At 39.2% G+C, this 57,671-nt stretch carries 47 protein-coding genes, 1 tRNA gene and 1 other RNA gene (1 of these 49 running past the window's edge); 23 read left to right on the top strand and 26 right to left on the bottom strand.

Annotated features, from left to right (window positions below; genetic code table 11):
• Positions 1-1,042: the 3' portion of an elongation factor G gene (gene fusA, locus VXK47_RS05335; protein WP_435547740.1), read on the top strand. The gene continues 992 nt to the left of window position 1, outside the view; the window shows 1,042 of its 2,034 coding nt (coding positions 993-2,034); its start codon lies beyond the left edge, outside the window; it ends in the stop codon at positions 1,040-1,042.
• A gap of 140 nt (positions 1,043-1,182) precedes the next feature.
• On the opposite strand, the gene VXK47_RS05330 is transcribed toward fusA, so the two are convergent.
• A complete protein-coding gene (locus VXK47_RS05330; protein WP_435547739.1) occupies positions 1,183-1,833 on the bottom strand; it encodes a TIGR00730 family Rossman fold protein in 651 nt (216 codons plus the stop codon).
• Between the two features lie 295 nt (positions 1,834-2,128).
• On the opposite strand from VXK47_RS05330, the gene VXK47_RS05325 reads away from it, so the two are divergent.
• The 4 genes from VXK47_RS05325 (at position 2,129) to ssrA (ending at position 5,169) form a co-directional block, all read left to right on the top strand.
• Positions 2,129-2,410, top strand: a complete 282-nt coding sequence (locus VXK47_RS05325; protein ID WP_435547738.1) for an HPr family phosphocarrier protein — start codon at positions 2,129-2,131, stop codon at positions 2,408-2,410.
• 7 nt (positions 2,411-2,417) lie between these two features.
• Positions 2,418-4,175 (top strand): phosphoenolpyruvate--protein phosphotransferase, encoded by a 1,758-nt coding sequence (ptsP, locus tag VXK47_RS05320; protein WP_435547737.1) that lies wholly within the window; start codon positions 2,418-2,420, stop codon positions 4,173-4,175.
• A gap of 99 nt (positions 4,176-4,274) precedes the next feature.
• On the top strand, positions 4,275-4,733 hold the full coding sequence (gene smpB / locus VXK47_RS05315; RefSeq protein ID WP_435547736.1) for an SsrA-binding protein: 459 nt from the start codon (positions 4,275-4,277) through the stop codon (positions 4,731-4,733).
• Between the two features lie 83 nt (positions 4,734-4,816).
• Positions 4,817-5,169: a transfer-messenger RNA gene (ssrA, locus tag VXK47_RS05310) on the top strand.
• A gap of 471 nt (positions 5,170-5,640) precedes the next feature.
• On the opposite strand, the gene VXK47_RS05305 is transcribed toward ssrA, so the two are convergent.
• The 6 genes from VXK47_RS05305 to VXK47_RS05280 form a co-directional block, all read right to left on the bottom strand.
• A complete protein-coding gene (locus VXK47_RS05305) occupies positions 5,641-7,221 on the bottom strand; it encodes an AAA family ATPase (protein WP_435547735.1) in 1,581 nt (526 codons plus the stop codon).
• Positions 7,222-7,311: 90 nt separating this feature from the next.
• A complete protein-coding gene (locus tag VXK47_RS05300) occupies positions 7,312-10,098 on the bottom strand; it encodes an SNF2-related protein (RefSeq protein WP_435547734.1) in 2,787 nt (928 codons plus the stop codon).
• A 21-nt stretch (positions 10,099-10,119) separates the two neighbouring features.
• Positions 10,120-10,551 (bottom strand): hypothetical protein, encoded by a 432-nt coding sequence (locus VXK47_RS05295; protein ID WP_435547733.1) that lies wholly within the window; start codon positions 10,549-10,551, stop codon positions 10,120-10,122.
• A 1-nt stretch (position 10,552) separates the two neighbouring features.
• A complete protein-coding gene (locus VXK47_RS05290; RefSeq protein WP_435547732.1) occupies positions 10,553-13,561 on the bottom strand; it encodes a DUF1156 domain-containing protein in 3,009 nt (1,002 codons plus the stop codon).
• The gene (locus VXK47_RS05285; RefSeq protein WP_435547731.1) at positions 13,534-14,514 is read right to left on the bottom strand and encodes a hypothetical protein; all 981 of its coding nucleotides are present in this window, start codon (positions 14,512-14,514) and stop codon (positions 13,534-13,536) included. Before VXK47_RS05285 ends, VXK47_RS05290 begins: the two co-directional genes overlap by 28 nt.
• The gene (locus VXK47_RS05280; protein WP_435547730.1) at positions 14,514-17,168 is read right to left on the bottom strand and encodes a hypothetical protein; all 2,655 of its coding nucleotides are present in this window, start codon (positions 17,166-17,168) and stop codon (positions 14,514-14,516) included. Before VXK47_RS05280 ends, VXK47_RS05285 begins: the two co-directional genes overlap by 1 nt.
• A 69-nt stretch (positions 17,169-17,237) precedes the next feature.
• Here VXK47_RS05280 and VXK47_RS05275 point away from each other — a divergent pair, with 69 nt between their 5' ends.
• Positions 17,238-17,411: a hypothetical protein gene (locus VXK47_RS05275; protein WP_435547729.1), complete on the top strand. Its 174-nt coding sequence runs from the start codon at positions 17,238-17,240 to the stop codon at positions 17,409-17,411.
• On the opposite strand, the gene mads4 is transcribed toward VXK47_RS05275, so the two are convergent.
• From mads4 to radA, 6 genes are all read right to left on the bottom strand, one after another.
• Positions 17,405-18,010, bottom strand: a complete 606-nt coding sequence (gene mads4 / locus VXK47_RS05270; protein ID WP_435547728.1) for a methylation-associated defense system protein MAD4 — start codon at positions 18,008-18,010, stop codon at positions 17,405-17,407. The two genes, VXK47_RS05275 and mads4, sit on opposite strands and share 7 nt — an antisense overlap.
• Positions 18,007-19,245 (bottom strand): AAA family ATPase, encoded by a 1,239-nt coding sequence (mads3, locus tag VXK47_RS05265; protein ID WP_435547727.1) that lies wholly within the window; start codon positions 19,243-19,245, stop codon positions 18,007-18,009. The genes mads4 and mads3 overlap by 4 nt, the downstream gene beginning before the upstream one ends.
• A 714-nt stretch (positions 19,246-19,959) precedes the next feature.
• Positions 19,960-21,015 (bottom strand): histone deacetylase family protein, encoded by a 1,056-nt coding sequence (locus tag VXK47_RS05260; RefSeq protein WP_435547726.1) that lies wholly within the window; start codon positions 21,013-21,015, stop codon positions 19,960-19,962.
• A gap of 40 nt (positions 21,016-21,055) precedes the next feature.
• A complete protein-coding gene (locus VXK47_RS05255; protein ID WP_435547725.1) occupies positions 21,056-21,793 on the bottom strand; it encodes a YebC/PmpR family DNA-binding transcriptional regulator in 738 nt (245 codons plus the stop codon).
• Between the two features lie 9 nt (positions 21,794-21,802).
• On the bottom strand, positions 21,803-22,405 hold the full coding sequence (locus tag VXK47_RS05250) for an RlmE family RNA methyltransferase (RefSeq protein WP_435547724.1): 603 nt from the start codon (positions 22,403-22,405) through the stop codon (positions 21,803-21,805).
• 178 nt (positions 22,406-22,583) lie between these two features.
• Positions 22,584-23,951 (bottom strand): DNA repair protein RadA, encoded by a 1,368-nt coding sequence (gene radA, locus VXK47_RS05245; RefSeq protein WP_435547723.1) that lies wholly within the window; start codon positions 23,949-23,951, stop codon positions 22,584-22,586.
• 198 nt (positions 23,952-24,149) lie between these two features.
• On the opposite strand from radA, the gene VXK47_RS05240 reads away from it, so the two are divergent.
• The 7 genes from VXK47_RS05240 (at position 24,150) to VXK47_RS05210 (ending at position 30,876) form a co-directional block, all read left to right on the top strand.
• Entirely contained in the window at positions 24,150-24,977 is an 828-nt protein-coding gene (locus tag VXK47_RS05240; RefSeq protein ID WP_435547722.1) for a histidinol-phosphatase, read from the top strand.
• 15 nt (positions 24,978-24,992) lie between these two features.
• Positions 24,993-25,877, top strand: a complete 885-nt coding sequence (locus VXK47_RS05235; RefSeq protein WP_435547721.1) for a lytic murein transglycosylase — start codon at positions 24,993-24,995, stop codon at positions 25,875-25,877.
• A gap of 6 nt (positions 25,878-25,883) precedes the next feature.
• Positions 25,884-26,117 (top strand): PLDc N-terminal domain-containing protein, encoded by a 234-nt coding sequence (locus VXK47_RS05230; RefSeq protein ID WP_435547720.1) that lies wholly within the window; start codon positions 25,884-25,886, stop codon positions 26,115-26,117.
• Positions 26,118-26,184: 67 nt separating this feature from the next.
• A tRNA-Glu gene (locus tag VXK47_RS05225) sits at positions 26,185-26,259 on the top strand.
• Between the two features lie 45 nt (positions 26,260-26,304).
• Positions 26,305-26,616 (top strand): hypothetical protein, encoded by a 312-nt coding sequence (locus VXK47_RS05220; protein WP_435547719.1) that lies wholly within the window; start codon positions 26,305-26,307, stop codon positions 26,614-26,616.
• Positions 26,617-27,094: 478 nt separating this feature from the next.
• Positions 27,095-30,199 carry an HsdM family class I SAM-dependent methyltransferase gene (locus VXK47_RS05215; RefSeq protein WP_435547718.1) on the top strand — a complete coding sequence of 1,035 codons (3,105 nt, stop codon included), beginning with the start codon at positions 27,095-27,097 and terminating at the stop codon, positions 30,197-30,199.
• Between the two features lie 29 nt (positions 30,200-30,228).
• A complete protein-coding gene (locus VXK47_RS05210; RefSeq protein ID WP_435547717.1) occupies positions 30,229-30,876 on the top strand; it encodes a hypothetical protein in 648 nt (215 codons plus the stop codon).
• Positions 30,877-31,206: 330 nt separating this feature from the next.
• Here VXK47_RS05210 and VXK47_RS05205 read toward each other — a convergent pair whose 3' ends face one another.
• From VXK47_RS05205 to VXK47_RS05190, 4 genes are all read right to left on the bottom strand, one after another.
• Positions 31,207-32,031, bottom strand: coding sequence for an amidohydrolase family protein (locus VXK47_RS05205; RefSeq protein WP_435547716.1), 825 nt, complete (start codon positions 32,029-32,031; stop codon positions 31,207-31,209).
• 26 nt (positions 32,032-32,057) lie between these two features.
• Positions 32,058-32,561 carry an NUDIX hydrolase gene (locus VXK47_RS05200; protein WP_435547715.1) on the bottom strand — a complete coding sequence of 168 codons (504 nt, stop codon included), beginning with the start codon at positions 32,559-32,561 and terminating at the stop codon, positions 32,058-32,060.
• Positions 32,561-33,844 (bottom strand): class II fructose-bisphosphate aldolase, encoded by a 1,284-nt coding sequence (locus VXK47_RS05195; RefSeq protein WP_435547714.1) that lies wholly within the window; start codon positions 33,842-33,844, stop codon positions 32,561-32,563. Before VXK47_RS05195 ends, VXK47_RS05200 begins: the two co-directional genes overlap by 1 nt.
• 120 nt (positions 33,845-33,964) lie before the next feature.
• Positions 33,965-34,561 carry a DUF4124 domain-containing protein gene (locus tag VXK47_RS05190; RefSeq protein ID WP_435547713.1) on the bottom strand — a complete coding sequence of 199 codons (597 nt, stop codon included), beginning with the start codon at positions 34,559-34,561 and terminating at the stop codon, positions 33,965-33,967.
• 231 nt (positions 34,562-34,792) lie between these two features.
• On the opposite strand from VXK47_RS05190, the gene VXK47_RS05185 reads away from it, so the two are divergent.
• Positions 34,793-36,760, top strand: a complete 1,968-nt coding sequence (locus VXK47_RS05185) for a penicillin-binding protein activator (RefSeq protein WP_435547712.1) — start codon at positions 34,793-34,795, stop codon at positions 36,758-36,760.
• On the opposite strand, the gene VXK47_RS05180 is transcribed toward VXK47_RS05185, so the two are convergent.
• Both VXK47_RS05180 and VXK47_RS05175 read right to left on the bottom strand, forming a co-directional pair.
• Positions 36,757-38,112 (bottom strand): ATP-dependent 6-phosphofructokinase, encoded by a 1,356-nt coding sequence (locus VXK47_RS05180; protein WP_435547711.1) that lies wholly within the window; start codon positions 38,110-38,112, stop codon positions 36,757-36,759. The genes VXK47_RS05185 and VXK47_RS05180 overlap by 4 nt on opposite strands.
• 43 nt (positions 38,113-38,155) lie before the next feature.
• The gene (locus tag VXK47_RS05175; RefSeq protein WP_435547710.1) at positions 38,156-39,133 is read right to left on the bottom strand and encodes a KpsF/GutQ family sugar-phosphate isomerase; all 978 of its coding nucleotides are present in this window, start codon (positions 39,131-39,133) and stop codon (positions 38,156-38,158) included.
• Between the two features lie 294 nt (positions 39,134-39,427).
• Between VXK47_RS05175 and VXK47_RS05170 the strand changes: the two genes are divergently transcribed.
• Entirely contained in the window at positions 39,428-39,706 is a 279-nt protein-coding gene (locus VXK47_RS05170; protein ID WP_435547709.1) for a PxxKW family cysteine-rich protein, read from the top strand.
• A 40-nt stretch (positions 39,707-39,746) separates the two neighbouring features.
• On the opposite strand, the gene VXK47_RS05165 is transcribed toward VXK47_RS05170, so the two are convergent.
• On the bottom strand, positions 39,747-40,361 hold the full coding sequence (locus tag VXK47_RS05165) for a DNA-3-methyladenine glycosylase I (protein WP_435547708.1): 615 nt from the start codon (positions 40,359-40,361) through the stop codon (positions 39,747-39,749).
• Between the two features lie 134 nt (positions 40,362-40,495).
• Between VXK47_RS05165 and VXK47_RS05160 the strand changes: the two genes are divergently transcribed.
• From VXK47_RS05160 to VXK47_RS05125, 8 genes are all read left to right on the top strand, one after another.
• Positions 40,496-41,554, top strand: coding sequence for a KamA family radical SAM protein (locus tag VXK47_RS05160; RefSeq protein ID WP_435547707.1), 1,059 nt, complete (start codon positions 40,496-40,498; stop codon positions 41,552-41,554).
• A gap of 82 nt (positions 41,555-41,636) precedes the next feature.
• Positions 41,637-42,464 (top strand): purine-nucleoside phosphorylase, encoded by an 828-nt coding sequence (locus tag VXK47_RS05155; protein WP_435547706.1) that lies wholly within the window; start codon positions 41,637-41,639, stop codon positions 42,462-42,464.
• Positions 42,457-43,767, top strand: coding sequence for an amidohydrolase (locus tag VXK47_RS05150; RefSeq protein WP_435547705.1), 1,311 nt, complete (start codon positions 42,457-42,459; stop codon positions 43,765-43,767). The genes VXK47_RS05155 and VXK47_RS05150 overlap by 8 nt, the downstream gene beginning before the upstream one ends.
• A gap of 5 nt (positions 43,768-43,772) precedes the next feature.
• Positions 43,773-45,101, top strand: coding sequence for an amidohydrolase family protein (locus VXK47_RS05145; RefSeq protein WP_435547704.1), 1,329 nt, complete (start codon positions 43,773-43,775; stop codon positions 45,099-45,101).
• Positions 45,098-46,810, top strand: coding sequence for an adenine deaminase (gene ade, locus VXK47_RS05140; protein ID WP_435547703.1), 1,713 nt, complete (start codon positions 45,098-45,100; stop codon positions 46,808-46,810). Before VXK47_RS05145 ends, ade begins: the two co-directional genes overlap by 4 nt.
• Positions 46,811-46,863: 53 nt before the next feature.
• Positions 46,864-47,988, top strand: a complete 1,125-nt coding sequence (mtnA, locus tag VXK47_RS05135) for an S-methyl-5-thioribose-1-phosphate isomerase (protein WP_435547702.1) — start codon at positions 46,864-46,866, stop codon at positions 47,986-47,988.
• A gap of 316 nt (positions 47,989-48,304) precedes the next feature.
• On the top strand, positions 48,305-49,744 hold the full coding sequence (locus VXK47_RS05130; RefSeq protein WP_435547701.1) for a sodium:proton antiporter: 1,440 nt from the start codon (positions 48,305-48,307) through the stop codon (positions 49,742-49,744).
• 12 nt (positions 49,745-49,756) lie between these two features.
• Positions 49,757-50,644 carry a universal stress protein gene (locus VXK47_RS05125; RefSeq protein WP_435547700.1) on the top strand — a complete coding sequence of 296 codons (888 nt, stop codon included), beginning with the start codon at positions 49,757-49,759 and terminating at the stop codon, positions 50,642-50,644.
• A 40-nt stretch (positions 50,645-50,684) separates the two neighbouring features.
• Here the strand turns inward: VXK47_RS05125 and VXK47_RS05120 are convergent, their stop codons facing one another.
• The 6 genes from VXK47_RS05120 to queC form a co-directional block, all read right to left on the bottom strand.
• The gene (locus VXK47_RS05120; RefSeq protein ID WP_435547699.1) at positions 50,685-51,608 is read right to left on the bottom strand and encodes a flagellar motor protein MotB; all 924 of its coding nucleotides are present in this window, start codon (positions 51,606-51,608) and stop codon (positions 50,685-50,687) included.
• Positions 51,608-52,462 (bottom strand): flagellar motor stator protein MotA, encoded by an 855-nt coding sequence (motA, locus tag VXK47_RS05115; RefSeq protein WP_435547698.1) that lies wholly within the window; start codon positions 52,460-52,462, stop codon positions 51,608-51,610. The genes VXK47_RS05120 and motA overlap by 1 nt, the downstream gene beginning before the upstream one ends.
• A gap of 461 nt (positions 52,463-52,923) precedes the next feature.
• Positions 52,924-54,738 carry an ARMT1-like domain-containing protein gene (locus tag VXK47_RS05110; protein WP_435547697.1) on the bottom strand — a complete coding sequence of 605 codons (1,815 nt, stop codon included), beginning with the start codon at positions 54,736-54,738 and terminating at the stop codon, positions 52,924-52,926.
• Positions 54,739-54,922: 184 nt separating this feature from the next.
• Positions 54,923-55,633 (bottom strand): FHA domain-containing protein, encoded by a 711-nt coding sequence (locus VXK47_RS05105; RefSeq protein WP_435547696.1) that lies wholly within the window; start codon positions 55,631-55,633, stop codon positions 54,923-54,925.
• 12 nt (positions 55,634-55,645) lie between these two features.
• Positions 55,646-56,494 carry a PP2C family protein-serine/threonine phosphatase gene (locus tag VXK47_RS05100; protein ID WP_435547695.1) on the bottom strand — a complete coding sequence of 283 codons (849 nt, stop codon included), beginning with the start codon at positions 56,492-56,494 and terminating at the stop codon, positions 55,646-55,648.
• Positions 56,495-56,815: 321 nt separating this feature from the next.
• Positions 56,816-57,508 (bottom strand): 7-cyano-7-deazaguanine synthase, encoded by a 693-nt coding sequence (queC, locus tag VXK47_RS05095; protein WP_435547694.1) that lies wholly within the window; start codon positions 57,506-57,508, stop codon positions 56,816-56,818.
• Between the last annotated feature and the right edge of the window lie 163 nt (positions 57,509-57,671).

The raw sequence follows: 57,671 nt of genomic DNA, 5'->3' as shown, positions 1-57,671 counted from the left end.
TACTTTAAAAACGGGAGGAGAGGTATATAACCCCTCGCGCAAAATAAAGGAAAAGCTTTCCCGGATATTGAAAATGCATGCCAGCAAGAGAGATCGTATCGAAGAAGCAGGCGCCGGAAGCATTGTAGGAGTGGTTGGCCTTAAAACATCTTCAACCGGTGAATCTCTTTGTTCTTCCGAGCATCCTGTTTTGCTGGAAAATATTGAATTTTATGAGCCGGTTATATCTATAGCTGTTGAACCGAAAACTCATGCTGATCAGGAAAAACTAGATGAGGTTCTGACAAAGTTTGCAGATGAAGATCCCACGTTGAAAGTTCGCAAGGATGAAGATACCGGGCAGACAATTTTGTCCGGTATGGGAGAGCTTCATTTAGAGATAATAATCAGCCGGATGATGAGAGAATTCAAGACCAGCGTAAATGTCGGAAAGCCTCAGGTTATGTACAGAGAGACCATAACTTCCGAATCTGAAGGATCTGCCGTTTTCGACCGCGAAATTGCCGGACAGCGTCATTTCGGAGAAGTGCACTTAAGGCTTAAGCCTCTTAGAAGGGGAAGCGGCAATAAAGTCCTGATCGATATGAAAGATGAATCTGCTATCCCTGCTGTGTTTATGCCCTTTATTGAAAAAGGCGTAACGGAGTCATTTGAAAGCGGCACGCTGATGGGATACCCTGTTGTGGATGTTGAAGCTGTTGTTACCGGGGGTTCTTTCAGGGAGTCGCTTGGAACCGAGATATCGTATAAGGTAAGTGCCGCTATGGCCTGTAAGGATGCCCTGACAAAAGGTGAGCCGTTTTTGCTTGAACCGATTATGGATGCCGAAATATTTGTACCGGAAACCTTTATGGGTGACATAATAGGGGATTTGAATTCCCGGAGTGGAAAAATTGAATCTATCAGCACAAGATCAGGAATGCATGTAATTAAAGCGACCGTTCCACTTTCGCGTATGTTTGGCTATTCTACTTCAATAAGATCGGCTACACAAGGCAGGGGAACATTTAGCATGCAGTTTGCCCGCTTTGACCGCACATGATTCCTATGTTTCCATAAGGCCTCTTAAAGGAAACGACACAGCTCATCCAAATCCTGTTCCGATGTGACGGGGTTTGCCTATCATTTGCATCTTGCTGAAATTTTTTCCTGTCCGTTTGGTCTGATAAGATGGAGTTTGTTTCAGATAATTACCAGTTTTTTAACCGCATCAACTACTTCTTCAGGATCATCCATAACCTGGAGTATATCAATGTCTTCTTCTGAAATCTTGTTCGATTCCAGCATCCTGGATTTAATCCATTTTTTGAGCCCACCCCAATAGTCCGATCCGACAAGAATAACCGGCAGCGGTCTTATGCGGTGTGTTTGAATAAGCGTAACAGCTTCAAAAAGCTCATCTATTGTACCATATCCACCCGGCATAATGATATATGCGTAAGCATATTTTATAAACATTACTTTTCGGATAAAAAAATATTTAAATTCAAGCTTTATGTTTGGATATTGGTTTGGTTTCTGCTCAAAAGGCAATATGATATTAAGGCCTACGGACTTTCCGCCTGCTTCGGCAGCGCCTTTGTTTGCTGCCTCCATAGCTCCTCCGCCTCCGCCCGTTATAACAGCAAAATTGTTTTTAACAAAAAGAGAAGCTATTAATTCGGTTTTTTTGTATATGGGATCATCCGGCTTGATTCTTGCCGAGCCGAAAATACTTACAGCCGGTCCCAATTCATGAAGAGCCTCTATCCCTTCAACAAACTCACCCATAATCCTGAATAACCGCCAGGACTCTGAAATAGACAATTCATCTATCAAATACTGTTTTTCCATTTTTTCCCCTAAACTGTAAGCATTAAGCAAAACACTTAAAAGTGAGACTTTATAAAAAAACCGTCATTTTTGATTTTAACCATTAAAATATGTGATAAATCAAACTGAAACTTAAAGAAATTGCGGTAAAACTGTAAGATTTTTATCAGTTATTTACTTCCATGTCAATTGCGCATTGACAAATCTGCGATATGTGATTAAATTTCAAAGAATATGTTTTGCAACGTTGATAACTTTAAAGTTATCTTTTTTCTTTTTTTAAACCGCCTCTCTTTATATTTAAACAAATAATTTAATGAATAAAGAACCCATCGATCTTCTGAAAAACGTAACTATAATAAATGAACTCGGCCTTCATGCCAGGGCTGCAGCTAAAATTGTAAATATTGCCGCTAAAGCCAAACAAAAAATCTGGATTATAAACGACAAAGAAAAAATAGATGCTTCAAGCATAATAGATATCCTTACCCTTGGATATACCAAGGGTACCCGGATAACCTTTGAGGCGGAAAACGAGACTGATATTGATATTTTAAATCATATAATAATCCTGGTTGAAAATGGGTTTGGAGAATAATTTCAACATGTCTGAAAAAGAAAATATAGAAGAAATAAGATTAAACGGAATTGAAGCTTCACCCGGAATCTGTATTGGCAAAGCATACCTCGTTGATAAAGAAGGTGTGGATGTAGTCGAAAAGTATTTTATCGACAAGAAAAACCTGGATAATGAACTAAAGCGCTTTAAAACAGCAGTAAAACAGGCAGTTAATGACTTAAAACAAATAATCGAAAACATACCAAAAGATGTGCGTAATTATACCGGCATCATTGAAACCCATGTTGCTCTTCTTAGAGACAGGAAACTCTATGATAAAACCATAGAAACTATAAAAACCGAAAGAGTTAATGCTGAATGGGCCCTTAAAAAGGTTGTAGCAGGCATCAAGGTGATGTTCCTGAGCATAAATGATCCTTATCTTAAGGAACGGTCTAATGATATTTCTTATGTTTCAGATCGGATCATGAAGATTCTGATGGGATCTGAAGAAGTAAATATCGGCAAAATAGACAAGCGCGTCATTCTGGTTGCTAAAGATCTTTCACCTGCCGATACAAGCCAGATCCAGTTGGATAAAATTATGGGTTTTGTTACCGACCGTGGCGGTAAGACTTCTCACACAGGCATCATAGCCCGTACACTTGAAATACCTGCTGTTCTCGGCTTGGGTAATGCTACAAAAATAATACATAATGATGATACGTTAATAATAGACGGATCAACAGGTGTTGTAATTGTAAATCCCTCAGAACGAACACTAAATAAATATAAAGAGATTGAAACCAGAGAAGAAGAGCATAAAGCACATTTAACGCTTGAAAGCTATTTTAAGGCAAAGACTATCGATGGTTTTTCTCTGCCGGTTATGGGGAACATAGAGCTTCCTGAAGAAGTTCCTTCAGTGCTGAACCATGGCGGCGATGGCATAGGGCTTTACAGAACCGAATTTCAATATCTTACACGAAGCGATTTCCCAAGCGAGGAAGAACTCTTTGATAAATATAAAACTGTTGTTGAGTCGATAGCTCCGAAGCCGGTGACAATCCGCACGCTTGATATAAATGGGGATAAAGCGCTTGTTTCTTCCAACGGTTTTGACGAACCAAACCCTGCTCTTGGACTTCGTGCTATAAGATACTGTCTGGAACGGCCTGAAATTTTTATAACGCAGTTAAAAGCAATATTAAGAGCCGCTGCTTTTGGTAATGTGAGAATCCTGTTTCCAATGATATCAAGCATTGATGAAATACGCGAAACAAAAAAATACCTTAATGAAGCAGCTGATCTGCTTGAAAAAGAAGGAAAGGCTTATAATAAGAATATCCCGTTCGGAATAATGATTGAAGTTCCATCCACAGTTATAATGGCCGATGCTATGGCCGATGAAGCTGATTTTTTCAGTATTGGTACAAATGACCTCATCCAATATACTCTTGCGATAGACAGGGTTAACATGGGAGTCGCACACCTTTATCAACCATTTCACCCTGCTATTTTACGCATGATCAAGCACGTAACGGATGTTTGCAAAGCAAAAGGAATAAAGGTTTTTGTATGCGGGGAAATGGCAGGTGATCCTTTGAATGTTCCGGTTCTGCTTGGGCTGGGGATAGATGAACTGAGCATGAATTCCCAGTCAATTCCGGCTGTAAAAAATATGATACGATCACTGAAGATCGAGGATACGAAAAAGTTAATGAAAGAAATTCTTAAACAGACCACTACAAATGACGTAATAAAACTTGTTGAAGCCTCTTTCGGAAACATTATTTCTAAATAGGATAGAATCGGTACACCATTAATTTGAAAAATATACGGATTGGGGCAAATTATAAAAAAGGAACCATAAAACCGTAATTTATACATTTGGAAGAAATCATTGGAAAATACCCGCAATAAAATTATTTCTGAAAACAGAAAAGCACGGCATGACTATTTCATTGAAGATGAATATGAAGCAGGTATGGTTCTTCTTGGAACCGAAGTTAAATCTTTAAGGCTTGGCCGGGCAAACCTCAAGGATTCATATGCCAAAATCAAAAACGGAGAGATTTTTGTTCATCAAATGCACATTGGACCCTGTCCCTTTGCCTATTATGGTAACCACGATCCTTTGAGGATAAGAAAACTGCTTTTAAACAGGCAGGAGATCAAGAAGCTTACAAGCAAGGTGAATGAAAAAGGACACTCCCTGATTCCTTTAAGAGTTTATTTCAAAAACGGAAAAATAAAAATTTCAATCGCACTCGCAAAAGGAAAAAGGCAATATGATAAACGGGAAGCCATAAAAAAACGCGACGAAAACAGAGATATGGAAAGAACAAGAAGTGAAAGATAATATCCGTTTCTTGACAAACAGCCATTCAGCGCTTAATATTGTAGTGTAAACAAAAAGTTCTTTATTATAAAGTCTGCCCATTTGGGGGCGAAACGGCTTCGACGGGGATAAAGAAGTCCAGGTTGCATACCGAGCGCCTGTCAGCTCGTAAAAGAGACGGGAAATAAAGATAATCGCAGACGATTATAATTACGCATTGGCCGCTTAGGGCCAACGTCCTGTCCTGTTTTTCCTGCGGATAAGATAAGGGCGTCGACTAGTAGGATAGATGATTTGTACCACCTGTTGCAGACCATCGAAACAATAACAGGGTAGCCGGCTTATGCATCTAGCCTGAAGGAGGCATGATCCGGCGAAATATAAAGTTCAGGAAAAGTATGTAGACGCCTGTGCGGAAGATTTTCGGACGCGGGTTCAACTCCCGCCGCCTCCACCATTTATGTTCAATAAATTCAGTAAGCTATAATTTCGACTCATCTGACATTGGTAGAATACTGGTAGAATTCCAGGCGTTTTCTATTGTCTCGTCAACTCTCAAGAGTCGGATAAAGGCGGGATAGTTTTATCCTGGCATCCTGTGCAGTGAATTGCCAATTAACCTTGGCGTTTTTGTTGTTTCTGAACTTTTCCCATGCCGCCGGATTGAAATTGATCACTTTGAAACCCTACCCGCAATTTGTTTAGATGAAAAATATGGAAAAAATGACGTATCAACTGATTCTTTGAGTCGTCTATGGCACTCTTCGATTGAATGAGGAGAACGGGATATAATTTTTTGTTTAACAGCCAATATTTAATTTAAATTAAACCAATTAAATCATTATGACTTCTGAATAATCATATCTATTATCAGAAAATATGTAATACGAAAAATCTGCACTTTTTATGGAAATTTCAAAAACGATAGTTAAAATAATTTATCAATCTTATCTGCAAGCACCATAATATCGACAGCAATTTCGGTATCTATTTTAATAGACATATCTTTTTCTCCTTCATCAAGCGGCTGCCAGAAGCTAATCTGTTGCTCCAGAACCGGAAGATCGGCATCCGATACTTCTTTTTCACGCTTTATGATGCGTTTGCGCAAAGTATCATGGGTAGCCAAAAATTCCAGAATTATATAAGGCGCCTTTTTTGATTCTGCTAATATACGGAACCGGTTGCGTTCCTCAAATTTAAGAAATGCTGCATCGACAATTACCGAATAACCGGCATCCAGCACCTTTTCTGCAAGTACTGCCAGTTTGTCATAAGTTTGTTTTGTTGCCCCCGAAGTATATATATTTTCGCAGTATGAGGCTTTGCTGTTATCTTCCGTGCTTATGCCGAAGATTCTTTTTCGTTCAACGTCAGAACGTATGCGGATCGCATACATTTGCTCAATCAACTGCCGGGTTACCGTGCTTTTGCCGGATGCCGACAACCCGCGGGTGATTATAAGTTTCGGAGAAACCGCTTTTGTGCAACGCTTTGCAAGGCGCAGATAATTGATAAACTCATTTTCTGCTTCTGTTTTTTCTTCTTCGCTGATTCCTTGCTGTTTGGCCCGTATCGAAGCTATCTTGGCGCGTACAAGCGCTCTGTAAACAACATAATACGGCAAAACACACAAACCGGGATAATCGCCGCTTTTTTCCAGATAATTATTTAAAAAACATTTTGCAAGTTGAGGATGCTTACGCGCCTCAATGTCCATAATAAGAAAGGCTATTTCACTTATCACATCAATCCATCGAAGATTCGGGTCAAATTCTATGCAATCAAATGCAACAGGAGAATTGTTTATCCAGGCAATGTTTCTTAAATGCATGTCGCCGTGACATTCGCGGATAAACCCTTCGGCCTTTCGCTGTATAAATGTTTGTTTAAGCCTTTCAAAAGCAGATTTGCACCAGCCTTCCAGTTCATCTATCAGAATGTTGTTTCCGTTTTTAATATTTTTCCTAATCTGAATAAAATTATTTTCTACAGGCTTTCTGATGTGTTCAAGATCTCCGTACTCGCTCTTCTTTGGGGCAACTGCTGTTTTTTTATGGAAATCAGCTATCAGCCGTGCAATGGCATCAATATGCCGGACTGTGAGTTCACCTTTTGCCAGCATACGATCAAACTGAACTTCTTGTGGGAACTGAACCATTTTTACAGCAAACTCAATCGGCCCGCCAATGCCGTTTAAAAGCGGTTTTGCTTCTGAACCTGTTATAGTTATAAGCTCCAGGTATAATCCCGGTGCAAGTCTTTTGTTTAAACGCAGTTCTTCTTTACATAAGAAATGCCTTTTCTCAAGAGTGGAAAAATCCAGAAATCCCAGATTAACCGGCTTTTTGATTTTATAAGCATAAGTTCCGGTAAGGATAATCCATGAGGCATGCGTTTCAATAAGTTTGCAATCAGTTACCGCATGATCATATAGATCAGGATTCATCAAAGCGGAAATTAAACCGGCGGGCGGTTTTTGGCTGTATATTAAGTTATCGGATTCCATGGATTTAACCTAATCTATAAGGTACTCGAAGTTTGACATTTCAAGTTGGCACTGTATTCAAGCGGGAACATTTCCCCTATAAATAATCTCTCAATTTATATTCTGAATTCCTATGCATTTATTGCGAATATCCAAAACCTCTTCATAGCGGGAACGTATCATTGCCTCTTTATTATTTATGTGAGCTTTGGCTTTCTCCTCTAAGCCTTGGCTTATTATTTGTTTTGTATCATGCAAGTGGTTATTGGTAATTAATATGTTCTGATCTTCCGGTGGCTCACCTTCAATATTAAATATTTCATAAAATTCTTTTCGGCTTCCATCTTCAAAAGTGACGGTAAAAAAACATCTTACAGCCAAGCAGGATGGAATTCCATCCCCTTTTACGTTCAACACATCGCCGGTTACCCGGTCGCTTTTATAATATTGGATAAGAGCATCTATTAGCGGATGTCCTAAACCGAGCAAATCGACATTTTTCTTCCGGGTTGATATCTTTCTGGAAAAAGTAACATTTTCATATCGTGCCGCCACCCTGGGAAAATCTCTTAAAACCTGCGGAACTGTTATAGCGATAAGATCTCCGGATGGAATATAGCTGCCGCCTAAGCGCAGAATAGCCTTTTCGGTAAATACTTTTAAATCGTCAAGAGAGAATTTTCCTTTCAGCTCTCTGTAATATTCCAGATTAAAAGTGGAAAGATCCTGAGTAAGCTGTCTTAATGCCTCGCTTGCTTCTTTAGCCTTGTTAATAGCTTCGGCAATTTCCTGTTCAGTCCGTTTGTAATTTCGGTTTATCAGGGCTTCCTTATACAAATCATTATAGTTAGTTGAGGAACCCATAAATCCGAGTATTTCGGATCTGAAATCTTCGGTTACCTGGCCGGTTACCGGATCTACCTTACCTATAGCAGAAGCAATTTCAAGAAGTTTTTCTTCTAAAATTTTGTAAACCTGTTCCTCAATGGTCTCCTCAGCCACCAAATTATATACCTGAGCTGTTTCAGTCTGGCCGTATCTGTGAATTCTCCCGATTCTTTGCTCAACAGCCATAGGATTCCACGGTAAATCATAATTGAATAAGAGCCGGCAGACCTGCAGGTTAATTCCTTCCCCTCCCGCCGAAGTTGAAATAAGAAATTGAGCCCCACTCTCATCCCAGAATGATTCACATGAAGCTATCTTATCTTCAAGAGGTCCTCCTTTCAGTATAGCTATTTTTTCAGGGGGGTAGTATTTACCAAGTTCTTCTTTGAGGTAATAAAGCGTTTCAAGGTATTGGGTAAAAATAATCATCTTGTCATTTTTATTTTCCCTTCTGATTTGTTCGATAGCCCGGATTAAAGTGTCAAATTTACGGTCTGCTTTTTCATCCACCAGATCAATTAACTCTTTAACCTTTTTTTCCTCATCAGGGATATTGGCATCTGCCTCAATAGCTTCATCTTCAGATTCCATAACGTCCAGCGCCCAATGAGTTACTTCTTCTTCAAATTTAGGACGTTTCTTCAAGCGTTGCTTCAATCCGGCAATATAAGCATCTGCTTCAGTATAATCTATCAAACCTCTGGCATAAGAAAGTAAGTCGATTACCGCTTTTCGCATCAGATCCTGATATTGAATGATTTTTGAAGAGACTTCCGCACGTGTAATAGAACCTTGAAATCCGCTTTCCAATGCCATTTGTTTTCGAGCATAAAGAGCGATAAGCCGCCGCCGCAAAGCTTGTTTAATAGCTCTTGGGCTGGACGACATTATTTTCTGGAAAGTTGCCATGATAAAACCAACGGCTCTCTGCTGGCTGGTTGTTTTATCTTCAGCTATACCGGCGGCGTTATACCCTTCCTTGAGGTATTCGGTCAGTTGGTCATAAAACCTTTGCTCTCTCATGGAAAGCTTAAATTTTTGAGTATGCACCTGACGCCGCATAAAAATCGGATTACCATAAGCATCCGTTGCCTCTTTTTTGATACGCCGAAACATCACTCTTCCTAGTAGTCCCCGATGATCATGTATTGCTTCGGGCTTTTCAAAAAGCTGATCGTCCAGCAGTTGAATCAGTGACCAGAACTGGTAGGCATCACCCTGATGCGGAGTAGCTGTGAGAAAGAAGAGATCCCGTGTCTTGCCTTTCATCTTTTCTGCAAGACGGTAGTTTTGAGTTGCCTGTATTTTTTTGCCGTATTTTTTTCTGGTCAGATGGTGCGCCTCATCAAAAACGATAAGTTTCCAATCGGGAGCGGCCATTATCTTTTCCAATCGGTTGGGCTTCTTGATGGTATCAATTGATGTGATAACCAGATCATGACGTTCCCAGGCATTAGCTCTTGAGTCTGTGAAATCCTTGCCGAATATATCAAAATCAATCCGGAAATAATCTCTCATTTCATTTTGCCAGTTTACGGTCAGACCGGCAGGGCAGACGATCAGTATTCTTTTACATTCCTCTCTGGTCAGAAGTTCGCGTATTATCATCCCGACTTCAATGGTTTTTCCTAATCCAACTTCATCAGCAATCAGGAACTTACGTCTTCGGGCATTGACAACCTGGTGTGTTAGAATAATTTGATGAGGAAGCAGATCGGTCTTGCTGTTGGAAAGCTCCCCCCCGGAATTCTCAAGAGGGAACTGATACGCCAACTGCTTTAAAAAGAAATCGACAGGATTATCCGATTCTCCATTTTGATATCTTTTGAAAATATCGGGAACCGGCGTAAGAAAATTTTCAGGAAAGGTTTCCAGTATCCTCTGGCCGTTTCTTTCGAAAACCACGTCAACCTGATAGTTCCCGTTTTTCTCTTTTAAGCGAAATACTTCACCAGATCCCAGTTCAGGGCGGTAGAGAACCGTTACTATGGTGTTTTCTTTTATTTCCATCTGATTTTTTAACCGCTCTTATTAACTTGATAAATTAAAACCGGTTGAATAGACAGGGCATTCCCGAATATCCCGTTTATTTGGAGTGCCGAAAATGTAATCCAGGGGAAGTTTTTCTCCCCGGTATTCCGACCAGAAAGACTCTCCCTTATATAACCTGCCTTTGCAAACAATCTGAACTTCAATTATCTTTTGATCGAGAACTTTAGCCGACGATTGAAGAATTTTATGAATAGTAAGAGCAAGCATTTTCCTTTCATCTCTTCCGGCCAGATAAAGAACATCATCAATACCCACTACCATGAAAGAGGAACTTGAAGGGATTCCTTGAGTTCCGCTTTTTAATTCCCGAAGGAAATCAAGAAACCCGATTTTGTTTTCGTAAGGTGCAAGGCCCTCTTCTCCGAAATAATCTTTCAAATATTTTTGTTCGAAAATCTCATAACCCTTCATTTTAAACCTCTACCATGCTTAGTATTTTGTTAATCGGCTCCTGAAAGGTTGGGTTTTTCTCCTTCAAGTAGATAAGGGAAACCCGGATTTTGGGGATGATGGAGCGGAATTCATTCAACCAGGGAATCAAGTTTTCTGAGGTTTCAGCAAGACCCATCAGGAGATGTAGCACATCCACCAAAGACACCCGATCAAATTTATCCTCTTCCATTTCAGGGAAAAGCATTAGCTGATTTGTATTTTTCACTTTTCCTGTAAAAAGTTTCTGAAGGTCATTGAATCTTTCAGAAGGCGGCTTTACTTCGTAAGTTCTTCCTCTCTTGGCGCGGCCCTTTCGCATTACACCAGCCTTGATCAGAACATCAGGCTCAAGGATTCCTCTTGTGGCTTTGTGAACCTCATCGCTCTGGATTTCTTTCCGGTCACAAAGGCAGGTAAGATAAATATAGCTTACAGGATCAATAAATTCCAATTCCGACGGCAGCGGTTGCTGAGATGTAACGATCTGTTCCACCATCATGCGGATGGAGATCAGGGCATCGGATAAAGGAACCACGTCTTCCTTATAATCCACAATAAGACCATAATACTTGCTGTAGAGTTCGAGGCATTTGCCGATCAAAATGATATTTGTATCCGCCGGAGACAACTTTTCCTTTCCGTATCTTCCTGACTCGATAGTCTTGATTTCATCCCTTGCTTTTTGGCGGATTTCCTTCCTGACCCCGGCCCATGATCGTTGCCTGGATTCAGCCTGGCCGTTTCTTTTTTTACAGACATGAATGAGGTCGTAAGAAATAGCCTGTTTATCCATAAGATGCAGGGAGCTTTCGGATTCTCCGTGTATCGGATATATGGCCTCAATGAGAAAACCGGCATTACAGATAGATTCAAGAAGGGATTCCCAGGCGCTTCCTTCAGCATGGTGGAAAGTGAAAATCATTAAACCGTTATCATCAAGAACATCACAACATTTACGCCAGACCTCGGTTAAACCGTCCTTATAGTCTTTGGCAGTCTTACCACGGGTAGGGTTTTCAATAATTTCTTCTGCTTTTGGAGTAATATCAGGTGAAAAATATGAATAAGTTTTGGAAAGGATTAATCTCAACCAGACATAAAAAAAGTCGGCAAGCTCAGAATAGTTGACATTCCCAGCATAAGGAGGATCTGTAATAACCAATTCTGAATTTGAAGTAACCAAATTCTGTGAATTGCCGCAAAGCAACAGGCAATTATCTGAATTACTCTTAATTACTTCTCTTGAAAATCTGAACCGATCATTATTAATTTCGATCGGCAACCGATCAAATGGTTTCAGATTATATTCTTTTCCTCTTAAAACAGCATTGAATAATGCAGTAAAAGTTCCCATACCAAAAGGGCCACCCCAAACACTACTTTCGCATATCGTTGCCTTAGGCTGAAAATCATGCCGAGCAAATATCTGGCGAATACAGTTACGTTGCCAAATATAGCTACAAAAATCGCTCATATTATTTAAGAGGTTAAAAAATCCACTCAGCAGCATCTCCTTCAAAACCTGATCTTCTTCTCCATCAATTGCCTTTAAAAGAGTACTCAGACACAGCAACTGCCGCGGATTAAACATCTGATGCCAATAATTGTAATGATGTTCTAACAACCGGTGAGTTTCCTGACCATTTGGAATCTCACCTTTCGGATAGGGCAATTCATCTTTTTCTTTTTCCCACCTCTTATCGGCCTCCTGATATCTTCTTAGATCAGCAGAGGATATTTTTTTAAAAAACTTACCATTGTTATTGTTGATATTGCAGGCATGGGAAATATTTTTTTTGCGCCCTATAGGAGTTTCGGACAAAAGTTCTTTCTCCTCATAAACAACATCGCCTCCGCATTCCTGACAATAGCCTTCAACGGCGTATGGTTTAACAGGGAGGAGCTGATCCTGGGGAAGACTGCGAATGGAGTTTATGATTTTGTCCTTATTTCCGCATGAGAGGCAGGTAAAGCTTCCTTTTTCAGTTACATTTCCCTTAAGAGGCAGATAGTCTTTCTGGCATACAGGGCAGGAAACCTGCTCCGGCAATGAGCCGCGATATTGCCAGACGGAGTAACAATGAGGACAGAGAAGCACAGTAAGGGGAACTTTCTTTTTCTCTTTTTTGATATATACTACCGGTCCGACTCTGTTGCTGTAAAAGCACCACGGGCATTTGGCGCTATGATCTTTGGAGTCATAAACCGCCCAGCGCTTATTTGTTCTTTTATCCCCGGCTGAATCTCTTGAGTTATTGACCATAAGAGATTCTTCGGCAATCAATGACGCCATTCCAATATCCACATCAAACACTTTCTTGCACTTGCCGCATAAATAATCCGGAAGATAGCGGATGGTGGGTGACTTCATAGCAATTATGTAACTGGAAAAAAGAGGCACTTCTTTTTTGCATGTCGGATTGGTGCAGACAGCGGATTTTACCCAGAAGGTATAAATTATATCCGCTTCTTCTTTTCCTGTTTCGCAACAAGGACATTGGGTTTTATAATGGCTGAGAAGCTCTTCTTTGACCGTTTTTCCGCTATGGGTGGGACGTTCCTCCAGTCTTTTGAAAGCAGCTTTAAGCTCATCAATATCTACAGGTTCTGCCTCAGTTTTGACAATAAACCAGGCAACAGGATTAAGATCAATGCCGGTTACACGGCAGCCAAGGCGAAGGGCTTCAACAACAGTGGTTCCGCCTCCCATAAACGGATCAAGGATTCTAATATCGTTTGTGTCAGGATCGTTTGTATGATCTTTGTAGAACTCAGCCATGATATCCGTACCGGACGGTTTCATAGCGCCTAACAGAATTGCCCGGAATACGCAGGAAGCCCGACGGGCAAACCATTTATGCATCTGGTAAATAGGCTTGAAAGCATTTCTTTCCGGGATTGCCAGGCGGTTGATTTCTACTATGGGAAATGATTCTTCAATGGCCTTTTTTACTGTCGGATTCAATATCCGGTCTCCAGTTCTATCCATGGAGTAAGCATTTCCATTAAAGAAAGGCCGCCATGCTTATACAGCTTTGTTGCAGCAGTTCCCGTTGAACGGGTCTTCACCCTGCCTCTGACCATAGCAATGTTACGTGAAGGATCACAAAAAACATCATCACTTAGAGGCGGTTCAGGATTTTCGTTTAAAGGTGCATTGCGGTTATTACCAAAATATTCATTCAATGCTGCCAGTTCCTGCGGGCTTCGGGGAAAATCCATTCCGGTTCCAAAAAATATATACCCGTGATCACTGGTAATGATTATTTTCTTTTTTCCCTTAATCTGCTGAGCGGTATTCATCCACGCTGTTTCAAAAAGAGAATGAATATTTGCAAAATGACTTTCAAATCTTGCGCCGCTGTCTTTATAAGTTTCGTCAGGAAAACTCGACCAGACAAGAAGTGGCAGCCCTTTATATTCTCCGGAAACAGGCAGGCAATAGTTGCCGGAGTATAAAACAACGATCCCTTTTTCTTTAAGCTCTTTTCTTGTGGGCAATTGAGAGGGAGAAATTTTTCCGCAGGAAAACTCTCTTTCGATATAATCCATTGTTTCTGATGGAGCGGGAGCAAGTGACGTATCTATATGGGTTAATTTAAAGCCGGATTTTTTGGCTAAATTCACAATCATTGGTATTTCGCGCAGGGAAAGCCCATCGAAAATAATAACAGCGGTATCCGGATCCGAGAGAACGGACAAGAGTCTTTTGGCCGGATCTGGGTTTGAAAGAAGCTCGCCATAAACACGCCCGGCGGCAGAGGCTGTTAATTGCTCAAATAAATTTACAGACTCTTCTCCCTGTTTAAGAAAGTCTAAAGGGCCGTTTTGAGAATAAAGACCGGAACTCCAGATTTCATTAAGCAGCCATTCCTTTATCCAGGGAAGACGGGGGCCAGGGCTTGTCAGATTCTCAATTAAATCCAGGCTAAGATTTTCCATTATATTTTAACCTCAACGGCTAATTCTGCCGAATACTCAGCACCGGCAAGAGCAGGAAGCGCTTCTATCTGCTGTTCTATCTGAGACTTGGTAAACCTTCCCGCTTTAGTGATGTAAATTTCGGCAGTCAGGTCACCCTGGCCGCTCAGAGATCCACGAAGGCCGGTTGGAAGCGTGCTGAGATCTCCAATGTCCTTTTTCTGGTAAAAGATCTGATAACTGACGTTGGTTGAGATACTCTGTTCGTATTCCTGAAGACGAAAAGCAGTTTCCTGACGCAGACTTCCAATACTGTTTTGAGGAGGTATTTTTAGCTGTAATTCTTTTGTTTTTAACTTTGGACAGATACATGGGTCCTGTTGGCATAAGGGACAAGAGGTATCAGAACATTCGCAAGGTGTTTGACCACATCCCGGACAAGATTCCGGTATGCACTTACAAGATCTCAAACCACACTTTGGACATTCGGCAGATGGTGGCTTCGGCTGAGGTTGTAGAGTTTCAAAAGGAGGCGATATTTTGGCATTAAATATTTCCGTTTCGTTAAGTGGAGGATTAATTTTGCAGTAATTTCCCGTGCTGTGTTGGATACCGATGATTGCATCTTTGCACAGATCCCGGATTGCATTTGAAACAGCCCTTATATTTGTCGGGACAGGAAATCCAAGAGTAGCCCGGTACTCAGCATCAACCTCCTTAACCAACCGGTTTTTGATCTCGTCTATCCTTCCCTCCAGATGCTCACGGAATGTCAGCATGGGGAAGTAATCATTATTCAGTTTTTCAAGAACTTTATCCTTTAAGAAGTCAGAAGGTAAAAGCTCTAATTCAATTCGGTCTTCCAATACGGAACTACCGTAAATCTCCCAGCCGACAAAGACCAACCCTGCCTTCTTTATCCTGTCTATTATGCAGCTCTGGTCGGTTCGGGCAATCCTTTCATATTCCGCCAGACGGGAAGATTTTTTAGTATTTCCGGCCAGTGTCTTGGCTGCTATAACTCGTTTTGCCCATTTCAGAAGGTCTTTGTCGTTTCCGAGCTGGAATTGATCATCTTTTGGTTCAAGAAGAAGTATCAAATTGCGATAATCCGCCCCAAAATATATTGAATGCCTTTCTTCCTTTGTAAGTCTTCTGCCTGTGAAGACATACCGTGGACGGGTTTTATCAAATTGCTTTAAGATCTCCTTTACCGTTTCAACAGACTCGAAAACGGTAACATTATCTGTTTCCTTAAATATTTCAATTTTCAGGAGATCATAGAGTTTTTCCCTTGCAAGACCATCCGAATATGAAATTGATTTGAATTCAACCTTTGCTTCTGGATTTTCTTCCAGGTCGAAATAGTATCGCCCTTCCTGATGCCAGAAGTAAGATGCGTATTTCTGAAAAGCCATGAGGGATTGTTCGAAAGTATTTATATCAATAGATGGAGAAATGATATCCTGTATGAGTTGATCTCTTGAAGCGCCGATACTCCCGCTGGTTCCGGTTAAAGTGTAAAGAAGAACCGCAGGGGCAATTTTTTTAGCTAACGATGCTTTAGAGAGCAGGTCTTCCATGTTTTCGCTTGCCTTGTTAATGAGATCTCCGCTTGGGTCCAGATCCTTCAGCATTATGGTAGTTGCCTTGTCTTCGAGCGAAACACCAGCAGGCGTAATAATATCATGGCTTGAATGGGTTAACCGTACCAGATTGCCGAGAAACGCCAAAGCGCCACGGACATTCTGAAAACCGCCTCTGGCAGGAATCTTTTTCAGGATAATATCAAGCAGGGATGGTGAAAAAGGGTATGTATCATTAAACCGGGTTTTTATTTCGTCCTTTTCTATAGAAGCATGTTTTCCCCATATTTGGATGTGACTCTCAATTACCGGAATGATCCGGCTTTTATCAAAATCCCTGTAATTATTAAACAGCCTGTGAAGTATGATGTTGTTCTGGTCTTTTGTATTATCAAATTGGACTACACAACGGGGAACCCTTTTCAATGTGCTGCCCGGCTCTACACGGTCACTGTATATACTGGCAAATAAGGTTACTTGTCTGGATCGGTTGCTGAATTCAGAGAGCATTTGAAGGAAGGCAATGTTCTGGGCCTGGATAGCCGGATCGCTGATGACCTTTATTCCCTGTTCAAGTTCATCAAAAATAAGAATAACTTTCCTGTCTCCAAGAGCTTTTTGAAAATCCGAAAGTTTAGGGTGAGTTTTTCCCATTGGAATTGGAGAGCCCAGGGATTGGAAGATCATGTTCCAAATAGAATCGTGAGGATCATCAGTAAATTTGTTTATGATTATAACCGCATCTTTAGGCGCGTTCCATGTCAAAGAATTTTTCGAAAGCCATGCTTGAGCGATTTCCGGGTGTTGAAATAAATGGCAGATCAATAAAAGCAGATGTGATTTACCGCTGCCTTTAAGACCTTCAAAAAGGAAAAGGCCTGAGCTGGTTTTAGATGAAGCAAAACGCAGAGTAATATGCTCAATGACTTTTGAAATATCAGTGGTAGGGTAAGTAAGATCTAAAAAATTCTTAGGGCGGGCTTCGAGTTTTGTTTTTGTTTCATCTTTCAGGTTGGCAATATCAATGATACCTTCGATTTCAGAAGATATTGTTTCCGGGCGCGGGGTCAGGTAAGATGAATAACTCATAATTGCTCCTGTACGTGATTGTGAAAAATAATTGATTTTTCATAACATAAATATAAATGTTGAGCAATTATGTTTTCGAAGCAGCTTTTATTAGAAATAGGCAATCTTGATGAAATCATGAAAAGTCAGGAAATGCCATCGAAAGACGGAATCCAATTACATAAGTCGGTTCTTGATGCCAGCCAGATCAAGTCAGGCATGATGGTTTGTATGTTTCTTTACGCGTCCGTCTGCCATCATTGATTAAGGAACCATTTTTTCAAAATTGCTTTAAATTTAATAAACGCTGAATCATTACATCGGTCAAGGCTGACCTTTTGTGCCAATTTGCCGTAAATTGAAGACGATCGTGGTTTCCCTTTAATTCGTAGCGCTTTTTCAAATACCAGCTTGGGATTATATGGTTTTTGTAAATCAGGATTTAAATAATTTTCTTTCTGCAACCAGTTTCTTAATTCAAGATTGTCCCATCCGAGACAGGATGCTACCGCCGGTGAATCACTCCATACCCATATTTCAAGTTCCGGGTCTAAAACAATAACTTTGGAACGATTTGCCCAGCCTGAATTATCGAGTTTTGTTTGAATATCATCTGCTATCTGCAATGAGTTTTTATCTCTTCCACATCCTTCTCTGTCAAGCATAACAATGGCATATGAATACATATCAATAAATATTCTTAAAAAATCATGAGAAGTATTGTAGATGCCCGGATCATGATTGCTGTGGACTTTTACATCATAAGATATGATTCTTATTTTCAGAGAATGGATCCTCTGCAATAATTCCTTAACCACAAATTCCATATCTTTATCGGCAACAAGCAGTATAAGATCTTTCATCCTAATACTCCAGAGGCAAAAAGAATATCAAGCGGGATTTCACCCTTCCAATTCTTTAAATTAGGGTGGTCTTTACCGTCTATAACATCTGTGGCGCCTTCTGCCGATTTTGCAAAACAGAGTATATTTTCAATTTTTGCAGCGCTTATAATAACAGGAGAGTGAGTTGCTATAAGTACTTGAGCATTATAGACAGACGAAAGGGACTGAAATACCGTCTCTATTGCTTTGGGATGAATTCCGTTTTCAGGTTCCTCAATCAATAAAGTGCCCTCAATATCAGGAAGATAGGCTAAAATAGTAAGAGCAAGCATTCTCAATGTACCGTCTGAGACCATCCATGAAGGCGCTTCAAAATTATTCTGATAACTAAGCACGATATACCGGTGTTTGTCCTCATCCCTTAAAACTGTTTTAATATTTTTTAGATCGGGAAGTGCTGTTCGAATGTGTTCTATCCAATCTTTGAATTTATCAGGATATTCTGTTCGAAGCCGGTCAACAACCCAAGGCAGATTAGAACCATCCGTACGAAAATATTTTGGCATTCCTGGAGGGCTTGGTTTTCTCATGATCTCACTGTTAAGCATTAATACCTGAACACCCTGCATCAAAGTTCTCTTCAGCCATGTGGCCACAGGGAACTTGCTTTCATCTTCGGGAAGGTTGCCTAAGGCAGATTTTTGAGGGCTTAGCTTGAAGGCATGATCAAAGCCTTTTGTTTCAGCATAAAAATTGTCGTTGCCCCCTTTAACTTTGTTTACTATTTTCTTCCAGTTTTTTTTAGTGCCCCGCACAACAATTGACGACGGTGTTTCTACAAAGTTTGGAAAAAGTTCCAATGTCCGTTTTACAGTTTTTTGTACGGGCTTAAACCACATGGTCTCGCTAAGAATACCAAATTCCCCGGTTTCCGGAATATCTCCAACAGCAATTTCGTACCGGCAATTCCCTGTCCGGCCAATTATTTCCTGATATTTGTCAGGTATATTCATTTCAATCGCAAGTTCAAAAAATCTCCCCTTTTTAAGCCATATTAAATCATTATAGTTTGGCGTCCTTTTTCTTACTGCATTTTCGGGACCTTCTCTTACAACATCTCCAAGAAAAGAAATAACATCAAGAAAGGTTGATTTGCCACTTGCATTAGGCCCTACTAAGATATGAAAACTGCCGAGGTCCTTTTTTATATATCTTAAGCACCGATAATTTAAAGCTTCGACAGAGCAAATCATTTTATATCCTCTCTTCCTCTTGACGAATTTATGATAAAATCTTATTTAATTCTATAGATTGATTTTTACTATCAGCATCCTGCATAATTTTTCAAGATCTTGTATAGCATAATTTTCATATTTGTGGAGTTGGTAATATTTGTTATTACAATCTCTTTTTATGATCAATATATTTTAGCTATTTCAAGAGGTTTTTATTTTCTTGGAATTGATGTAAAGAAATAGCGCAATATAAAAGCGTATCATCTTCGCCTAAATCTTTATCTTGAGTTTGTAATCTGATTATGTTTTAGTGAAAACAATCCGGCAGTCTGGAGGTGGATGCCGGAAGCCATCGGGTCCGCAAGGGCCTCATTTTATGAATACAACAGTATATTGATATTAAATCAATTTCCAATTTTTTTCGTTTTCGGGTGAAGTAAGAAATATCTCATTAAACTAATTGCCATCGTATCAGGAATACCTCATTTTTTTCAATTCTTTGTTCATACGCGCTTCGATTTTTTCAATCAGTTTATCTTTACGAATATCCACTTCATCCTGCGCCTGAAAAATATTATCCAAGCCCAACCTCATCAGCGAGAATCGCCCCTTTGGAACGAGGAGATTTGAAAGCAAATAAAACGGTTTCAACCTGGTGGGGATTTAAGTTAGCGTGATAAAATAACAACCCTTATCTAACCATCTTGCAGCAGGGAGCTTTTTATTAGTCGATTAAAAAAGGCCGGGCCAATATGGTTTAATAGCAGTTTTTATCTGTTCGATTTTTGAAAATATGCCATCAGTATTTATATTTTCATTAATCAGAGTTCTTCCTTTAAAAAGAGCTGATTCGCCTGAAAGTTCGAGAAGTACTGCCTTGACCGAGTCATGCAGACCTTTGAGGCTGTAGCCGCCTTCAAGTATAAAAAGTACTTTTCCTTCACAAATTGTATCCGCAAGCTCCAATATGATTTTTGCAAGGCGTGCAAAACCTTCGGGAGTAATCTCCATTCCGCCAAGCGGATCATCAATGTAAATATCAAATCCGGCGGAAACCAATATTAACTGGGGTTTGAATTCAAAAGCAACAGGCTTTAAAATCTCCATAAAAATTCCTGCATATTCATCATCGCCTACACCTGATGAAAGAGGGATATTAATAGTAAACCCTTTCCCTTTCCCTTCGCCCAGCTCATTAACACCACCTGTTCCCGGATAATAAGGATATTGATGGGTAGAAAAATAGAGCACCTGAGGATCATTATAAAAAGAGCGCTGGGTTCCGTTTCCATGATGTATGTCCCAGTCTATTATCAGAATACGATCCAGATTATATTTTTCGATAGCATATTTTGCCCCTATGGCAATATTGTTAAACAGGCAAAAACCCATAGCCCGGTCTGCCTCGGCATGGTGACCAGGAGGTCTTAGGAAAGCAAATCCGTTGTCTATCTTTTTTTCCATCAGGTTATCTATCAGCTCCAGAACCCCACCGGCAGCAAGAATAGCTGCTTCCCATGATCCGGGAGAAGTATAAGTATCAGGATCAAGCATTACTTTTGACCTTGTTTTGGTTGATGCCACCCTGGAAATATATTCGGCAGTGTGAATATATCCCAGCTCTTCTCTTGTGGCTTCGCGCGGTTTTATAGCCACAAACTTTCCGGCCATATCTTTTTCTTCCAGCATGCTGTATATTGTTTCAAGCCGGTGCGGGCTTTCGGGATGATAATCATCCGCGGTATGCTCAAGATAAAGTGGATCTTTGATTATTCCTGTTTTAAGCATGGGAAATGTCCTTAAGAAATAAAAGATAGTCGATTATTTTTTAAACCATATCTTCCGGTATATCGGCATTAGTATATACTTTTTGAACATCGTCGGAGTCTTCCAGTGTTTCCATAAGCTTTATCATTTTTTCAGCATCTTTGCCTTCAAGATTTGTTGTGGTTTTGGGAAGCATGGTTATTTCCGACTCCTCGCAGGGAATAGAGGCATTATCCAGCGCTGATTTTACGGATTCAAATTCATCCGTGCTCGTGATGATTTCAAAAACTTCAACGTCTTCTCTTATATCTTCGGCACCGGCTTCAAGTGCGATTCCCATAAGGGTTTCTTCGCTTACTTTTTCTTTTGATACGGTAATACAGCCCTTTTTTTCAAACATCCATGATACACAACCATTTTCACCGAGATTCCCACCGCTTTTGCTGAAAATATGGCGTACATCCGCAACTGTCCTGTTTTTATTGTCCGTCAAAGATTCTACCAGAACAGCTGCTCCTGCCGGGCCATATCCTTCGTAAGTAATTTCTTCATAACTTACGCCTTCAAGTTCACCTGTTCCTTTTTTAATAGCTCTTTCGATGTTTTCCTTGGGCATATTTTCGGCTTTTGCGGCAAGCACTGCCGTTCTCAGCCTTGGGTTTGCATTAGGATCGCCTCCTCCTCCCATGCGTGCTGCAACCGTAATTTCCTTTATTATCTTAGTGAACATCTTTCCGCGTTTTGCGTCTGCCGCGCCTTTTTTGTGCTTTATGGAAGACCACTTGCTGTGACCTGACATACCAACCTCCTATTTTTTGCCCAAACCTATTATATAAATTTCTTTACTTAATTTACGGCTGCTCTGCGGTTTAAAAATTTTATAAGTGTTAAATGCAGCTTTAACCATTTCCAAAAATTTATTAAAATCTTCGCCCTGAAATATTTTACATAAAAAAGAACCATTATGCAAAAGAACATTATTTGCAACGTCAAGCGCTGCTAAACATAAATCATAAGATCTCACAGCATCCACGCTTTTGTTGCCTGTCGTGGCAGGAGCCATATCGCTTATGACAATATCAAACTTATTTCCGATTGATAACAGCATGCTATTATCTATATTAAGAATATCACATTGGTAAACCAGGGCATTTGACGGAATCTTTATATCAAGCTTTTTGAGGTCGATTCCGACTACCGTCCCTTTTTGGCCCACAAGGTCTGAAGCATAAATAGTCCAGGAACCGGGATAGCATCCCAGATCAAGAACTCTGCCGCCTTTTTTTATAAGCTTATACCGGCTTTGAAGTTCCTGTAACTTATAAACCGATCTTGCAGGATAATTTTCCTTTTTAGCAAGACGGGAATAATGATCTTCCCATCTGTTTGCCTTAGGAGATAGACGCTTCATATACTCAAGTACTTTCCAAGTCAAGCAAAACGCTTTTTAAGACCTGCACCAGGATGCATATAGACTTCATTTTTTCCCTTACCAACTTATGAGCTACTTTTTCCTTGAACCTTGTCCCTTGTCCCTTGTCCCTTGTCCCTTGCTCCTTCATCCTTTATCCTTGTCCCTTTCCCCATACTCAAAAAAGCAGTTCCATAGCTTCGGAAATGCCGCTTATACCGGCAAGCTCTATTTTGCCGGTTATGTTAATGCGCTTTAAGTTGCTTTGAGGTAAAAGACATTTTATAAACCCCATTTTCTGAATTTCAGCAACTCTCGTATCGGCATGGCTTATGGCTCTCACCTCACCGGTCAGACCGACCTCGCCTAAAACTACTGTTCCGTCCGACACGGGACGATCCAGAAAACTTGATGCAACGGCAGCAATAATACCCATATCAACAGCAGGTTCATCCACCTTAACGCCTCCAGCGACATTCATAAAAATATCATAGCCCATAAGATGCATCCCAAGCTTTTTTTCCATTACTGCGGTAAGCAATGCCACTCTGTTATGATCAAGGCCCAGAATCGTTCTTCTGGGAGTACCAAAATTTGTGCTGCCTGCAAGAGCCTGAAGCTCAACAAGAATCGGCCTTGTGCCTTCCATACTGGCTGTAACGACGGAACCTGGTGAACTCAAGGGCTTTTCGGAAAGAAAAGCAGCAGATGGGTTCGATACTTCATCAAGCCCATTTCCTTTCATTTCAAAAACGCCGATCTCATTAGTTGAGCCGAATCTGTTTTTTACGGTTCTTAAAATTCTGAAAATATGATTCCGGTCACCTTCAAAATATAAAACCGTATCAACCATATGTTCGAGAAGTTTAGGCCCGGCAATAGCGCCGTCTTTTGTAACATGTCCCACAAGAAATGTGGGCAGATTTGTCTTTTTGGCTAAAAGCATAAGCTTCATAGCGGATTCTCTTACCTGGCTGACACTTCCCGGTGCTGAAGAAAGATCGGGGCAAAACATAGTCTGTATTGAATCTATAACTAGAACATCAGGTTTTACGGAGCCAACCATCGATAAAATAACCTCGACATCAATTTCCGATACCACCAGAAGTCCCGGTGATTTGGCATAAAGCCTCCTGCTTCTCAAACTTATTTGTCTTACAGATTCTTCGCCCGAAACATATAAAACTTTGAGTCCTTTTTCGGCAAGACTGCAAAGTGTCTGCAGCATCAATGTGGATTTGCCTATTCCCGGATCACCGCCTATAAGTATCATTGTTCCGGGAACAATACCTCCTCCGAGGACGCGGTCGAATTCTCCTATCCCTGTTTGAATTCGTTCTTCACCTTCAAACTCAATATCATCAATACATACCGGCTCCCTCATAACCGACATCAGGCCGCCCATAGAAACTCCGGTTGATCTTGTGCTTTGGTATTCTTCAACAAAACTTTGCCATTGGCCGCAGTCGGGGCATTTCCCCAGCCACTTGGGAGCCTGATATCCACAGGACTGGCATGTATATATTGTTTTTGTATTTTTTTTCAACCTGGGCAATATCCTGTAATATATTATTGTATTTTTGATAGAGGCGAATGTCCATCAAATTTCATAAAGGAAAAAAAATAATTCTGTAATTCTTTCCTTTTTTATGTGATACTTTAAATGGTATTTAAAATACAAATTATAGCAATATAACATAATGCTAAGCATATTGTACTAAAATTTATTAAAGGCGCTTTTATCATGAATCAGGAAAGTACAAATATCTCCTGTAAAATTGATTACCATATCCATACCATGCTTTGCAATCATGCCCGAAACGGCATGGAAGCCTATATAAAAAAAGCCGTTTTGGCAGGGTTTGATGAAATATGTTTTCTTGATCATTTAACTATAAGCGAGCCAGGAAACAGACTTTCCATGGCACTTTCTGAGGTTCCGTTATATTTTCAGGCGGTTCAAAATCTAAAAAACCGCTACAGACAAGTTATTAGCATAAAAACCGGCCTTGAAATTGATTATCATCCTAAGTATATAAAATTGATAAAAGATATCACAGAATCTTTTTCATTCGATGTTATAGGAAGCTCTCTTCATTTTCCGGGGGATGTGGATGTAGTAAGCCACAAATCAGACTGGAGCAAAGGAGAACATAAAACAGATCATATTTACCGGCTTTACTTTGAATATCTTGATAAAATGTTAGATAATGATTACTTTAATTTCATATGCCACATAGATCTTATGAAAAAATTCGGCAGGGATCTTCCGCAATGTTTTGAAAAAGAATTTGACAGACTAATTAAAAAAATAGCAATAAAAAATCTTGTTGTTGAGGTCAACACAAGCGGGTACAGCCACCCTGCAAATAATGCTTACCCGTCTTTTGATATTTTAAAAAAATGTTTCAAATCGGGTATTGGAATAACAATAGGTTCGGATGCACATGATCCTGATGATATCGGGCGTAATTATGAAAAAGTTTTGCCTCTGGTTCTCTCCTCAGGCTATAAACATGTTTGCGGGTTTACTGAAAGAAAACGCCATCTTGTTAAAATATCAACTATATAATTCGGATGCATCAAAATGAGTCGAAGCTTCTTAAGCCTCAAGAGGTTTATTTTTATTTTATGCCTGTTATTGCTCACAACATTACCATCGCAAAAGATAGAAACTGTGAGCAACGGGGTATATTATAATTTTGAACCTCTTCAGGAAAAACTTGTTTCAGATGGGTTTGACGGGAAAAAGCTTGCACGGATTTACCGGAACGGCAAGATAAATTTTGATATGAAGGGGGTGTCGCTTTTTTTTATACACAGGGAATCGAATGTAAATTATAATCAGTACCCCAAAACTCTTTCAATAACCGGGGCAAAGCTCTACATGAAAATATATGATTCGGAGCTTTCAAAAGCAGAAGAGAAATATGGAGTTGACAGAGAACTCATTACTGCAATAATTCTTGTTGAATCAAAATTGGGAAAAACTGTTGGCAAGTGGCGGGTATTTAGTACACTTTCAACAATGGCATCTCTTTTCGATGCAAATATAAGAAACAGACTCTGGGAATATGTTTCAGGTTCAACCCTTTTTACCGTGGAAACATTTGAAAAAAAAGCTATAAGAAAATCGAATTGGGCATACAATGAACTTAAATCTTTTCTTATTTATACAGAAAAGGAAAAAATTGATCCTTTTACTATAAAGGGGTCTTATGCCGGAGCCATTGGAATTCCGCAATTTATTCCAAGCAATATTATCAGATACGCAACAGATGGTAATATGGATGGCCGGATTGATCTTTCCGATCATGCCGATGCAATAGCCAGCATTGCTAATTTTCTTAATAAGTGCGGATGGCGTAAGGGAATGAAAGAGAAGAAAGCTCGATGGGTAATTCGCCAGTACAACCCTAGCAGCTACTATGTAAATACAATACTTAACTTAACAGCAATGCTGAAAGGATAACTGTAAATGGCGAAAATAATAATCGGTGCCGGGCTTGTTTTTCTCCTGCTGACCTGGTGGGCTGTAATCGATATTTCAAAGAAGAATTTCGGATCTACCGCCGCAAAGGCTATATGGGGTTTTACAGCGCTTGTACCATTTCTTGGACCTGTTGTTTATTTTGCAATAGGATACAGAAGGGGTAAAACAATTCAGGGAAAAAGCCCCGAAAGTACCTCTTTAAATAAAACCGATGGCTGATAATCTTAAAATAACATTTGACATTTCAACCCCTTTTCTATAATTATCCGCCATATTCTTGAATAATGGTCCTATCGTCTAGTGGTTAGGACGCTGGCCTCTCACGCCGGTAACACGGGTTCGAATCCCGTTGGGACCACCAACTTTAAATATTAATACTCAACGCTATCCCCAACAGCCAGGAAGGATGTCTAAAATAAATGATTTTATATTAAAACCCGGAATGAGAGTGGATCTGGTTTTTAATCTCAAATCGTTATCACCCAGTTCCAGGCCTTCAATTCTTTTTGATGTGGATGAAACCAAGAGACAGGTCATTGTTGACCAGCCAAGCCAAAAAATCAGACCCGGGACTCTCATTAAAGAAATGCATATCAGCTTTCTGATCAACAAAGATTCGTCATTAAAGACCAGAGTTGGATATGCTTGTCGTTTGCTGGAGATAATCAATAACTATCAACTATCCAGCAAAGATGTAACCGATGCCATTTTTGATTGAATGCAAACCACCTCTTCTGGAAATCAACATACGATCTGCCTACCGGTTTCATCCGGAGGCACTATGACATTCCTTACTTCCAGCTTCGAATCGGTTCTCAACAAATTCATTCACAATGCCCAGCTTAATGAAATTCAAAAATTCAGCCGTTTAAGATAAGCCAGATTCCGTTTCATGCAGCATGTTTTAAATATTACTAAGGCAAGATGGTAAAATTAACTGGCGCGCAGCCTTTTTATGGGAAATGATAATAAAGATAAAATCGAACACAGCCCTTGTGGTTGGAGGTTATCCATGGTTATAGGATAGCCTTATTACATTTAAGTAAACATATTAATTTGCTGCGGTCAGCAATGTACCCTTTTCCTGTGTATATCAACATGTAGTGTCCACTATGTTCTTGACATACAATATTTTTTGCCATAAAAAATTAGTATTATCACAGTAAGTTCGAAAACTCTCAAAAGGAATACAGGTGATGAATATCCGGGATTTACTTAATTACCTTGAATATTCCAACTCATCATTTTTTATAACTGGGTCCAGTTTTAATAAATATCCAGCCTATTCGCATTCCTTTCGCCTGGCTCAAGAAAAGTGCGGTCTTGAAGGCGTCTTCACATTAAAGGGGTCTGATGTAAACCTTCCTTTAGGTCGAAACATCCTTCCTCTTGTTTATGTTTGTAAAGCAAATTCAGAAGCAGAAGCAACCAAATTCCATAAACTGATATGGAATCAGAACATTGTTCCTTTCTTTATTGTCGAAACACCAAAATGTTTTCGTTTATACCCCGGTTTCAAGTTTGATACTCGCACGGGAATGGCCAAAGACCAAAGCCTTTTAGAAATTGCCAAGACAGCAAATGCGGTATTGGCAAACCTGGCTGATTTTAGAGCCACTTCTATTAATAACGGGGCAATGTGGTCCAAGTGGGGTGAAGAAGTTACTCCGGACAAACGAGTTGATACCAAGTTATTAAATAGCCTCAAAAACCTCAGCGCTTGGCTGCAGGAACATAACATGCCTCGAAATGCCGCCCATGCGCTAATAGGAAAATATGTCTATCTCCATTATCTAAAAGACAGGGACATACTATCGTACCGCAAATTATCGCAATGGGGAATTGCAGAAGAATCCGTATTCGGCCGAAACGCCACCTTAGAGGGGTTTTATTCGGTTACTGATCAACTTGATCAGTGGTTGAACGGCACTGTTTTTCCAATTCCTGATAATGGACCCGGTGTACCCTCTGCTGAACACATAAAAATGGTGGCAAGTACTTTTCTAGGAGACGATCCGAATGGGCAGATGCATCTGGATTTCAAAGCATATGATTTTCAGCACATCCCCATAGAAACCTTGTCCATGGTTTACCAACAGTTCCTGCATACAGAGGGAAAAGGACGCGGTCAAGGCGCATTCTACACGCCTATTCACTTGGTAAACTTTATCTTAGATGAACTCGATACTAAACGACCACTTCAAAAGGGCATGACGGTTTTAGATCCCGCCTGCGGGTCCGGGGCGTTCCTTGTTCAATGCTTTCGTAGGCTGATAGAACGGGAAGCAATAAAATCGCCTAATAAAAAGCTTTCGCCGTTTACACTGCGGGAACTTTTGACCGACCACATCTGGGGAGTGGAGGTTGATGAAGATGCGTGCGGTGTCACGGAACTGAGCCTAATTTTAACCTTATTGGATTATGTTGATCCTCCTGATCTGGAAAAGCCGGAGTACAAAAAGTTTCAATTACCCCCGCTACGAGATAAGAACATATTTTACTGTAACCAAGGCTTTTTTGATCCGGAATCCAAATGGCAATCCGCTAAGCATAGGAAAGGTTATGATTGGATTGTCGGAAATCCGCCATGGAAGAAATTAAATTCTGAAAAAATGGATAATGGCGACAAATATGCCATAGAATGGATCAGAAAAAATACTCAACGCTTTCCTGTTAGCAGCAATCAAATTGCGGAGGCCTTCGCATGGGAGGCAAGCCAATATTTGTCCGCATACGGTCTGTTTGGAATGCTTCTTCCTGCAGGGACACTGTTTAAAACCAATGGCAAAAAATTCAGAGAGAAGTTTTTCAGCACTTTACGCGTATGGTGTGTCGTGAATTTTGCCAACCTCAGGCATCTCCTCTTTCAGGATGCTGTTAATCCTGCAGCTGCATTTTTTTATTCCAACATAAATGAAATTAACGAGGATTTATCACAAATCATAACCTTTGCACCGTTTGCTGTAAATCAGTTAACGCGTTTTGAAGCAGAAAAGCAAAAACATAATAAGCTGTGGACAGTTCTTGTAAACGCAGATGAAATAAAAGAAATTCCATGGACGGAAGCGGCAACCGGGGACAGCCTGCCATGGAAAATCGCCATGTGGGGATCTCACAGAGATAGGTTTCTTATCCATTCATTAGCCAAACTGTTTCCTTCGCTTTTGAAATTTAAAGAAAAACATGATTTGAGCATCCACGAAGGCCTCCAACTTCGAACCTCAAAAGCAAACGAACCAGTAGAATATCTCAAAGAAGTGGAAAGAAGAAAGGAACTCAACATAAATGCCTTGAAGAGCCTTGAAGAAATCTACGCATTTCCAAAGCATGCATTAAAGCCCATTGAACCGAATCGAGCTTTCGTGAGAAAAGGCAGGGGGAAGATTCCTCTCCAAATATGTTATCCGCCCCATATTATAATCAGTGCTGCCAGAAAGTTCGCCGTGTTTTCAAATGAATTTATTGTTGTTCCCCCAAGGCAAGTTGGTATTTCTGGAAAGCCTTCTCAAGTTGATTTTCTTAAAGCGCTGGCACTTTATTTAAATTCAGATTTTGTATTGTATCATCAGTTTTTGGTTTCTACTTATTGGGGCGTAGAACGAGATAGACCGGATAAAAGTGATTTGGAAAGTCTTCCGATTCCACTTGATGCTCTGTCGCCTATCGACCTTTCTTCCTGGGCACAACTCTATGACGAGTTAGCTGATGCGACATTAAACAATTATTCAAAATCTGAATCTCCCTTGTTTGACGGTCATCAGAAAATACGAAATATTTCAGTTTTAAAACAGCAATTAAACGACAATGTTTATGCGTTGCTCGACATAAGTGAAACCGAAAAATGGCTTATTAATGATTTGTTGTTTGTACGCAAAAAATTGAATGAGGGTAAACTTGCAATAGAAGCAACTAAACCTGCCAATAGAGATGATATCAATAAATATGCAAAGGCGTTAAAAACGGAACTCGATAATTTTCTGGATGCTGAAATAAAAGACCAACACCGGATAACCGTGTACTATAACAGCCATGTTGCTATTATAAAAATAGAACATCCAGGAAACACTCCTGCGGGTGCTGTAACAGTATTGGATATCGAAAACCGCAGTGTTGACGCTGCCTTTGACGAGCTAAAATCGAATCTTCTAAGCAGACATGGCCAATGGATATATTTTAATCGTAACCTCAAGATTTATGAGGGTCGTACAACCTATTTTGTGAAACCGCGGGAGAGGCTATGTTGGTTAAGAAGTCAAGCCTTGCTGGATGCTGACGAATTTATTGCTGAAAAATTGACTTAGATCGGAGCTGATAATTGCAGGACACCGATATGAATCCGCAAATACCAGATGATAAAGAAGACTATCATCGCATCTTTCGAAAACGGATATTCCGATTACTTAAATGGGGTTATGACCGGCTCGATGCTTCAATATGCCGAACAGCGGAAGAAGAAGATATCACTGGAGATCTTGTTAAGGAAATTAATGAAATAACACAGGATCGTACTTATCCCAGATGGGTAGCGAATTTCTACATAGTCGAAGATCCCCGCGTAAATGTTGACAACAGGAAAGGAAAAAGACGGAAGAAAATCGATATCCAGTTTATACGTGTTCAACCCGGCCCTCGTCCCTGTTATTATTTTGAAGCAAAGCGACTTTCAGCAAGCACGCATCCCATAGGCAAATATTTGGGTCCCGAAGGCCTTGGAGAATTTCTATCCGGCAGTTACGGTCGCGAAACCAATGAAGCCGGGATGCTTGGATACATTCAGTCCCACACGGCTGAGTACTGGGCTGAGAAAGCAAGAAGTAAACTGCTTAATGAGCCTGATGACTACCAGGTAGATGCGGATGAATATTGGATAGAAAAAAAGATCATTAAAGAATTAAATCATTGTTACAGTTCCAAGCATCAACGTACAATAGGTAAAAGCCCAATAGCAATATTTCATTGTTTTCTTGTTTTTATTTGATTTACTAAGTTATATTTTATACTGATATCGCTTTATTCAATATCAGCATGTTGTGCCCTCAGAGCTGGTGCAAATTTTGGGAGTCATTCGTTTCGAGCATTTGTGCCACAGCCTGTGGCAAAATTTCATGCATACCCGGATATGCTCGAAAGAAAGCGATCATTCTGCCAATGTTTCTTTCAGAAAACCCTTTGAGTTCAGGCAGTTTGTTTTTTAGAATCGATCCACTTGCCGATTTCCGGCTATTTATACTATATATCCTGCCTCTACGTTTATAATCTATCTTTTTGCCCGGCACCTATCGGAAACCGACAGGTATCAAGTCTTAAATCAGGCAAATATTTTAAGTAGTTTATCTGCGTTCAATCCCAGTATTGCTTCAATAACTGAAGGTTCAAGAGGCAGTGTTTTTATGTAGTCTACGTTCTTTTTGATGGATGTTACATCAGGATAATCGGATCCGAAAATTATTTTGGATCCGATTCTTCCAAGACGGGGAAAATATTCAAGAAGTTTAGACGGGGGCAATCCGGAAATTTCAAGAAATATGTTTTTATGCAAAGAAGCCAGCGTAAAGGCCTTGTCGTACCAGAAGCCTCTGCCGGCATGAGCCATGACAATATTGAGTTTTGGAAAATCCACGGCTACCTCATCCAGATAAATCGGGTCACAGTATTTAAGCTTAGTCCCTTCAAATACGGAAGTTCCTATATGATACAGTATCGGGATGCCCAGTTTCTGTGCGGTTGCATAAAGTGGATACAGATTTTGCTGATTCGGGTAGAAATGCTGATAGCTGGGCCACAGTTTTATTCCTTTAAAGCCTTCTTTTACAAGCTTTTCAAGCATTACATCCATATGAATATCCAAAGCCGGATTTATACTGCAAAATGGGATCAGCCTGGGTTCACCTTTGCAAAGGGAAGCTACATATTCATTGGAAATTATACCTGTTACGGTTGGTATTCTTTCAGCAAGCAATACCGCATAGTCGATTTCTTCCTCATCAAGAAAAGAAAGTATATCACGGGCGCTTGGAATGTTTGCGAAGCGTTTGACCCACTCAGGATTCCTTTTTCTCAGCAATCCCATCGGCTGGGGTAAAAAATCAACAAGGGGACTTAGGGGATGATAATGGAAATCAATAATTTTCATAAATATCTCAATATAATTTTTACTTGTCAGTCACCATATATTGCATAAAACATTCTGATAAACTGCATGTGGCTCTGGAATGCAATTTCGGGGATCTCTTTATAATTATACCAGGCGGCATCCGATGCATCATATCCGGTGCTGAGAATGCCGCTGTAGTTTCTGATAAGATACCCAACAATAAGAACCGAATGATACTGCTGATTCCGGTTTGAACTGACTCCAAGAAGCAACTCGATTTTACCTTTTAAGCCCGTTTCTTCCTCAAGTTCACGCAAAGCGCCTTCTTCAGGACTTTCACCAAGCTCAATAAACCCGCCCGGCAGGCACCAGAATCCTGTTTTAGGCTCCACATTTCTTTTGACAAGAAGAACTCTCTTTTTATCATCAATTGTTACAAGACATGTTGCAGGAACAGGATTTTCATAAATAGGCTCGTTGCATTTTTCGCAAAACAGGCGAATCCTGTCTTCAAATGACTTCTCAGTCAGAATTGCACCACAATAACAGCAGTTCGTTTTTTTACGCATTAATCGTCAAAATTACCTTTCGCTCCTTTATCCGATATTATTGAAACCGCTTTTTCGGATATTTTTTCAGGCGTCCACTGTGACGGATCTTCAATCCTTCCTGTTTTTGGTCCCGGATCATATGAACCGGCTTTTATTATATTTTGTATGGCAAGCGGTGCTGAATCTTTACCGTTAAAAACAGTTACAATCATGTTGTATATAAAATCCTCCACTCTTTTTGCCATTCTGACTCTGATATTTTCAGGCTGTCCCATTATCTTGTTTTCAAAAACAATGTTAAGTTTTTTATAGTTTCCGCCTTTTAATTCTTTTGAATTTGCATAGTCGACCATCTGCTGCCACAACTCTTCCGTGACGCCTTCATCTTTTACTTTTATAAAGTTTCCATTACTGTCGAGTTTTGCATTTCCGTAATCATTTACTTCCAGACCCCATGAAATCATCTGGAGGGCAGTTGCTACATTTGCCTTTGTGGTACGTGTTTTTGAAGCTATTTCTCTTAATCTGTCGGAGCTGTTTCCTGATGTTCCGTGTTGTGCTCCGGATATTTTATATTTAGCTAAGGCATCATGGATATTTACCGTTAAATCCACCTGGATTCCCTGGTCGCTTGCTTCAATGCCATGCGTTGTCCCGTTATTTAAAGCAATCCAGTCCGGAAAAATATCATGTGCATTAAGACCCTGTATAAGAAATAATGCCTCATCAACAGTTGAAAGCCCTGTTTTGCCTTTTATTTCTCCCACTTCAGTTTCAAGACCGGCCCATTTCGGAATAAAAGGATTTAATTCTATATTAGCCAAAAGATTTTTATCATCCGGCATATGGGATGCATCGATTGCAATTGAAGTCATGCCTGCTTCAAAAATAGTGGGTATCTCGATTTTTGCAGCAGCTATGTCCTTCTCATTTTTTATACCATAGTGGTCCGCGTGAATTGCAACAGGTATGGTAATACCAAGCTCATTGCAAAGGGCATCTACCTGTCTTGCAATATTCCAGTAATTAACAGCACAATAAGAACTCGCACCTCCCTCGGACTTTGCGATTTCAATCATTATTGCCGAATTTGCTCTTTGGGCAGCCATCAATGCACCGCGTATTACTATATTGCTTCTGCCGTTTGCAGCCATTGAAATAGCCTTGCCTTTGGTTATCATTGCCCTGTCGATAAATTTCCCGCTGACAATCAGGGCTTTTGAATTCGGAAAAAGTTTTTTGATGTTTGGTGGACGGCCTATATCTATCACCTTATCGAAATCAGAAATACCGTCTGTCATAATAAACCTCCTTTATAAATTATATATTGCCGCAAAACATATTTATCGGACTTTTTATAAACCGGTTATACATAAGAAATATGATAAAATAGTTTATATCTCTTTGTTTTTGCTTTTTTATTACATCTTCTCTTTTGCTTTTTTATCTTTACTGAATTGTTTCAAAGAATTCTTCATGTTGTTTTCTAACTCATTGTTATATGCATCAACTTCAGCTTCAAAAGCTTTTTGTTTATCCTGAAAATTTTTTACTTTTTCATTAAAAGCCTCAACTTTTGTTTTGTACTCAAATGACTGGGGCCTGTTTTTAATCTTTGTTCTTTGTGCATCCAGCTCGCTTCTTTCTCTATTCAGATCATCAAGTTCCTTATTTATTTCCTCTTGTTTTTTATCCAGACGTTTTTTAGCTGCATCCAGCTCATCATTCTTGCTTGCTGTTACGCTCTCCTGCCCCTCTCCTGTTTCCTGTGTTGATTCTGATGGATTTTGGATATCAGGTTCAGTGGCTGTTTCACCGCTTTCCGTTGCTTCATCAGTGACATTGTTTTCATAGCCTCTGTATTTGTCGGCAGAAGATCTCCGGCTTTTTGGAACTTTACTGTAATCGTCTGTATATCTGACTTTACCGTCCTTATCCGTATAACGGTAAAATTCAGCTGAGGCAGGAACAGAAAATAATAGTACCATCAGAAACGACAAGAGTTTTATTTTTTTCATAAACAAATCTCCTTATCATATGCAATTAGATTAAGTGGATACAAGATTTTTTTAACGTTTTTATGCTAAACCTAAAAAAGCTTAAATTCAACATGTTTTGTGATTAATATTTTTTTATGATATAAATTTTAAAATATCTGCCGACAATAGTTGTTATTGATTTCTTATTTGACATTAAAAAAAAGCAATGTCGACTTTTTTTAAAAATAAATACACAAGAAGAGTGATAAGATGAAGAAATGTATCAAATTGCTGATTATTCCCGTATTGTTTGCTTTACTCGCCTGTATCCCAAAAGCTCCTGTGGCTGATTTTAAAGTACCCGATGTTAAGGTGGATGATACAAGAGGGAAAGCTTTATTTTCTAAAGCTGAAAATCTGTTTTCTACACAAAAATATAACCGGGCCCTTGAAGCTTATAATGAATATATTGTCAAGTTTCCCGAAAGCGATAATATCCCTTCAGCTTTGCTTCGGGTGGGCAATATTTATGATAATCTTGGTGACAACAATAAAGCACGTATCACTTACTTGCGTCTTATCAATAACCATCCGGAAAGTATTTATGTTTCCGATGCAAAATTAAAAGTACTTGAAGATTATTTTAAGCAGGGGCTCTTTGAAGATGTAATAAATTACTCCTCAAATATATTTTCAGAAAACCCAGATAATCTTTCCGGTAATTATCTTTCAAAAGCATATACTTTAGTTGGAGACGCCCAGATTGCTTTAAGTCAGCCTTCAGATGCCCTTGTCTCTTTCTTCAATGCAGGCTCAAGAAACACGGAAAATGGTAATGAAATTATAGATACAAAGCTAAATAATGCTTTTTCACAGCTTGAAGATAATGACATAAATTTTCTTATAGAAAGTACAAAAGACAATAATTTGAAAGGATACCTGTTGTATCGTATTGGTGTGCGCTATTATGAGACACAAAAATATAAAGAGGCCGAAACTGTTTTTAAGGATTTAATAAAACAAATACCCGGTCATGAAAATGTTAAAGAAGCAAAGATTTATTTGCAGAAAATATATAAAAATTCAGAAGACAAAGTTCACACTATCGGCTGTCTGCTACCTTTAACAGGAGCATTCAGCGTTTTTGGAAACAAGGCACTAAAAGGAGTAAAGCTTGCTCTGAGCAGGTTTTCAGATGAAAGAGGTGAGATTTTGCTAAATCTTGTGGTAAGAGACACCGGATCGGATCCGGCCGGTGCTGCAAGAGCTGTGGAAGAGCTTGTAAAAGAAGATGCTTGTGCAATTATCGGACCTATGGGAACGGATGAATCCGCTGTCGCAGCCAAAGAAGCCCAGAAAGCCGGAATTCCTATTATATTAATGACTCAAAAAAAGGGGATTACCGATAGCGGGAATTTTGTTTTCAGGAATTTTTTAGTGCCTGAAATGCAGGTAAAATCCATTGTAAAATATGCAATAGAAAAAAAAGGGATAAAAAGATTTGCAATTTTGTACCCCAGGGAAAATTACGGCACGAAATTTACAGGCATGTTTTATGCTGAAGTTATGGCAAATGGCGGTACAGTGGTAAATACCGAATCATATGACCCGAGCCTTACGGATTATACAGATGTCATTAAAAAATTTATTGGGGTCCGGACTCATTATGCAGATAAAGAGTTATCAGGGCCAGCATATGCCGACGAAGAGCAGAGTAATCATATTGATAATAATTTGAATGAGAAAAATGGAGTATTACTTGATTTCGAAGCCGTTTTTATTCCTGACTCGCCTGCAAAAGCCGGGCTTATCATTCCTCAGTTCAAATATAATGATGTAAAAAATATTTATTTGTTAGGCACTAACCTCTGGCACTCAAAAAAAATGATAAAAATGGCCGGTGATTTCATGCAGGACAAGGCTATAATTCCTGATGGTTATTTTGGTGAAAAAGATTCTGATAAGATGAGAAACTTTGTTAATTCTTTCTTAACATATTATGGTGAAGAACCCGGATTTATCGAAGCCATTGCTTATGATACAGCAATGATGCTGTTTCAGACAGTGAGCAAGCCCGGCATCAGATTTCCGGAATCAGTAAGGAATGAACTTGTCAAAATCAAGAATTTTGATGGGCTTACCGGAAGCACTTCTTTTGATGGCAAGCAGGATGCGCAAAAAGAATTATACCTTATTACTGTAAAAGGAGACAGCTTTGTTGAGATAGATAAAGATTAATCCCCGGTTTTGTCAAACTGGGAGTTTTTCAAAGAACCCTGGCCCGTTGCTTCAAGTACGCTTTGCCAAAGCTTGCCATGAGGATTTACCTGTTTTCTCTTTTTTGCTGACTCAATCATAGGAATATGAACAAAATTATTACTCCAGCTTCCGACAAGAAGCTTGGTTTTACCTGCCATTGCAGCGTGTACGGCGTCTCTTCCGAGAAAACTGCAAAAAACATGATCATTGGCGTTTGCAGGAAGGCTTCTGATAATATAGCTTGGATCTATGTATTTTAATGATATTTCAATATGTTTTGATTCAAAGTAGTTCAGTATGGAATCTTTTAAAAACAAAGCAAAATCATTTAACTTTATGTTGCCTGATGCATCAACTTCTTTCTCATCACTTTGAACAAACTTCTGCCCGGCTCCTTCTGCAACTACTATTACTGCATGTTTTCTCTCTTTCAGCCGCTTTTCCAGGGATGCGAGAAGTCCATTATGGCCATCTATCTCAAAATCTATTTCGGGAATAAGAACAAAATTTACATCCTGCTGAGCAAGAACGGATGTTGCTGCTATGAAGCCTGAATATCTTCCCATGAGTTTAATAAGTCCTATGCCGTTTAAAAAGCTGCTTGACTCATTATGAGCGCTTTTTATTGCAAGCGTAGCCACATCAACCGCAGTATCAAATCCAAATGACCGGGAAACCATATAAATATCATTATCAATGGTCTTGGGAACACCAACAACACTTATTTTAAGACCTCTTTCGGAAATGGCATCAGCGATTTTTATTGCCGCTTTAAGCGTTCCGTCGCCTCCTATCATGAAAAGAGCGCCTATGCCCATTCTTTCAAGACTGTCAACAATCTCATCAATTGGCTGCGGCCCTCTGGATGAGCCTAAAATTGATCCGCCTATTTCAAGAATATGTAAAATCGTATCGGGCTTAAGTTCCATGATGTCGTGCCCGTATTTTGGGATAAAACCTTGAAGGCCATATCTGATGCCATAGATATTACGAACTCCGTATCTGTGATAAAGTTCTAAAACAATTGAGCGGATGATATCATTTAAGCCCGGACAAAGCCCACCGCAAGTTACAAGAGCACATCTTAACTTGCTTGGATCAAAATAGATCAATTCTCTCGGGCCTGCCATTTCAAATGAAGGAAGCTTTTTCCCCTCCTTTACCATTTTGGTTATTCTATATGGGTTTACATCTATTAAAACCTTGTCTTTATCTGATATGAAGGTCTGCTTTACCTGTCCATTTTCTTTATAATGAACAGGTGCCGGTATTTTTGCTTCTCCAATAGCAGAAATTGTAGTATCAATTTCAAAATAGCTGCTGTTATCCATAATTGTTTTATTCCATTAAAACAGTTAATTAATAAATATTTAATTAATTTTTTCCGTTAAATCTGAAACTTCCTTTACCAAGTATATCATGAAGATGCAGAACGCCAAGAATTTTATTGTCAGGATCAGTTATCGGAAGCACAGTTATCTGAAATTTTTCCATAAGATATAATGCATCATAAGCCGGTGAATCGGGTTTTGCAGTTCTGGGATTTTGCGTCATAACATCTTCGGCTTTGAGCTCGTGAACATTCATGTTTTTTACTATCATACGCCTTATGTCACCATCGGTTATTATTCCGGCAAGCGTACCATCTTTTTCAAGGACAAGGCTTACTCCCAAACCGCCTGAATCAATTTTCCGTATAGCTTCAATCATGCTGACACCCTTTAATACAGCAGGCAGCGCTTCTCCTGTAAGCATTATATCTTTAACCATTTCGGAAAGTCGCTGACCGAGCACTCCGCCTGGATGTACCTTCTTGAAATCGCTTGATTTAAACTTCTTTTTATTAATGAGAGTAACGGCGAGGGCATCTCCCATAGCAAGCAGGGCGGTTGTGCTGGTAGTCGGAGCCAGACCTAATGGGCAGGCCTCTTTTTCAACTCCTATATCAATAACAATATCGCTGTGCTTTGCCAGTGTTGATTTTATATTCCCCGTAAATGCAATTACCTTGCACCCTATTTTCCTTATTGTCGGAATCAATATATTCAGTTCGTCTGTTTCACCGCTGTTTGAAAGCGCGAGAAGAATATCATCTTTGCATACAAGACCAACATCTCCGTGCATAGCCTCAACAGGGTGCAAAAAAAAAGATCTTGTTCCGGTGCTGTTTAAAGTTGCAACTATTTTTCTTCCGATAATTCCGGACTTGCCTATTCCGCTGACTATTAACCGGCCTTTTGATTTATAAATAAGTTCAACCATTTCGGCAAAAGAGTTATTTATGCGGTCTATTAAATTCAGAATTCCTTGCGCCTCAATTTTAAGAACTTCAATAGCTTCATCAATTATCATTTCTTTTTTCTTTCATATTTTCATATATTGACAGACTTTTAAAAGCCATTAAAAATAAAATAAACATATCCAATGCTGCCGGCATATTGTCAATTATTCTTATAAAAATCAAGAGCTCTTTTTTTGCTGAGCCTCTAAAACTTTTTATTGACAAAGAAAAAAAAATGACTATATTGAGCCGCAATTGAGGGACTAAGAGTCCATCGAAAAATTTGAAGCTTTATAAAAAGGCCTAGTGCATTTTTAGCTAGGTCTTTTTTTTGCATTTATAATTTGTAAAAGGTGGTGATAAAAATGGTTTGTACAACAATCAAAAACGGCAAGGAGTGCCCATTTATGACGGCCAAGGGCTGCTCATACAATGGCGGAGCATGCCATGAAATAGTTGAACAGTGCAAAGGTTGCAACAGAAGTTTTGAGACCTCTTCCGGGTGGTATTGCACATCTTACCCCGATCCTTCCATCAAATGGAAAAATGGGAATTGCAATTTTGCCACTCACATAGTTGCTGTTGCTGAAGCTAAAGTCAAAGTTAATCCCTTAAAAGCATCCAAACGGGGAAGCAAAAGATAATATAACGGCTCCGTAAAAAGTTTGATATCAGACAGACTTTTTATGAAGCCGTTTTTATTTCCTTATAGCGAAAACAGTCTGTTGTATGATCATTTACCATACCGGTAGCCTGCATAAACGCATAGCATATTGTAGGGCCTGCAAATCCAAAGCCTCTTTTTTTAAGATCGCGGCTCATTGCAGTTGACTCTTTTGAATAACCTGGTATCCGGGAATATGTTTCCCATGCATTTGTTTTCTGCTTTCCTCCTACAAAACTCCAGATGTAAGCATCAAAGCTATTGAATTCTTTTTTCACGGCCAAAAATGCTCTTGCATTGTTAACCGCCGATTCTATTTTAAGCCTGTTTCTTATTATGCCTTTATTTTCAAGAAGCGCCCTGATTTTATCTGAATCGTAGCGGGAAATTTTTTCAGGATCAAAACCATCAAATGCAGCTTTATAATTGTTTCGTTTTTTTAAAATTGTAATCCAGTTCAAACCTGCCTGGGCTCCTTCAAGAACAAGAAACTCAAAAAGTAGCCGGTCGTCATGAACTTCAACGCCCCATTCATTGTCATGATAATCAATATAGACCGGGTCCAAACCTGCCCATTTGCATCTTATTTTCATTTTTCTTTGCTCCCGATTATTGTAGGCTTGTTTAACGTCCATTAATTATTATATCCTTTATATCAAATCGGGTAAAAAAAGGATACGCTCATAATTATTGTAAAAATAACTTCTTTGCTCTAAATGTACTATGTTTGCCATGTTAATAAAACAGTATTATCAAGGGAAAATTTAATTTGAAACAGCATGATTATAAAAAATTTTCAGATTGGCATGACCTGTTACAAAACAGCATTACAAAGCCTGAAGAGCTTATCAGGATATTACCGGTTGATAAAAGCAAAATAGATAGAATTATAGAATATTATCCTATGCGTATTAATCCTTATTATTTTTCTTTAATTAAACATAAAAATTGCCCTATCGGAAAACAGGCTGTTCCTGATATGCAGGAAATTGAAGATATTAACATATTAAGTGATCCTGATCCGCTTTGTGAGGAGATCCAGTCTCCGGTGCCGAATCTTATTCATCGTTATCCCGGCAGGGTGCTTTTCATGGTTTCTGCCGAATGTGCAATGTATTGCCGCTTCTGCATGAGAAAAAGAAAAGTCGGATACAATTCGATAACAGATAAAACTATAACAATGGGTTTAGAATATATTAAAAACAATAAATCTATTTGTGAAGTTGTGATTTCAGGCGGCGATCCTTTGCTTTTGGAAGATGAGAAGATAGATCGTATTTTGAAAGATCTCAGAGCAATAGACCATATTGAAATTTTAAGGATTCATTCAAGGATTCCATGTACGCTTCCCCAGAGGATTACAAAAGATCTTGTGGATATATTGCGCCAGTATCATCCTCTTTTTATAAATATTCATTTTAATCATCCTGACGAAATAACCGAAGAAGCGGCTCTTGCATGCAGCGCTCTTGCTGATGCAGGCATTCCGCTTGGCTGCCAGACAGTGCTTCTGAACGGTATTAATAATAATGCCGAAATTATGAAAACTCTTATGAAAAAGCTCCTTATGATAAGGGTTAAACCGTACTATATACATCAGCTGGATGTTGTAAGAGGAAACCATCACTTTAAAGCGACAGTCAAAGAAGGCTTGAATATAATGCAATCCCTTTACGGATATTCCGGTCTTTGTGTGCCGCAATATATGATAGATCTTCCGGGAGGGGGTGGAAAAGTGCCTCTTTTGCCGCAATATTTCAAAACTTTTTCGGATGATTCCATTTCATTTATTAACTATGAGGACAAGCTTTTCGAATATAAAATATAATTGTGGCATTGTTGACTAAAAATAAAGAGTGTATTAATAATTTTTTAATTTATTCTAATCATTTTCAAATTGGTAATATCATATGATAACATCAGGTAAGATAGCAAAAAAAACCGCTGCATTTATAAGAAAAAATATCAGTAATTTTCCTCAAATAGGCATACTTTCAGGCACAGGCCTGGGTGAGAGCATGCAATCAATGGATGTCTCTTTTTCATGCCGGTACGAGGATATTCCTAATTTTCCGGTCTCGACGGTAAAAAGCCATATCGGTAAACTTCTGGTAGGCAAATTTGCAAAAGATGAGGTTATGGTTTTACAGGGGCGTTTTCATCTCTATGAAGGATATTCACCTCTTGAGGTCACTTTTCCTATCAGGGTTATGCAGGAGCTTGGGATAAAAATTCTCATTTTAACAAATGCTGCCGGGGGACTTAATACTTCATTTTCTGCCGGCGATATAATGTTGATAACAGACCATATAAATCTGACAGGCCATAATCCTCTTGTAGGCGCTAATGATGACAAACTTGGTATAAGATTTCCGGATATGAGTGCGGTATATGACAAGAAATTAATTGATTCCGCCTTAAATGCTGCAAAAGAAGAAAAGGTTCATTTGCAAAAGGGTGTTTATGCAGGACTTTTGGGGCCTTCTCTTGAAACTTCCGCAGAAGTTAGATTCCTGAAAACAATAGGCGCCGATGCAGTTGGTTTTTCAACAGTACAGGAAGTAATTGCCGGAGTTCATGCCGGCATGAGAATTCTCGGTCTTTCGGCAATAACCAATGTTCATGATCCGGCCAATCCTTCTCCATCAACACTTGATGAAATAATTGATACGGCAAAAAAAATAATGCCTAACATTGACACAATTATAAAAAGGGTTATAACTGATTTTAATGAATGAATTTTCTGCTGATCTTCTGATAATAAACGGCACGCTCGTTTTAATGGACCGTGATAATACCATAATACGAAACGGGGCTGTTGCTGTAAAAAAAGACTTGATAGCAGCGGCAGGCAAAGCCGAAGAACTTGCCGACTATAAGGCGACAAGGACCATAGATGCCAATGGCGGCATAATAATGCCGGGTCTTGTAAATGCGCATACTCATGCATCGATGGCCATATTCAGAGGCCTTGCAGATGATCTTCCTCTTATGACCTGGCTGAATGATCATATTTTTCCGGCAGAATCAAAGCTTAGCCCGGAAAGGGTTTACGACGGGGCGCTTCTTGCCTGTGCCGAAATGATACAATCAGGCATCACCAGCTTTTGTGACATGTATCTTTTTGAAGACTATGTTGCTCAGGCGGCATTGGATGCCGGTATGCGCGCTGTAGTAGGTGAAGTGCTTTATGATTTTCCTTCACCAAATTATGGTCCGATAGAAAAGGGCTTTTTATACACAAAAATGCTTATCGAAAAATACCGTGATAATCCTTTGATAAAAATTGCGGTTGAACCTCATTCCACATATCTATGTGCGCCGACACTTCTTAAGAAAGCATCTTTGCTTGCAAAGGAAAATGATCTTTTGCTTGTTATTCACGTTGCCGAAACCAAAAGCGAAGTATCGCAGATAAAAGAAAAATACGGACTTACTCCTGTCGGATTTTTAGAGGATACCGGCGTTTTATCTTCAAATCTTCTTGCCTGCCACTGTGTTCATTTAACCGATGATGACATTCTGCTATTAAAAAAATATGATGTAAAAGTTGCTCATAATCCTGAAAGTAATATGAAACTTGCATCAGGCATTGCTCCGGTTCCAAAACTTTTAAAACAGGAAATATGCACGGCTATCGGAACGGATGGATGTGCAAGCAACAATAATCTTGATATCTTCCATGAGATGAGTCTGGCCGCAAAACTCGGTAAAATCAGTACGTTTGATCCGAGTGCAATGAATGCTGAATCTGTTTTAAAAATGGCAACAATAGACGGGGCAAAGGCTCTTGGAATATCGGATATTGCCGGTTCAATCGAAGTTGGCAAAAAAGCCGATATAATAATTATTGATACCGTAAAACCTCATTTAACCCCAATGTACAATCCTGTATCCGGTCTGGTATATGCCGCAAGAGCAAGCGATGTGACAACTTCTGTTATAAACGGGAGGATTGTTATGGAGAACGGAAATATGCTTTCCATAAACGTTAAAACGGCAGCAGAAAAAGTCAGAAGTATTGCACAGGAAATTGTTTGAATACGATGAAATATGATTTAATAATTCATAACGGAATAATTGTAACGGTCAATAAGGATTTTGAAATCATAAAAGACGGCATTGTCTTTATTAATGATGGAAAAATAGAAGAGGTATCATCAAAACCAAAAGACTTTGTTTTTCCTCAAGCAAAAGAAATAATTGATGCTGCAGGCGGGATAATAATGCCCGGGCTGGTTAATACCCACACACATCTTCCGATGACTATATTAAGAGGAATTGGAGATGACCTTTTACTTTCCGAATGGCTCAACAATTATATTTTTCCTCTGGAAGCAAAATATATGAATCCTGAAACGGTAAGAATTGCTTCCTGTCTTGGTTGTGCGGAAATGCTGCTTTCAGGCACAACAACTTGCTGTGACGGATATTTTCATGAAGAAGAAGTTGCTCAAGCCGTGCTTGAATCAAAAATGCGGGCTGTTTTAGGACAAGGAGTGATCGATTTTCCGGCGCCAGGCATCCCTGATCCTGCGCAAAATATCAAAACGGCTGCACGCTATGTGGAAAAATGGCAAAATATTTCTTCATTGATAAAACCTTCGATTTTCTGTCATTCCCCCTATACCTGCTCGGAAAACACCCTGAAAAAAGCAAAGCAAATTGCTTCATCAAATAATATACTTTTTCAGATTCACGCAGCCGAAACAAAAGATGAATTTGATACGATCATGTTAAAGCACTCTGTTTCACCTTTAAAGTACATTGAGCAAACCGGTATCCTTGATGAAAACACACTTCTTGTGCATGCTGTCTGGATTGATGGAAAAGATATAAAAATCATATCAAACCATAATTCAAAAGTTTCTCATAACCCGCAGAGCAATATGAAACTTGCATCGGGTATTTCGCCTGTGCCTCAATTGTTAAAAGAAAAAATCACAGTAGGTCTCGGAACGGACAGCTGTGCAAGCAATAATGATCCTGATATGTTTAAGGAAATGGATGTTGCGGCAAAGCTGCACAAAGTCAATACTTATGATCCTACGGTTATGGATGCAAAAACCGTAGTTCAAATGGCCACCATCAAAGGAGCAGAAGCTATAGGACTCGGCAATGAAACCGGAAGCATTGAAAAGGGAAAACAGGCCGATATCATTATAATAGATACGGATTCTTTTCATTTGATACCGATGTATAATCCGGTTTCACACATTGTGTATTCTGCAACAGGCTCTGATGTAAGAGATGTGATTGTTGCCGGAAAACCGGTGGTAAGAGATAAAAAACTTCTGACTATGAACACAGAAGAAATAATTGATAGAATAAATCATCTTGCCTGCCGGATAAAAAAGGATGCGATAATGGCATGAATCTTGGCTTAAAAATAAAAGCTTCCCTTGGAGACTCTGAAGCGGACATACTTTTTACAAATGCCCGTATCATAAATGTATTTACCGGCGAAATTATGCCGGGCAGTTTTGCTGTTACGGGTGGATTTTTCTCGGGTTTTGGATCTTATAAGGCAAAAAAAACAGTTGATCTTAACAACAGCTTTGCAGTGCCCGGTTTTATCGATGCCCATGTTCATATAGAAAGTTCCATGGCTTGTGTAACAGAGTTTGCAAGAGCGGTATTTCCAAGAGGCACAACTTGTGCTGTAGCCGATCCGCATGAGATTGCAAACGTTCTGGGAAAAGCCGGAATAGATTATATGCTCGAATCAAGCAAAAACCAGCCGATTGATATATATTTTTCTTTACCTTCATGCGTTCCTGCAAGCAATATGGAAACATCGGGTGCAAGACTTTCGGCAGAAGATCTTTTGCCCTACATAAATAATGAACGCGTCGTTGCGCTAGCAGAAATGATGAACTTTCCTGGAGTTATATCCTGCGATCAGGATGTTCTTGCCAAAATAACAAATTCCTTAAAATATAAAATACCAATAGATGGCCATGCTCCCGGATTATCCGGCAAAAATCTTTATGCATATCTGGCGGCAGGTATTTCAAGTGATCATGAATGTACAACGGTTGCAGAAGCCAAAGAAAAATTATCAGCCGGAATGCATATAATGGTTAGAGAAGGTACTGCCGCAAAAAATCTTTCTGATTTACTTCCTCTTGTAAATGAAAAGAATTTTCATCGGATTATGTGGTGCACGGACGATCGGCATCCTGATGATCTTGTTACCAGAGGCCATATAGATTCTATGGTAACGGAAGCTATTAAATACGGATTAGATCCGGTTATGGCAATACGGATGGCAACCATAAATCCTGCCACTTATTTCGGCCTGAATCTCAAAGGCGCCATGGCTCCGGGAAGACATGCCGATTTTGTTGTGTTTGAGGATTTATATAATCCTGTAATTAAAGGGGTATATTCAAGAGGGTTCCTTCTGGCGGAAAACGGGGCGATAAAAAATGAGGTTAAAAAACCGGAACCGGTTTCAGTTGCTCCTGCAATGAATATTGAAATCGACAATATTGGTTTTTCCGTTCCTTACAAATCGGGCCGGATAAAAGTCATAGAAATCATACCGGGCCAGATTATAACCCGTCAGTTCTTATCATCGGCTAAAATTGTTAATGGTATGGCCGTCTCCGATATATCAAATGATATCTTAAAAATCTGTGTTATCGAACGACATAAAGGTTCAGGCAACATCGGCAAAGGTTTTGTTAAAGGCCTGGGCTTTAAACAAGGAGCAATTGCATCAAGCGTAGCCCATGATTCCCATAACATAATTGTTGCCGGAACAAACGATGAAGATATGAAAGCTGCTGTAGCCGCGGTTATTAAAATGGGTGGGGGACTTTGCGCAGCATGTGATGCAAATGTCTGCGGTGTGCTTTCGCTTCCGATTGCGGGTCTGATGTCGGATAAAACGATTGAGGATATTAATAGGGATATGAAGCATCTTATTTCCATCACCCAATCTTTCGGTTCATCACTTATTGATCCTTATATGGCTCTTTCCTTTCTTGCTCTTCCCGTAATTCCCGAACTTAAAATTACCGATAAAGGACTGGTCGATGTCAACAGATTCTGTATAGTGGAGCTTTTTAATCCGTAATAAAAATATCTTTGCCGAAACTTTTATTAAACAAATGAAAGAAAATTAAGCTAATGACAAATTCACAATCTTTACAAAAAAACCCTCTCCGGCCGATATGGCTGGATGATTCACAGGATACAGTCAAAATTATTGACCAGAGACTTCTTCCGCACAAATTTGTCGTCATTGATCTTAAAACCGTAGATGATGTGATAACTGCGATTAAGGATATGTATGTCAGAGGAGCGCCTCTTATAGGAGTTACGGCAGCATACGGGATCTACCTGTCAGTATTGGGTCTTTTAAAAAGTCAGGCCGGTAATGATTTCATAATTGAAGAATGCAGCAGAATAAAAGCAGCAAGGCCGACAGCTATAAATCTTGCGTGGGCGGCTGACAGGGTTTTAAAAAGAGTGCTTTTGTTTGCTGATATTCAAAGCAAAATCATAGCAGCCCGTGATGAAGCGTCAATAATAGCTGAAGAAGAAGTCAAAAACTGCAAAGACATCGGACTTCACGGTCTTGAAATAATAGAATCTATAAGCCGAAATAAAAATAATGCCACGGTAAATATTTTAACTCACTGTAATGCCGGCTGGCTGGCATGCATAGAATACGGCACTGCAACCGCCCCTGTTTATGCTGCTCATGAAAAAGGGATAGATATCCATGTCTGGGTTGACGAAACAAGGCCGCTTAATCAGGGAGCAAGATTAACCGCCTGGGAGCTGGGGAAAAGCGGGGTGAAACACACGATAATAACCGATAATGCAGGCGGGCACATTATGCAAAACGGTATGGTTGATATGGTGATTGTAGGATCCGACAGAACAACATATAAAGGAGATGTAGCCAACAAGATAGGAACTTATCTGAAAGCTCTGGCTGCAAAAGATAATGGTATTCCTTTTTATGTGGCTCTACCATCCAGTACTATCGACTGGGAAACCGACAGTATAAAGGATATGCCGATTGAATTGCGTGACCCGGACGAAGTTCGATATGTTCAGGGTCTTGATAATGATGTTATAAAAAGCGTTCTTATTACTCCGGAAGATAGCCCTGCTGCAAATTTTGCATTTGATGTCACTCCCTCAAGGCTTGTGACAGGTTTTATCACAGAAAGAGGAATTTGCAATGCCGCAAATATAAATAAACTTTTCCCGGAAAAAATGAAGATGAAAAGGTTTTCTTAAAAATACGGATTCTATTTTGCTTGACAATGTAGTTTTCATAGAACTATTGTCAATAGTTAAAATAAGCAATAATTTATGTATTCCTTATATCAGTATGTAGCTATTATCATTTCAATATTGTTCGATGTTCTTTACAAAACTCCGGATTGCGTGAATTCAGATTCACTATAAATATGTCATGTAAGCTTTGAATAACTTTTATCTGCCATAAAAACCATAAATGCCAAACTATAATGATAAGTCATATAATTATTTGTAGTTAATTGTTTAATGGCTATTCGTTTTTACAGCCACTCAACAAATAGGAACGGAGCGGATGAGAATTAATAAAAAAATATTGTTCGGATTATTTTTAATAGCTCTTGCAGTGCCTGCCGTGGTTTTCGGCAGCGAGGGAGAATCATCAATTAAGCACCTGAACCTGGGTGAAGTGCTTCCGCTCTGGAGTTGCATTCCTTTTGCATTAATGCTTCTTTCTATAGCGCTTTTTCCTATTCTTGCTCCAACGTTCTGGCACCACCATTTCAGTAAAGTCTCATTTTTCTGGGCAGCTTCAATAGCCATTCCCTTTTTGCTTATTTACAGAGGATTCGCTTTATATGAAATCTTACATATTGTTATAATCGATTATATACCTTTTATTATACTGCTCTGGTCGCTCTATGCAGTATCGGGCGGTATTTTGCTGCGCGGCACCCTGGTTGGAACTCCTGTTGTAAATACCTGCATGCTTCTTATAGGCACATTGCTGGCTTCATGGATGGGCACAACCGGAGCGGCCATGCTAATGATTCGTCCCTTTTTAAGAGCAAACAGTTACCGTAAAAACCGGACTTTTATGGTGGTCTTTTTTATCTTTTTAATAGCAAACGTGGGCGGTGCCCTGACACCTTTGGGCGATCCTCCGCTCTTTTTAGGATTTTTGCATGGGGTGCCGTTTTTCTGGACATTAAAGATTGCTCCCCATCTGATTACAGTGGTGGTTTTACTACTTGTTATTTATTTTTTTATGGATTCATATCACTATCGCCGTGAAAAGCATAAACCTGCCAATCCCAAAGATAAAATACCTCTTGGGCTGGAGGGAAAGCACAATTTTCTTTTCATTGCCGCAATTGTAATATCGGTACTTATAAGCGGAATAGTGGATTGGGGAACAGTTTCAATATTCGGGGTTCATACATCTGTGCAGGACCTGGTTCGTAACGGACTTTTGCTTATAATAGGAACTATTTCTTTAGTAACTACAAATATAACCGTTTACGAAAAAAATAATTTTTCATGGGCACCGATTATTGAAGTTGCTTATCTTTTTATCGGAATTTTCATTACCATGGTTCCCTGCCTGCTTATTCTAAAAGCAGGGGGTAAGGGAGCCCTGGCTTTTTTTATCAATTCGGTGCAACACCCATCACATTACTTCTGGAGTGCGGGGATATTTTCGGGTTTTCTCGACAACGCGCCGACTTACCTGACTTTTTTAAATACAGCTCTGGGCAATTTTTACTCATCCTTGCCGGAAAAACAGGCTATATCCCGTCTGATAGCTGAAAACCCGCTTTACTTAGAGGCCATTTCAGCCGGATCGGTTTTCTTTGGTGCATGCAGCTATATCGGCAATGCTCCAAACTTTATGGTGCGTTCCATAGCTGAAGAAGCAGGTACTCCTATGCCCAGTTTTTTTGGCTACATATTAAAATATACACTTCTAATCCTTATTCCGGTCTTTGTAGTAGTCACTTTTATCTTTTTCTAAGGCAGGTGAAAAATGAAATTCGAAAAAATATTGTTTAATACACGCTTCAGAGATAATACAATCGGAGTTCTTGAACAGATGCTTGATCTCACCGCTGTTGGACTAAAAGAAATTATTCTGGTTTATGTTATACCGAGAGATAAAGTTGCCTTTGTTCCTTATGGAGGATATCAAAAAGAAAAAGAATTGGAGATTAGGAAAAAAGTTGCCGGAAAATTTGAAAAGTGGGGTGCAACTCTTGAAAAAAAAGGCGTTAAAAGTAAAATACGCATTGAAGTAGGCATTCCCAATGCCGTTATTCTTTCCATCGCTGAAAAAGAAAAAGTTAATATGATTGTTGCCGGACGTAAGAAACGCACATTACTCGAAAGAGTCTATGTTGGTACTCATTTGCTCGATCTTGCAAGACGCAGCCCGATTCCCTTACTTATGGATAAGTACATGGCCGAATATGAAGTAGACGGCAAAATATTAACACGGGTTAATGAACATATTTTCAGCCATCCCATGCTTGCCACGGATTGGTCATGCCCTTCCGAAAACGCGCTTGAAGCACTGATATCTCTTAAGGGGTTGGCTTCAAATATAATAGTAGCTCACAATATAGGCGTAAAATTAACAAAGGCTATGAGTCCTGCCCAGTTTCAGGAAATTAAAAAAGAAAGCCGCAAGAGGCTTAATGAGTATCGCCACCGTTTGATTGACGCAGGTCTTGAGGCACAAACATCACTGACCTCTGGCCGAACTGTTGCAGAAATCATCAATGTTTCACGCAAACATAATGCTTCTATGATTGTTTTGGGCAGAACCGGTAAGGACTGGCTCAGTCAGTATTGGTTAGGCGGAGTATCTCACAGGGTGGCAGAAACCTCGGAATTGCCTGTATTGCTTATTCCATAAAGCCCAATTATTATGTCTATGAAAAAATAATTCTGCTTTCTCATCCCAAGCCAGGGTTTATCTCCACTCGACCTGTTGCGGGACTTTTAACGAGTCCATCAAAATTAATATTTACCGGATGATTGTCTGATCTGCTTACAGCAGGTTTTGATATAACACCGGGTGAGTCCTGGGCAGCCATATTATTCCCCAGCTTATTAGGAAGTGATAAGGGCAAAAGAATGCTTACACGTCTGTTGGAAAAATCCATAGGCTTGTCAGGAAGCCTAAGTTTTCTGTCTGCAAAACCGCGCACTTCAAGTATCTGATCCTTTCGCAAACCGCTTTCTTCCAGCACCTTCCTTGCGCTGTTGGCCCTTTCGGTGCTTAACTCCCAGTTGGTATAATCTGAAGAAACATAGGGCCTTGCATCTGTGTAACCTTCAATTATTATACCGTTCTTGAGTTTAGCCAGATGGGATTTTGCTATTACTTGCAATAATTTGACAGTGTCAGGCTTTATATGTATCTTTCCTATATCAAAAAAAAGACCTTCGGATTCTTCAAGAAGATCAATGCGCATACCTTCTTGTGTTACAGTTACAGTAATTTTATCCTTAAACTTGTTAAATTCCGGAGTCTGAGATATTGTCTTTGTAATTTTTTCGGCTTCCGATTTGAGCAGCTCCATTTCAAAGGCACGTTTGTCTACTGCTATCGGTGAAGCCGGCAAGGATAATGGTTTCTGCTCATCAGGAAGAACTCCGCCATATCTGCCGTTTGTAAAAACGCCCGGGTCATTAAAATAGGCACCGATATAGTGTTTTACCTCTTTGCTTTGTCCAACAATCCATAAAACTATAAAAAGCGCCATCATAGCAGTAACAAAGTCAGCATATGCAACCTTCCATGCTCCTCCATGATGACCGCCATGACCTTTTACTTTTTTAACAACTATAATTGGTTGAATATGTTCATCATCCATTAGTTTTTACCTTTTACATGTTTTTCCATTTCCTGAAATTCGGGCCGATAATCACTTGGTATGGAGCGTCTTGCAAATTCAACTGCTATAATGGGGTTAAGTCCTTTTGCAAATGCTATCATGCCCGACTTAATTACTTCAAAGATTTTAGATTCTTCGTCGTTGGCCATGTCTATATTAGTAGCAATTGGCTGGACAAAACCATACGAAAGATATATACCAAGAAACGTTCCTACCAGAGCAACCGCAACCTTATGGCCTATTACTTCAGGCGGGCCATCAATTGCCTGCATTGTTATAACAATACCAAGCACAGCAGCTACGATTCCAAGTCCCGGCATGGAATCCCCGATTTTTTGAAGAATCATACCCGGTTTTGTCCCTTCATGGTGATGGGTTTCAATATCGCAGTCCATAAGAGCTTCCATATCGTGGGCGGCCACTCCTCCAAGCACAACAAGACGAAATGTATCACATATGAAATGAAGAATATGATGGTTATTGAGAAATTGAGGATATTGAGTAAAAAGATTGCTGGTTTCCGGATTTTCTATATGGCTTTCAAGGGCAATAAGTCCATCCTTACGGCTTAACTGGAATACATCAAACATGAGCTTTAAAAGATCAAGGTAGGATTGTTTGCTAATTGTAGAGCCTTTTACTGTACCAATTATTTTTCCAATTATATCTTTTAGAAGCTTTGGCGGGGCCGAGATCAAAAGCGCTCCTATTGCTGCACCACCTATAATCATAAATTCCACAGGCTGTATAATGACAGCTAATGGGCCTCCTTCCAACACAAAGCCACCAAAAACGCTAACAATAACCACCACAACGCCTATAATCACAAACATATTTTTTTCCCTTTCCGATTTCATAAGGAAGTATTTGAAGGACACCATATGAATACTCATAAATATAATTACTACAAAAAAACTATATTTTTATTTGCTGCATAGTGTGCAACTGTTAATTCATTTATCGGCATAATGAAGTGAAACTTTAAACAGTATATTAAGCCGGCGCTAAGGCTTTCACGGGAATTTTCAGGGAAGAGTTCGGATTATATGATAATTTTGTGAGTATTTTTAATTTGGTTGGATTATTAAGCTGGTAATGCAAGACAAACCGTTGAAGATTCACTGACTTTTTAAAGATGGTAATCTTAAACGTATTTCAGGCGCCTCGAAATTTATTATTTTTTTATCTTGGAAAAAAGCCTGTTAAATTTATTATTAATCAGAAAAGCCTGTTTCAAAACATTTCAGTTTAGTCAAGGTCAAGGCAGGCTAAAATGGGGCGTTTTGCAATTGGCTCAGAAATTACAGATATCGCCAAGTCGTTGGTCATACATCTTGCCGACTCCATATTCATTTCGTCTCATGAATTTTTCTTTTGGAGGACCAATGATTTGCATTTCAGGATGTTTTTCCAGAACTTCACCTGCTATTTTCATTTCTTTAGTACACCCGGTGCTGAATGTAGCATCTTTTCCTACCCATTCGGGAGGAACTTTTCTTCCCATGATCTGAAAGGCTTCGACTATGTCCTCATAAGATTGAAATCTCCATATGTCGATTAAACCACTTGTCTGGACTATTTCCCACATATACATCAGATCATCAGCATCCATTCCTGTTTCATAATATTCCGAAGGATTAATTATAAATGTCATTGCAAATCGCTCTCTGAGATGCTGGATAAATATGGACATAATTCTTTTTGCCATTTTAATTTTTCCAGGGATAGAACCAATTATGCCGCTATAAAAAATAACTGTCATACCTTTTTTCTTTGCTTCAGACATCTGATTAATTATCGATTTTGCCTTTCTTTCAAGGTTTTCATAGGAAAATTTAATAACTAAAGGATGTTTTGGCTTATAGCTGATATTCACGGAATCATTTTCACCGGCTGAAATATTAAAAATATCTTGTGTAAATTGGAAATGAGTGTCAAAAAACCGTCTCTTCTGGTCATAACCTCTTGAAATTATAAAGTCGGCTTCTTTAAAAAAACGGGCAAACGTTGTAGATGTAAGAAGAAGATTAACATTTTCGAAAATTCCGTCTGATATTGCCATTATATCATTATCGCTACGAATAATCCTGATCAGATCATTTTTCCCCAGATTACTATCTTTTATAAAATAAGCCCCTTTAAGATCTTCAGCAAAGGCTTCATCCATCATAGCATCATAAAAAGTCGTTTTGGTAAAAAGTGGACCTTCCTTAAATACCAGAATTATTTTGTGGCCAAGTTTAACAAGATAATTAACAATTGTAATATCTACAACAGCTTCGCCAGCCTCATCTATAAGCCATAGAATCTTTTTACGTACCTCCTGCCCGCTGTCGCTATTTTTTTTACATATAAGATCAAAAAGCAAATCGGCTCCGTTTCCTGTAAATTTCCTTTCAAATATTTTTAAGAAATCTTCTTCCGCATATCCTGCCGATTTAGCAGATGTCCAAAGGGAATTTTCAACACTGAGAGTAAAAAGTCTTTTAAGTTCAAGATAATCCGCAAGTTTCCTGATATTTGAAATGGTATCGGGAATATCTTTAAAATAAGACGGATATATAATATCCAGGGCTTTTTTACAACATTCTGATTTAATAATAATTTTTGTAGAATTATTTCGAAAGGCCTTTTCGCATAAATAGGGATCAGATATATTTGAGTGATTGATAAATATCCTCAGCAACCGTTTTTCAAGACGTGACGGAAGCATAATGGCATCTCTTGTTTCATGCATGAACTTTATTTTTATTAATGATTTAAGAAAATTATTTTCATTTTCATCTTCTATTTGTTCATCTACCACATGAAATATCCGCTCAAGAACGGCATTATACTTTTCATTCACAAAATTCTGGTTATTACGGTTTATTATACTTTCAAACATTTTATCGGAACATGGATAATAACATTCTTCTTCTTCCGTATAAACCATAAATCTTACCTGTTCGGGAGTTGCAACCTGTCCAGGATATGAGTTGTAATCGAGATGATTTTCAATGAAAAAAGCGATATGCCATGCGTCTTTTTCCGGATTCTCTCTTTCTGTATAAATATTTTTCGGACCCGGTGATATTGGTTTTGATGGGTCCTGTGGAAAAAATCCCATTAATTGTCTCCTGCATTAAATTGAAAATAACATTGTACCTTTTTGAAAAATATAGCGGAAGGAAGAAGACAGAAATGTATAGCGGTATGCAAAAGCAGAAAACAATATTTATAAAATTTTTTAAATTTTTGCATTAAACTCTTTGAAAGAATAAAACCACAGACAATATTTAATATAAAGCCGATTATTTTAAGAAAAATCTCATCTTTGCGGAACCTATTTCTATAACATCAAAATCCTTTAGCTGAATAGATTCACTAACAGAACTTCCGTTAACTTTTGGTTTTAAACCACCTTCATGGCTTAAGAAATAACCGCTAGGCCTTTTGCTTATTGTACTTGAAACCTGGCCTACCATAAATCCGCCAACCACTGCGTCATTTGTTGGTGCTTTTCCGATCTTGAAGAGTTTTTTTGATATTTCTATTTCTCCTGTACCGCCTGAAACAAATGATAATACACCAACCGGCTCATCCGGTTTAGCTGCCGCAGGTGCCGCGGCATTCGGGGTGCTCCTGGCAAGCATGGATTTATATGCATTTGTATCCATAACCATAGTCTGATCCATATCTTCCGGACCGGCAGTTTCAGGTTTTGTTTCATTATCCTGGTATTTAAAAATAATATTATGTTTTCCGATTGTAATGATATCTCCATGTTGCAGCCAATGGGAGCTTACATACTGTTCATTAACAAAGGAACCATTTTTACTTTGAAGATCAGTAAGTAAAAAACCTTCGCCAACTGAATCTATTTTAGCATGGTGTCCGGAAACAGCGAGGTTGTCGATTACAATATTGTTATCTTCCCGTCTTCCGATATTAAGAGATTTTGTTTTTTCAAGAACATATTCGGAAATAACATTATCTTTAAATTTTAGTGTTAGTGTCGGCATTAAAATACCTCATTAATAAAGGTTAGTAAAAATAAAAAATACTTTAAAAATGCTTCTTATTTTCGATATCAATCCTTTCAACAGGCCATTTTGATTTTTTTTATCCTTAACCTTTAAGACAATAACGGTTATGTTATCGTTGCCTCCGCGTTCATTTGCAAGATCAACGAGCGCCCTGCATGCCTTTTGAGGATGTTCCGTTCTTACTATTTCGAGTATCTCATCCGGTGTAACATTGTCTGATAGCCCATCGGAGCTTAATACTAATATATCTCCTTTAAAGAAGGGCGTTTCGCATACATCAGGCTTTATTGTTTCTCCGATACCGACAGCCTGTGTTAACATATGCTTGAAATGATGCTCAAACATTTTTGCATTTTGAGGATCAATAGCCATCTGTTCAGCTAAAACAGTATGTGGTACAGACAGAAGTTCTATACTGTCGTTATGTATAAGATAAATTGGGCTGTCACCCACATTGGCTGCAATCAGATTCTCTTTAGTAAAAAGAACCGCTGAAACAGTTGAGCCCATCGCCTCATATGATTCATTGCTTTTAGATAAACTATAAATTCCTTTATTGGCAAGGTGTATGCCCGAAACAAGACGATTAGCTTCTTGTGAGACAGAGTCATCCGAATCTTCAAGTTCTTCAGCATCAATCTTATTATCTATAAACCGCCCCATATAATCACGTATGGTGTCAACAACAATAGCACTGGCTACTTCTCCCGCATTGTGTCCGCCCATACCATCAGCGACTACAAAAAGATTTATGGAATTGTCTATATATAGGGCATCTTCATTTTTTTTCCTTTTTCTTCCGACATCGCTAATCCCGGTTGATTCAACAACTGCCATGTAAGCTATGTTCCTATATGAACTAATGCAAAATGTAATGAGGGATCGGTCTTTAAATTTACCTAAATCTATTTTTTCCTTTATATAATAAAAAGTTGGTGAGGTCAAGCATGATAAATATATATAATTTCATTCCGTATTCTTTTATTGCCTGAGCAGGTATATTGTAAAGTTTTTCTCCGGTTTATATACCTTTGATGAAGAACGTTTTTGCTGAATGAATTATCGGATTTCACTGGTCATTTATTTAACAATATTTTATTAATCTTGCAAAAATGATTTATAAATTAGTGCCTGAACGCTCTTGGCGTAACAATATTTTTATTGAGTGCAATATTTGGCAGGATCTTTAAGTCCTGCTTCTTCAAAGCCTTTTTTCCTTAAAAAACAGCTGTCGCAAAGGCTGCAAGCACTGCCGTCGGGACCAGGATCATAACAGCTGTGGGTAAGAGAATAATCGACTCCAAGTTCAATTCCTTTTTTGATAATCTGAGCTTTAGTCATATTTATTAAAGGCGTCCGGATTTTGAGACGCATTTTACCTTCGACTCCGGCTTTTGTTGCAAGATTCGCCATATATTCAAATGCACTTATAAATTCAGGCCGGCAATCGGGATAGCCGCTGAAATCTATTGCATTAACACCAATAAATATATCGAAGGATTTTATAACTTCAGCCCAGGCAAGTGCATGAGCTAAAAAGATGGTATTTCTTGCTGGTACATATGTTACTGGTATCCCTTTATTTATTGAATTAAGAGATCTTGCTTTAGGAACTTTGATATCGGCTGTTAAAGCTGAACCGCCGATTTTATTAAGATCTATATTTATCACAAGATGTTTTTTTACATTAAATACTTCTGAAACCTTTTTTGCTGCATTCAGTTCATGCGAATGACGTTGGCCGTAAAAAAAACTCATGCTGTACAAATCAAACCCTTCGTGTTTTGCAATAGCCATTACGGTTGTTGAATCAAGGCCTCCGCTTAAAAGTACTATGGCTTTTTTTTGCATTATATTTCCTTTAAGTTATCTATCAATGCCGTTGAATTAAGCTGGTTGCCGATAAGCCGGGTTAAACTTTTTATTTCGCTTTTTGAAAATTCGTTTATTACTTCTACCAGGCCGGATTGCATCGACACATTTGAGAATGAGCGCCTGTAGATCCTCAATAATA

The sequence above is a fragment of the Desulfobacterium sp. N47 genome, from assembly GCF_051233685.1.
Taxonomy (GTDB): domain Bacteria; phylum Desulfobacterota; class Desulfobacteria; order Desulfobacterales; family RPRI01; genus RPRI01.
This window is presented reverse-complemented; position numbering and strand designations above follow the sequence as displayed.

Coding starts and splice junctions, on each gene's coding strand:
- VXK47_RS05330 (WP_435547739.1), bottom strand. CDS start 1,833: ATGGAAAAACAGTATTTGATAGATGAATTGTCTATTTCAGAGTCCTGG.
- VXK47_RS05325 (WP_435547738.1), top strand. CDS start 2,129: ATGAATAAAGAACCCATCGATCTTCTGAAAAACGTAACTATAATAAAT.
- ptsP (WP_435547737.1), top strand. CDS start 2,418: ATGTCTGAAAAAGAAAATATAGAAGAAATAAGATTAAACGGAATTGAA.
- VXK47_RS05305 (WP_435547735.1), bottom strand. CDS start 7,221: ATGGAATCCGATAACTTAATATACAGCCAAAAACCGCCCGCCGGTTTA.
- VXK47_RS05300 (WP_435547734.1), bottom strand. CDS start 10,098: ATGGAAATAAAAGAAAACACCATAGTAACGGTTCTCTACCGCCCTGAA.
- VXK47_RS05295 (WP_435547733.1), bottom strand. CDS start 10,551: ATGAAGGGTTATGAGATTTTCGAACAAAAATATTTGAAAGATTATTTC.
- VXK47_RS05290 (WP_435547732.1), bottom strand. CDS start 13,561: ATGGATAGAACTGGAGACCGGATATTGAATCCGACAGTAAAAAAGGCC.
- VXK47_RS05285 (WP_435547731.1), bottom strand. CDS start 14,514: ATGGAAAATCTTAGCCTGGATTTAATTGAGAATCTGACAAGCCCTGGC.
- VXK47_RS05280 (WP_435547730.1), bottom strand. CDS start 17,168: ATGAGTTATTCATCTTACCTGACCCCGCGCCCGGAAACAATATCTTCT.
- VXK47_RS05275 (WP_435547729.1), top strand. CDS start 17,238: ATGTTTTCGAAGCAGCTTTTATTAGAAATAGGCAATCTTGATGAAATC.
- mads4 (WP_435547728.1), bottom strand. CDS start 18,010: ATGAAAGATCTTATACTGCTTGTTGCCGATAAAGATATGGAATTTGTG.
- mads3 (WP_435547727.1), bottom strand. CDS start 19,245: ATGATTTGCTCTGTCGAAGCTTTAAATTATCGGTGCTTAAGATATATA.
- VXK47_RS05260 (WP_435547726.1), bottom strand. CDS start 21,015: ATGCTTAAAACAGGAATAATCAAAGATCCACTTTATCTTGAGCATACC.
- VXK47_RS05255 (WP_435547725.1), bottom strand. CDS start 21,793: ATGTCAGGTCACAGCAAGTGGTCTTCCATAAAGCACAAAAAAGGCGCG.
- VXK47_RS05250 (WP_435547724.1), bottom strand. CDS start 22,405: ATGAAGCGTCTATCTCCTAAGGCAAACAGATGGGAAGATCATTATTCC.
- VXK47_RS05240 (WP_435547722.1), top strand. CDS start 24,150: ATGAATCAGGAAAGTACAAATATCTCCTGTAAAATTGATTACCATATC.
- VXK47_RS05235 (WP_435547721.1), top strand. CDS start 24,993: ATGAGTCGAAGCTTCTTAAGCCTCAAGAGGTTTATTTTTATTTTATGC.
- VXK47_RS05230 (WP_435547720.1), top strand. CDS start 25,884: ATGGCGAAAATAATAATCGGTGCCGGGCTTGTTTTTCTCCTGCTGACC.
- VXK47_RS05220 (WP_435547719.1), top strand. CDS start 26,305: ATGTCTAAAATAAATGATTTTATATTAAAACCCGGAATGAGAGTGGAT.
- VXK47_RS05215 (WP_435547718.1), top strand. CDS start 27,095: ATGAATATCCGGGATTTACTTAATTACCTTGAATATTCCAACTCATCA.
- VXK47_RS05210 (WP_435547717.1), top strand. CDS start 30,229: ATGAATCCGCAAATACCAGATGATAAAGAAGACTATCATCGCATCTTT.
- VXK47_RS05205 (WP_435547716.1), bottom strand. CDS start 32,031: ATGAAAATTATTGATTTCCATTATCATCCCCTAAGTCCCCTTGTTGAT.
- VXK47_RS05200 (WP_435547715.1), bottom strand. CDS start 32,561: ATGCGTAAAAAAACGAACTGCTGTTATTGTGGTGCAATTCTGACTGAG.
- VXK47_RS05195 (WP_435547714.1), bottom strand. CDS start 33,844: ATGACAGACGGTATTTCTGATTTCGATAAGGTGATAGATATAGGCCGT.
- VXK47_RS05190 (WP_435547713.1), bottom strand. CDS start 34,561: ATGAAAAAAATAAAACTCTTGTCGTTTCTGATGGTACTATTATTTTCT.
- VXK47_RS05185 (WP_435547712.1), top strand. CDS start 34,793: ATGAAGAAATGTATCAAATTGCTGATTATTCCCGTATTGTTTGCTTTA.
- VXK47_RS05180 (WP_435547711.1), bottom strand. CDS start 38,112: ATGGATAACAGCAGCTATTTTGAAATTGATACTACAATTTCTGCTATT.
- VXK47_RS05175 (WP_435547710.1), bottom strand. CDS start 39,133: ATGATAATTGATGAAGCTATTGAAGTTCTTAAAATTGAGGCGCAAGGA.
- VXK47_RS05170 (WP_435547709.1), top strand. CDS start 39,428: ATGGTTTGTACAACAATCAAAAACGGCAAGGAGTGCCCATTTATGACG.
- VXK47_RS05165 (WP_435547708.1), bottom strand. CDS start 40,361: ATGGACGTTAAACAAGCCTACAATAATCGGGAGCAAAGAAAAATGAAA.
- VXK47_RS05155 (WP_435547706.1), top strand. CDS start 41,637: ATGATAACATCAGGTAAGATAGCAAAAAAAACCGCTGCATTTATAAGA.
- VXK47_RS05150 (WP_435547705.1), top strand. CDS start 42,457: ATGAATGAATTTTCTGCTGATCTTCTGATAATAAACGGCACGCTCGTT.
- VXK47_RS05145 (WP_435547704.1), top strand. CDS start 43,773: ATGAAATATGATTTAATAATTCATAACGGAATAATTGTAACGGTCAAT.
- ade (WP_435547703.1), top strand. CDS start 45,098: ATGAATCTTGGCTTAAAAATAAAAGCTTCCCTTGGAGACTCTGAAGCG.
- mtnA (WP_435547702.1), top strand. CDS start 46,864: ATGACAAATTCACAATCTTTACAAAAAAACCCTCTCCGGCCGATATGG.
- VXK47_RS05130 (WP_435547701.1), top strand. CDS start 48,305: ATGAGAATTAATAAAAAAATATTGTTCGGATTATTTTTAATAGCTCTT.
- VXK47_RS05125 (WP_435547700.1), top strand. CDS start 49,757: ATGAAATTCGAAAAAATATTGTTTAATACACGCTTCAGAGATAATACA.
- VXK47_RS05120 (WP_435547699.1), bottom strand. CDS start 51,608: ATGGATGATGAACATATTCAACCAATTATAGTTGTTAAAAAAGTAAAA.
- motA (WP_435547698.1), bottom strand. CDS start 52,462: ATGTTTGTGATTATAGGCGTTGTGGTGGTTATTGTTAGCGTTTTTGGT.
- VXK47_RS05110 (WP_435547697.1), bottom strand. CDS start 54,738: ATGGGATTTTTTCCACAGGACCCATCAAAACCAATATCACCGGGTCCG.
- VXK47_RS05105 (WP_435547696.1), bottom strand. CDS start 55,633: ATGCCGACACTAACACTAAAATTTAAAGATAATGTTATTTCCGAATAT.
- VXK47_RS05100 (WP_435547695.1), bottom strand. CDS start 56,494: ATGGCAGTTGTTGAATCAACCGGGATTAGCGATGTCGGAAGAAAAAGG.
- queC (WP_435547694.1), bottom strand. CDS start 57,508: ATGCAAAAAAAAGCCATAGTACTTTTAAGCGGAGGCCTTGATTCAACA.